The organism is Streptomyces camelliae, assembly GCF_027625935.1.
GTDB classification, from domain to species: Bacteria; Actinomycetota; Actinomycetes; order Streptomycetales; family Streptomycetaceae; genus Streptomyces; species Streptomyces camelliae.
This window is the reverse complement of sequence record NZ_CP115300.1, coordinates 1715437-1772165: the sequence shown is the minus strand read 5'-3', so window position 1 is coordinate 1772165 and position 56729 is coordinate 1715437. Positions and strand designations below refer to the sequence as shown.

Here is a 56729-nt window from a genome sequence, read left to right as displayed (position 1 = left end):
ACGCTCCAGCACCTTCACGACCGAGGCGGCGTCCGCCGCACGGAAGTAATCGGTCAGCACGCCCATCGGCCCCCCAGTCGTCTCGGCCACGCCGGCTCTTCTCCGGCTCCCCGGCCCCGCGGTTGCTCTTCCGCCAGCACACCCGAGTAGAGCAGACACCACTGACAACGCCCGACATCGCCGCCCCGCCCCAGGCTCCCCGTCCCCGCCGTGACACCATCGCCCGAGGTCAGGGCCACAGGCGTACGAGGAGCACGAGGAGCACGAGGAGCACGAGGAGCACGAGGAGCACGAGGAGCACGATGACCCCCGCTCGCACCACCGTCCCGGTGGTCGGTGAGGCCCTGCCGGAGGACTTCTCGCTGGAGATGACCGGCAAGGACGTGCACCGGCTCCAGGAGGCGTGCGACAGCATCCCGCGGGGCACCCGGATCAACATCACCTTCCTCGCCGGGGAGGACCTCGGCATGCGGCTGGCGGCCGCCCGCGCGGTCAAGCGGCTCGGCTTCGTCCCCGTGCCGCACATCTCCGCCCGCCGCCTGCCCTCCCGCGCCGCCCTGGAGGAGTTCCTGTCCGCCCTGGCCGCGGACGGCACGGCGGAGAACGTCTTCGTCGTCGGCGGCGGCCCCGCCCGCCCCGAGGGCCCCTACGACGACGCCCTCGCCGTCCTGCGCACCGCACCGTGCCGTGCCGCGCGGGGTCGTAACGCTGGGCTGCGGGCTGCAACAGCCCCGCAGGCCCCCGCACGCTGCTGTCGGATTTCCGCCAGCGCATGCCGGTCGGCCTGGTCGATCCTTGAGGCATGCAGACAGCGACGCACCTCGACCGGGAGCACTGCGTACGTGCCGTGCGGTCCAAGGACGCGCGGTTCGACGGGTGGTTCTTCACGGCTGTCCTGACCACGCGGATCTACTGCCGGCCCAGCTGCCCCGTCGTCCCGCCCAAGCCGGAGAACATGACGTTCTACCCGAGCGCGGCCGCCTGCCAGCAGGCCGGTTTCCGGGCCTGCAAGCGCTGCCGCCCCGACACCAGCCCCGGCTCCCCGGAATGGAACCAGCGCGCCGACCTGGTGGCCCGGGCCATGCGGCTGATCGCCGACGGCGTCGTGGACCGCGAGGGCGTGCCCGGACTCGCCGCCCGGCTCGGTTACAGCACCCGCCAGGTCGAGCGCCAGCTCCTCGCCGAGCTGGGCGCCGGTCCCCTCGCGCTCGCCCGCGCCCAGCGCGCCCAGACCGCGCGGCTGCTGATCGAGACCAGCGCGCTGCCCATGGCGGAGATCGCCTTCGCGGCCGGTTTCTCCTCCATCCGCACGTTCAACGGCACCGTCCGCGAGGTCTTCGCCCTGTCCCCGAGCGAGCTGCGCGCGAGGGCGCCCCGCACCAGCGGCCCGGCGTCCGCCCCCGGCACCCTCTCCCTGCGGCTGCCGTTCCGCGCCCCGCTCAACCCCGACAACCTCTTCGGCCACCTCGCCGCCACCGCCGTACCCGGCGTCGAGGAGTGGCGGGACGGCGCCTACCGGCGCACGCTGAGGCTGCCATACGGCCACGGGATCGTGTCCCTCGCCCCGCGCCCCGACCACATCGCCTGCCGGCTCACCCTGAGCGACCTGCGCGATCTGACCGTGGCGATCAGCCGCTGCCGGCGGCTGCTCGATCTGGACGCCGACCCGGTCGCCGTGGACGACCAGCTGCGCACGGACCCGTTCCTCGCGCCGCTGGTCGACAAGGCGCCGGGCCGCCGGGTGCCGCGTACGGTCGACGAGGCCGAGTTCGCCGTCCGCGCCGTCCTCGGCCAGCAGGTGTCCACGGCCGCCGCCCGCACCCACGCGGCCCGCCTGGTCACCGCGCACGGCAAACCCCTGGACGACCCCGAGGGCGGACTGACCCACCTCTTCCCGTCCGCCGAGGCCCTCGCCGACGTCGACCCCGAGACCCTGGCCATGCCCCGCACCCGGCGCACCACCTTCACCACGCTGGTCCGCCGACTCGCCGACGGAACCCTCCACCTGGGCGTCGAGTCCGACTGGCCCGAGGCCCGCGCCCGCCTCCTCGCCCTGCCCGGCTTCGGGCCCTGGACGGTCGACGTCATCGCGATGCGCGCCCTCGGCGACCCCGACGCCTTCCTCCCCACCGACCTCGGAATCCGGCGCGCCGCAGGGGAGTCGGGCCTGCCCTCGACCCCGGCCGCGCTCACCGCCCGCGCCGAGGCCTGGCGGCCCTGGCGGGCGTACGCGGTGCAGTATCTGTGGGCGACCGACAGCCACCCGATCAACTTCCTTCCCGTGTAAGGACATCCGACCCGCCATGAAACAGCACACGGTCATTGCGAGCCCCTACGGCCCCCTCACCCTCGTCGCCGACGACGGCGTGCTGTGCGGCCTGTACATGGAGGGCCAGCGCCACCGCCCGCCGGAGGAGTCCTTCGGCAGTCCCGGCAGCCCCGCCGACCCGCCCTTCGCCGAGGCCGAGGAGCAGCTCTCGGCCTACTTCGCGGGCGAGTTGACGGACTTCACCCTCGAACTACGCCTGGACGGAACCGCGTTCCAGCGCGACGTATGGCACCAGCTGACCCGCATCCCGTACGGCGAGACCCGCTCCTACGGCGAACTCGCCGATGCCCTGGGCAAGCCCAAGGCCTCCCGCGCGGTCGGCCTCGCCAACGGAAAGAACCCGATCGGCATCATCGTCCCCTGCCACCGTGTCATCGGCGCGGGCGGCGACCTCACCGGCTACGGCGGCGGCCTGGACCGCAAACGCCGGCTCCTGGAGTTCGAGCGGGGCGCGGCCCTGTTCTAGGCCCTGTCGGTGAACTCCCTCCCCCAGCCTTCGGCCGGGAGGTGCCCCCAGCCCCGCGACGCCATGCACGCTCCCCCAAGCTCTTCGAGCAGGGGGACCCCCACTCGCCGCACCGGCACGCACCTACAGCGACATCAGCTGCTCCGCAGCGGCCGCGCGGCCCGCCCTCCGGGCGGACGGCGGGAGTTCGACGACACCCCCTAGCCGCCGGACTCCGCGACGAGGGCACGCAAGCGCGGGGGCAGCGCGGTGCCGATCGGCTCCCGTACGACCTCGTGGGCGAGGTCGTCGTACGGGGTCGGTTCGGCGTTGACGATGATCAGCCGGGCGCCGTGATCGGCGGCGACGCCGACCAGCCCGGCGGCGGGCTGCACCTGCAGGCTGCTGCCGACGGCGACGAAGACGGTGCAGGCCTTGCTGATCGACAGGGCCTGGCCGAGGATCACCGGGTCGAGCCGCTCGCCGAACATCACCGTTGCCGACTTCAGGATGCCCCCGCACGCGAGGCACGGCGGGTCCTCCTCGCCGGCCTCGACACGGGCGAGGGCGTCCTCCATCGGCCCGCGCGCATGGCATGTGGTGCACACGACGCTCCGTGCACTGCCGTGCAGTTCGAGCACCTTGCGGGCGGACAGGCCGGCCAGCTGGTGCAGCCCGTCCACGTTCTGCGTGATCACCCGCACCGGAATCCCGGACTTCTCCAGCTCGGCGACGGCCCGGTGCGCGGCGTTCGGTTCGGCCTTCAGCGCGCGGTTCTCGCGCCGCATCTGCCAGGACCGCCGCCGGATCTCCGGGTCGGCCATGTAGTACTCGTAGGTGACGAGCTTCTCGGCCTCCGGATCCCGCCGCCACAGCCCGTTCGGCCCGCGATAGTCAGGGATCCCGGAATCGGTGGAGATACCTGCGCCACTGAGTATGGCTACGAGAGGCCTGTTCATGGGCCGAGAGTAGGACGCCCGCCCGGACGGAGCGAGCGGATATCGGTCGGCGGCCCCTGGCCTGTTCGCGGCGGTCAGGCCACCCGGTGGCCGTTCTCCAGCTCGGCGGTGCCGGAGCCGTCCGCGAGGACGTCCAGGGCGGCAAGGACACGGCGGCCGAGGGCGCCGGGGAGGTGGGCGGTGATCTCCTCGCGCGGGACCAGGCGCCAGGACAGGAGCTCCTCCTCCTGCAGGCGGATGGCCGTCAGATCGGACTCCGTGAGGACTCCGCCGTCGTACAGGTACGCCACCAGCGGCGGGTGGGCCTCGCCGCGCACCCAGTCCACGGTCAGCAGCCGGCCGAGCGCGCGGTCGAGGCCGATCTCCTCCAGCGTCTCCCGGCGTGCGCCCTCGCGCGGGGTCTCGCCGTCGTCGGACTCGATGGTGCCGCCCGGCAGCGCCCAGCCCTCGCGGTAGTTGGGCTCGACCAGCAGCACCCGCCCCTCGGCGTCCCGGAAGAGCGCGGCGGCGCCGGCGAGGACACGGGGCAGGCTCGCGATGTACGTGGCGAAGTCAGGCGTCTGCGAAGTCGTGGTCATTGAGGAAGGGTAACCAGCCGCCGCACGGCTAGGGCCCGGCCGTCACCAGGCGCAGGGTGCGTTCGGCCAGCGCACTGATCCGTACGCCGTCGAAGCCGGACACCGCGCTGCGGACCGTGTCCTCAAGCGGCTCCGTCCACTGGGCGGGGATCCCGGCCGCGCCGGTGCGGACCCCGGCCACCGAGCCGGCGGCCGCCCCGGTGGAGTCGGTGTCCAGGCCGCCGCGCACGGTCAGGGCGAGGGTCCGGGTGAAGTCGTCGTCGCCGTAGAGCAGCCCGGCGGTCAGGACGGCGGCGTTGGGGACCGTGTGGATCCAGCCCAGCCCGGCGGTCTCCCCGGACATCACGGTCAGGGTCTCCTCCCAGGGCAGCCCCGACTCGTGCAGTGCCGCGACCCGCCGTACGGTCCGGGCGAGCCGGCTGCCCGCCGGGATCACCCCGAGCCCGCTCTCCAGCGCCTCCCGCACCGTCGGCGCGGTGAACGCCGCCGCGATCAGCGCGGCCGCCCACATCGCGCCGTAGACGCCGTTCCCGGTGTGCGACAGCACCGCGTCCCGGCGGGCCAGCCCGGCGGCACGCACCGGGTCGCCGGGGCAGGTCCAGCCGTAGACGTCGGCGCGGATCAGCGCCCCGATCCACTCCTGGTGGGGGTTGTGGTGCGTCGCCGTCAGCGGCGGTCTGAGCCCGCCGACGAGATTGCGGTACGCCGCCCGCTCCGCGGTGAAGGTCTGCAGGTACGGCAGCCGCAGCAGCCACAGGTCGCCGACCTGCTCGGTGCTGAAGCCGAAGCCGTGGGTCTCCAGCAGGTCCAGGCCGAGGATCGCGTAGTCCACGTCGTCGTCCCGGCAGCTGCCGTGGATCCGGCCGCGCACGCACGCCCGCCACTCCGGGCGCAGCACGGCACGGTCGGCCGGGTCGGCGGGCTCGGGCAGATAGCCGGTGAGCGGCAGCGCCCCGGCCCGCTCCAGATAGCGGTCGATGCGGTCGCGGGTCCACACCTCGCCCTGTTCGACCGGCTTGCCGAGCATGTTGCCCGCGATCCGGCCGAGCCAGCCGCCGTGGATGCGGTCGGCGAGGTCGGGCCCGGTGCGCCGGGGGGCCGCGGTGGGCTGGGTGGTCATGGCTGGGGTGTACCCGTTTTCCCCGGAGTGTTCCCAGCCGGTTCCCAGCCTTCGGTCGGGGCATGACGGCGGGGGCCCGCTGAGGTTAAGGTCGCAGCGGCGCGACTGGCCCTGACGTGCGCGGGGCCCGGAGAGCAAGGGGAAAGCAAGGTGGCTCACGCTGCAGCGGACGAGACCCGTCGGGTGCTCATCGCCGCGGACAAGTTCAAGGGCTCGCTGACGGCCGTGCAGGTCGCCGAGCGGGTGACGGCCGGGCTGCGCCGGGTCGTGCCGGACCTTCCGGTCGAGGCGCTGCCGGTGGCCGACGGCGGCGACGGGACGGTGGACGCGGCGGTCGCGGCCGGTTTCGAGCGCCGTGAGGTGCGGGTCGCCGGGCCGCTGGGCCAGGAGGTGACGGCCGCGTTCGCGCTGCGCGGGGACACCGCGGTCGTGGAGATGGCGGAGGCGAGCGGTCTGCAGCGCCTCCCGGCCGGTGTCTTCGCGCCCCTGACCGCCTCGACGTACGGCTCCGGAGAGCTGCTGCGGGCCGCGCTGGACGCGGGCGCGCGGACGATCGTGTTCGGCGTCGGCGGCAGCGCCACGACGGACGGCGGCGCCGGGATGCTGGCGGCGCTGGGCGCCCGGTTCCTGGGCGAGGACGGCGAGCCGGTGGCGCCGGGCGGCGGGGGCCTGGCCGACCTGGCCCGCGCCGACCTGTCCGGTCTGGACCCGCGGCTGTCCTCGGTCGAACTCGTCCTCGCGAGCGACGTCGACAACCCGCTGACCGGCCCGAAGGGCGCGCCTGCCGTCTACGGCCCGCAGAAGGGCGCCTCGCCGGACGATGTGGCGGCCCTGGACGCGGCGCTCGGGCACTTCGCGAAGGTGCTGGAGGCGGCCGTGGGGCCGCGGGCCGCCGAGTACGCGGCGGCGCCGGGCGCGGGCGCCGCGGGCGGCATCGGGTACGGCGCCCTGCTGCTGGGTGCCCGCTTCCGCCCCGGCATCGAGGTCATGCTGGACGTCCTCGGCTTCGCGCCCGCGCTGGCGCGGGCCTCGCTGGTGATCACCGGTGAGGGCTCGCTGGACGAGCAGACGCTGCACGGCAAGGCACCGGCGGGGGTCGCCGCGGCGGCGCGGGCCGCGGGCAAGGAGGTCGTGGCGGTGTGCGGGCGGCTCGCGCTGCCCGAGGAGGCGCTGGAGCGGGCCGGGATCGGGCAGGCGTATCCGCTCACCTCGGTCGAGCCGGACGTGGCGCGGTGCATCGCGGAGGCGGGGCCGATCCTGGCGGACGTGGCGGAGCGGATCGCTGCGGACTGGCTGGTCTGAGCCGGAGCCGGAGCCGGAGCCGGACGGCGGGCGGGCGAGGTGTCCGCCCGGCCGGCGGCTAGTGCACGGGAGTGATCACACCGTTGGCGTCCCGGAGGTAGCTCCCGGTGGTGAGACCCTCCACCTTGCCCTCGTCCAGCCACTGGCGTGACATGTGGTGCAGGAACTTGGCCGGGCGTTCCCAGGCCATCATGTGCCCGGCATCGGCGTAGCGGAACATGAGTTTCTCGCGCCCGGCGATGGCCTGGTAGAGGTCCGGGACCGAGAAGTGCGCGACCGGTGGCAGCGCGGGCGAGTTGTTGGCCTGCGTGTCGTGGGCGCCGTAGAGGATGAGCACGGGCACCCGGCCGCCGAGCACGGGCGTGCCCGAGTCGTCCGTCAGCGGGACCGTCTCGTCGTTCCAGCCCCACCAGTAGCTGTTCCGGAAGCGCAGCACGCCCTCGGGCGGTCCGTGCGGATCCGAGGGGCGGCCCCATTTCAGGCCGACGTCGTCGGTGGCGATCATCGCCTCCCACACCTGGTCGGTCATGCCCGGTTCCCGCTGCTCGGGGACGCCCTGCTCGATGTCCCACGAGGACGCGAAGCCGGACTTGCTGCCGACGTTCAGCGGGAAGCCGAACAGCTTGGGCGGCTGGGACACGGGCATCGTCGGCGCCTCGGGCGGGCGGCCGAAGGGGTCCTCGATATGTGTGGACCAGCGGCCCTGAGGCGGGAAGATCGGGGCCAGGAGGATGAGGTGGGCGACGTCGGCCGGGTGCTGGAGGGTATAGGGCCCCAGCACGAACGCGGCCGCGGACCAGCCGATGCACTCGATCGGCTTGTCCCGGTCCGCGGACAGCCCCCTGATCAACCGGACCACGGCGGTCAGCTCCGCCCACTCGCTCTCGGAGTTGCCCAGCTGGCGGTCGTAGCGAGGGGTGCACGGCTGCGGGAGCGGGTTGGGAACCAGGACCGGCAGCTGCTGGGCGGGATTGGCGTTGCACGGTACGTCCATCACCGCCGGGCGGGTGGACTGTCCGTTGCCCTGGATGTCCATGATGAACACGTCGTAGCCCGCGCCGGCCAGGTACCGCGCCCAGCTGTAGCGGTCCTCGGGGCCGCCGTCGCCGAAATCGCGGGGCAGCACGAGGTCGAACGACGCGGCCGCCGGCGCGCTTCTGCCGTGGAGCATCAGCACCGGCCTGCGCTCCTGGCCGGGCCGGGTGCCGTCGTACTCCCGCACGAACAGGCGCACCTGCTGGGTGGCGTTGGCCGGGATGGTCGAGGTGAACGGGATACTGCGGTCCGTGATGGTGATGGCGGACATGAGCGTCCTCCCATCGGGTTGCGTGAGAGAAACCCCCAGAGTGGGGCATATGCCCCTGACAACCCCCTTGAGTCCACCGTGCTCCCCCGGCCAGACCGCCGCAACTCGGCGGAGAACAGCCGTAGTTGACTACTCAACGGGCAATCGGGGGCAGCTCTTGAACGCGAAACGGGTGTGGCCCGAGCCGCAAGGGCTCGGGCCACACCCGTCAGTGCTGAGACGAGGGTCAGGGCAGCTGGGCCGCCCGTGCCTCGCGTCGGTTGTCGCGGAAGTTGTTCACCCGGCGGGCCGTGGCGAACAGCGGGATCACCGCGCCCATGACCAGCTGCAGCGCGCAGCCCGTCTGGAGCAGCAGCTGACCGCTCGGGGCGTCGAAGGCCCAGGCGGCCAGGAGGCCCATCGACAGGACGATCCAGGACAGCATGGCCCCGGCGAGGCGGCCCCTCGGCTTCGGGTACTCCACGCGGCTCACCATCAGCCACGCGGTGCCCAGGATCGCCAGCAGGGTCGCCACGAAGGGCAGCTCCAGCAGCACGATCGAGACGACCGTCAGCGCGCCGAACGGTGACGGCATGCCCTGGAACATGCCGTCCTTCATCGTCACGCAGGAGAAGCGGGCCAGCCGCAGGACGACCGCCAGGAGCACCACGATCGCCCCCAGCGCCGCCATCCTCTGGTGCGCGTCGTCGGCGACCATGCCGTAGACGAGGACGAAGTACGCGGGCGCGAGCCCGAAGCTGATCAGGTCGGACAGGTTGTCCAGCTCCGCGCCCATGGGGGACGAGCGCAGCTTGCGGGCCACCAGTCCGTCGAACAGGTCGAAGACGGCCGCGCAGAGCATCAGGATGACCGCCGTGGCCGCGCTGTGGCGGGCCATGCCGGACTCCTGGCTGCCCGTGAGGTGCGGGATCAGAATGCCGGTGGTGGTGAAGTACACCGCCATGAAGCCGCACGTGGCGTTGCCGAGCGTGAGGGTGTCCGCTATCGACAGACGCAGAGAGAGGGGCATCTCCTCCTCTTCGTCCACTTCGTCGGCCTCGGGCACCCAGCCCGCCTGGGTCTCCGGATCAATCACGGTCAATGCGAGTCACCCCAGCCACGGTCTTCTGTCCGACCTCGACCGCGACCTCCACACCCTCGGGCAGGTAGAGGTCGACACGCGAGCCGAAGCGGATCAGACCGATTCGGTCGCCCTGCTCGACCTTCGTGCCCTCGGGGATGTAGGGCACGATGCGGCGGGCCACCGCGCCGGCGATCTGGATCATCTCGATGTCGCCGAGTTCGGTGTCGAAATGCCAGACTACGCGCTCGTTGTTCTCGCTCTCCTTGTTGAAGGCCGGAACGAAGCCTCCGGGGATGTGCTCGACCGATGTCACCGTGCCCGACAGGGGCGCGCGGTTGACGTGGACGTTGAGCGGGCTCATGAAGATCGCGACGCGGGTACGCCCGTCCTTCCACGGCATGATGCTCTGGACCACACCGTCGGCGGGCGAGATGACCCGGCCCGTGGCGATCTCGCGCTCGGGGTCGCGGAAGAACCACAGCATGCCCGCCGCCAGCGCGGTGGCGGGTACGGCGACGGCCTTGGCGGCGCCCGAGCGGCGGGCACGGGCCAGGCTGAGGGCTGCGGTGGCGACGGTCGGGAGGAGCCACGGCGATGCTCCGCGCGCGAGGCGTACGCCGGCCAGGCTGTCTCGATGTGCAGAGGTTTGGCTGTGGGGCATGGATGACCTTCGTAGCGGATGATGCCGCGCTGTAACGGGGGACGGCGGCTTTCCCGGGATCGTACCGGTCGCGGGCCGTAACTGGGCAAGCCAGGAAGCCGAGTCGGCGGCCGAAGACCGGTTGAACAATGTCTACGGGGTGTGATCTTCTTCTCGAAGAAAACACCCCGTACCCGGACAATCAGCCCTGGAATCGATACTCTTCGAGCAGTCTGCGGCCGATGATCATTTTCTGGATCTCGGCGGTACCTTCACCGATGAGCAGCATCGGTGCCTCGCGGTACAGGCGCTCGATCTCGTACTCCTTGGAGAAGCCGTAGCCGCCGTGGATCCGGAAGGCGTCCTCCACGACCTCCTTGCAGTACTCGGAGGCGAGGTACTTCGCCATCCCGGCCTCCAGGTCGTTTCGCTCCCCGGAGTCCTTCTTGCGCGCGGCGTTGACCATCATCGCATGGGCGGCCTCGACCTTGGTTGCCATCTCCGCCAGCTTGAACTGGATGGCCTGGTGCTGGGCGATCGGCTTGCCGAAGGTGTGCCGCTGCTGGGCGTAGCTCACGCCGAGCTCGAAGGCACGCTGGGCGACGCCACAGCCACGCGCCGCCACGTTCACCCGGCCGACCTCGACGCCGTCCATCATCTGGTAAAAACCGCGGCCGGTGACCCCGCCGAGCACCCGGTCGGCCGGCAGCCGCAGGCCGTCCATGATCAGCTCGGTGGTGTCGACGCCCTTGTAGCCCATCTTCTCGATCTTGCCGGGGATGGTGAGGCCCGGGCGGACCTCGCCGAAGCCCGGCTCCTTCTCGATCAGGAAGGTCGTCATCGACTTGTGCGGCGCCGTGCCCTCGGGGTGGCCCTCGTCGCTGCGGACGAGCACGGCCACCAGGGACGACGTGCCGCCGTTCGTCAGCCACATCTTCTGGCCGTTCAGGACGTACTCGTCGCCGTCCCTGACCGCCTTCGACGTGATCGCCGACACATCGGAGCCCAGGCCCGGCTCCGACATCGAGAAGGCGCCGCGGATGTCGCCGGCGGCCATGCGGGGCAGGAAGTGGTCCTTCTGCTCCTGGGTGCCGTGCTGCTTGAGCATGTACGCGACGATGAAGTGGGTGTTGATGATGCCGGACACCGACATCCAGCCGCGGGCGATCTCCTCCACGCACAGCGCGTAGGTGAGCAGCGACTCGCCCAGGCCGCCGTACTCCTCGGGGATCATCAGACCGAACAGGCCGAGTTCCTTCAGGCCGTCGACAATCTGCTGCGGGTACTCGTCGCGGTGCTCCAGCTCGGTCGCGACAGGAATGATCTCCTTGTCGACAAAGTCCCGGACGGTGGAGAGGATCTCCTGCTGGACGTCGGTCAGACCGGCGGTCTGGGCGAGACGGGCCATGGCCTACTTCTCCTGCTGCTTCAGTTCCGGGCGGCCCGGCTGCTCGCCGCCGCGCTCCTTGATGTACGTCTCGGTCGGCACCATGACCTTGCGGCGGAAGACGCACACCAGGGTGCCGTCCTGCTTGTAGCCCTTGGTCTCGACGTGCACGATGCCGCGGTCGTTCTTCGACTTCGACGGCCACTTGTCCAGCACGGTCGTCTCGCCGTAGATGGTGTCGCCGTGGAACGTGGGCGCCACGTGCCGGAGCGACTCGATCTCCAGGTTGGCGATCGCCTTGCCGGAGACGTCCGGCACGGACATGCCGAGCAGCAGCGAGTAGATGTAGTTCCCGACCACCACGTTCTTGCCGAAGTCCGTCGTCTTCTCGGCGTAGTTGGTGTCCATGTGGAGCGGGTGGTGGTTCATCGTGAGGAGACAGAACAGGTGGTCGTCGTACTCCGTGACCGTCTTGCCCGGCCAGTGCTTGTACGTCGCCCCGACCTCGAACTCCTCGTAGGTGCGTCCGAACTGCATCGCGCTCAGGCCTCCGGGATCTCGAACTTGCTGGTGCGCTGCATGCCGGCGGCACGCCCCTTGCCGGAGATGACCAGGGCCATCTTGCGGCTGGCCTCGTCGATCATCTCGTCGCCGAGCATCGCGGAGCCCTTCTTGCCGCCCGCCTCGGACGTGTAGTAGTCGTACGCGTCCAGGATCAGCTCGGCGTGGTCGTAGTCCTCCTGCGAGGGCGAGAAGATCTCGTTGGACGCCTCGACCTGGCCCGGGTGCAGCACCCACTTGCCGTCGAAGCCGAGGGCGGCGGCGCGCTGGGCGACCTCGCGGTAGCCGTCGATGTTGCGGATCTGCAGGTAGGGGCCGTCGATCGCCTGGAGGTTGTTGGCGCGGGCGGCCATCAGGATCTTCATCAGGATGTAGTGGTAGGCGTCCGCCGGGTAACCGGGCGGCTGCTCGCCCACGACGAGGGACTTCATGTTGATGGAGGCCATGAAGTCGGCCGGGCCGAAGATGATGGTCTCGACGCGCGGGGAGGCCTGCGCGATCGCGTTGACGTTGTTCAGGCCCTGCGCGTTCTCGATCTGTGCCTCGATGCCGATCTTGCCGACCTCGAAGCCCATGGTCTTCTCGATCTGGGTGAGCAGCAGGTCCAGCGCGACGATCTGCTCGGCCGTCTGCACCTTCGGCAGCATGATGCAGTCGAGGTTCTGGCCGGCGCCCTCGACGACGGTCACGACGTCCCGGTACGTCCACTCGGTCGTCCAGTCGTTGACGCGCACGACCCGCGTCTTGCCCGTCCAGTCGCCCTCGTTGAGGAACTTGACGATGGTGTGCCGCGCCTCGGGCTTGGCGAGCGGCGCGCACGCGTCCTCCAGGTCCAGGAAGACCTGGTCGGCGGGGAGGCCCTGTGCCTTCTCCAGGAAGCGGGGGTTGCTTCCCGGGACCGCCAGGCAGGAGCGGCGCGGGCGAAGGCGATTGACAGGGGTGGTCATGCGGGGACCTCCAGAGGGTCGAGCTTGTTCGCTTTCCGGATCTCGTCGACGATGCGGCCGATGATCCCGGTGATGTCGAAGTCCTTCGGGGTGAAGACGGCGGCCACTCCGGCTTCCTTCAGCTGCTCGGCGTCACCATTCGGGATGATGCCACCGGCGATCACCGGTATATCTGTGGCACCGGCCACACGCAGCCGTTGGAGCACGTCCGGCACCAGCTGGGCGTGCGAGCCGGACAGGATCGACAGGCCCACGGCGTGGACGTCCTCGGCCAGGGCCGCTTCCACGATCTCCTCGGGCGTCAGCCGGATGCCCTGGTAGACCACCTCGAAGCCCGCGTCACGGGCCCGTACGGCGATCTGCTCGGCGCCGTTGGAGTGCCCGTCCAGGCCCGGCTTGCCGACCAGGAAGCGCAGTTTGCCGACGCCGAGGTCGCGGGCGGTGGCCGCCACCCGGGCGCGCACGTCGGCGAGCGCCGAGCCGGCCTCGGCGGGGACGGCGACGGGCGCCGAGGAGACCCCGGTGGGCGCCCGGTACTCGCCGAACACCTCGCGCAGGGCCCCCGCCCACTCGCCGGTGGTGACCCCGGCGCGGGCGCACTCCAGGGTGGCCTCCATGAGGTTGTCCGTGCCCTTGGCGGCCTCCTTCAGGCGCTCCAGCGCCTTGCAGGGGCGCGGGTGGTTGAAGGGCGGCTGGTAGCGCGTGTCGCGCCAGTGCTGGAGCGAGGCGATGACGCGGGCCTCGACCGCCGGGTCGACCGTCTGGATCGCGGTGTCCAGATCGGCGGTCAGCGGGTTCGGCTCGGTGCCCTCGAAGGCGTTGACGCCGACGATCTTCTCCTCGCCGGACTCGATCCGCGCCCGCCGCTCGGCGTGCGAGGCGACCAGCTGCGACTTCAGATAGCCGGACTCCACGGCGGCCATCGCGCCGCCCATCTCCTGGATCCGGTCGATCTCCGCGAGGGAGTCGGCGACCAGCTGGTCCACCTTCGCCTCGATCACCTTCGAGCCCTCGAAGATGTCCTCGTACTCCAGCAGGTCGCTCTCGTAGGCGAGCACCTGCTGGATGCGCAGGCTCCACTGCTGGTCCCAGGGCCGGGGCAGCCCGAGGGCCTCGTTCCAGGCCGGGAGCTGTACGGCACGCGCGCGTGCGTCCTTCGACAGCGTCACGGCGAGCATCTCCAGCACGATCCGCTGGACGTTGTTCTCCGGCTGCGCCTCGGTCAGGCCGAGCGAGTTGACCTGGACGCCGTAGCGGAAGCGGCGCTGCTTGGGGTCCTCGATGCCGTAGCGCTCGCGGGTGACCTGGTCCCAGATGCGGCCGAAGGCCCGCATCTTGCACATCTCCTCGACGAAGCGGACGCCCGCGTTGACGAAGAAGGAGATCCGGGCGACGACATCGCCCATGCGCTCCTGCGGCACCTGGCCGGAGTCCCGGACGGCGTCCAGGACCGCGATCGCCGTGGACATCGCGTACGCGATCTCCTGCACCGGCGTGGCCCCGGCCTCCTGCAGGTGGTAGCTGCAGATGTTGATCGGGTTCCACTTCGGCAGATGGGAGACGGTGTACGCGATCATGTCCGTCGTCAGCCGGAGTGAGGGCCCTGGCGGGAACACATGGGTGCCCCGGGACAGGTACTCCTTGACGATGTCGTTCTGGGTCGTGCCCTGGAGCCTGGTGACGTCCGCGCCCTGCTCCTCGGCGACGACCTGGTAGAGCGCCAGCAGCCACATGGCGGTCGCGTTGATCGTCATCGAGGTGTTCATCTGCTCCAGGGGGATGTCCTGGAACAGCCTGCGCATGTCACCGAGGTGCGAGACGGGGACACCGACCCGGCCGACCTCGCCGCGGGCGAGGATGTGGTCGGGGTCGTAGCCGGTCTGCGTCGGCAGGTCGAACGCCACCGACAGACCGGTCTGCCCCTTGGCGAGGTTACGCCGGTACAGCTCGTTGGACGCCTCGGCCGTCGAGTGGCCCGCGTACGTCCGCATGAGCCACGGACGGTCCTTTTCCCTCCGGGTGTCCGAAGGCTGACGCTCTGTCATCTATGACCCTCAGACGTTCCGGAAGCGGTTGATGGCGTCGATGTGCTGGGCCCGCATCTCCTCGTCGCGCACGCCGAGGCCTTCCTCGGGCGCGAGGCAGAGCACGCCGACCTTGCCCTGGTGCAGGTTGCGGTGGACGTCGTACGCCGCCTGGCCGGTCTCCTCAAGGGAGTACACCTTCGACAGGGTCGGGTGGATCTTGCCCTTGGCGATGAGGCGGTTGGCCTCCCAGGCCTCGCGGTAGTTGGCGAAGTGGGAGCCGATGATCCGCTTCAGGGACATCCACAGGTAGCGGTTGTCGTACTCGTGGTTGTACCCGGAGGTCGAGGCGCAGGTGACGATGGTGCCGCCCTTGCGGGTGACGTAGACCGAGGCGCCGAAGGTCTCGCGGCCGGGGTGCTCGAAGACGATGTCGACGTCCTCGCCGCCGGTCAGCTCACGGATGCGCTTGCCGAAGCGCTTCCACTCCTTCGGGTCCTGGGTGTGCTCGTCCTTCCAGAACTTGTAGTCCTCGGCGCTGCGGTCGATGATCAGCTCGGCGCCCATCTTCCGGCAGATCTCGGCCTTCTGCTCGCTGGAGACCACACAGATCGGGGTGGCTCCGCCGGCGAGCGCGAACTGGGTGGCGTAACTGCCGAGGCCGCCGCTCGCGCCCCAGATCAGCACGTTGTCGCCCTGCTTCATCTGGGCGCCGTTGCGGGAGACCAGCTGGCGGTAGGCGGTGGAGTTGACCAGGCCGGGGGCCGCGGCCTCCTCCCAGCTCAGGTGGGCCGGCTTCGGCATCAGCTGGTTGGACTTCACGAGCGCGATCTCGGCGAGGCCGCCGAAGTTGGTCTCGAAGCCCCAGATGCGCTGCTCGGGGTCGAGCATCGTGTCGTTGTGGCCGTCGGAGGACTCCAGCTCGACGGACAGACAGTGGGCGACGACCTCGTCACCGGGCTTCCAGGCGTTGACGCCCGGCCCGGTGCGCAGGACGACGCCGGCGAGGTCGGAGCCGATGATGTGGTACGGCAGGTCGTGCCGGCGGGTCAGCTCGCTGAGCTTGCCGTAGCGCTCCAGGAAGCCGAACGTCGGCAGCGGCTCGAAGATCGAGGTCCACACCGAGTTGTAGTTGACCGAGGAGGCCATGACGGCCACCAGGGCCTCGCCCGGGCCCAGCTCGGGCACGGGAACGTCGTCCAGGTGGATCGACTTGCGGGGGTCCTTGTCGCGGGTCGCGAGGCCCGCGAACATCTCCGTCTCGTCCTTGTGCACGGTGATCGCGCGGTACGACTCGGGGAGCGGCAGGGCGGCGAGGTCGGCGGACGTGGCGTCCTTCGACTGGATCGCGTCCAGGATGTCCTTCACGGTCACGGTGTTGCCTCCGGCGGTGTGCGCCCCCTTGAGGGGAGGGGGCGCTGAGGGTTCGTCGGTGCTGCTGGGAGTGCTGCTGAGGGTTTGGGGATGGGCCGTCGGTTCGGCTCGGTGGTGCTTCGGCAGCGCTTTGTGGCGCGGGAGGGTGCCTGTGACGCAGGCGTTCGGGCGCGCAGGCGGTGGGCCTGCCGGGACAGCCCGGACACCTTCAACGTATGACACCGCGTGTCAGGCCGCAAGGCACTCAGTGCCAGAACGCGGTCTCAGGTGAAATCTTTACGTAACAAATGAGCGATGATCGATCGAACGGCGCTGGAATTCCCCTCGAAAACAGCGCCTGATATGGCAAAACGGCCACCCCGAAGGGTGGCCGTCATCACAGCGGGGGAGCGGGGTCAGTGCTCCTTCAGAGCCTGTTCGATGGTCCGCATGACCTCGTCCAGCGGGGCGTCGGTACGGGCGACGGTCACCAGGACCTCGCCCTGGTAGGAGGTCGATGCCACGGCGGGCCTGGCCGGCGCGGTGCGGCCCGCCCCGATCCCCGTGCCGAACGTCTTGCGCACGATCGCGAAGGCGTGGTCGAGCTGTGCCTCGACGTCGCCCTGGCCGCCCGCCCGCAGCCAGCGCCGCAGCACGTGGTTGTGGGCGGTGACGACGGCGGAGGCGGCCACCTCGGCCAGCAGCGGGTCGTCGTTGGCGTCGTCGGCGTGCGCGTGCTCGTCGAAGTGGCCGAGGAGGTAGCGGGTGAACAGGCGCTCGTAGCGGGCGACCGAGGCGATCTCGGCCTCGCGCAGGGTGGGCACCTCGCGGGTGAGCTTGTAGCGGGCGACCGAGATCTCGGGCCGTGCCGCGTACATCCTCATGACTTCCTTGATGCCGCGGCACACGGTGTCGAGCGGGTGCTCGTGCGCGGGGGCGGCGTTCAGGACGGCCTCGGCGCGGATCAGCGTGTCGTCGTGGTCCGGGAAGATCGCCTCTTCCTTGGAGCGGAAGTGGCGGAAGAAGGTGCGGCGGGCGACCCCGGCGGCGGCCGCGATCTCGTCGACGGTGGTCGCCTCGTACCCCTTGGTCGCGAACAGCTCCATGGCTGCGGCCGCCAGTTCTCGGCGCATCTTGAGCCGCTGGGCGGCGGCGCGGCTGCCTGCGGCACTTTCCGGCGCGTCGGGCGTAGCTGGTGTACGTGAGGACTTGGCGGGCTGGGACATGACCCGAACGTACTGCATGTGCGCAGCTCTTTGCGCAGGTGTGGGGGTTTCCCCGCCCGGGACGGGCGGGGGACCGCCTGCCCGGGTGGGGAGGGGATGCGCGGCGGGATCGAGCAGTCCGCCCCAGTCCGTCTCCGCGTGGGACCAGTCGCCGACGCCGTCAGCGGCGGGCATACTCGCGGAAGCCGCGGCCGGTCTTGCGGCCGAGGCAGCCCGCCGCCACCAGGTGCTCCAGCAGCGGGGACGGGGCGAGGCCCGGGTCGCGGAACTCGCGGTGCAGCACCTTCTCGATGGCCAGCGAGACATCCAGGCCGACCACGTCCAGCAGCTCGAAGGGGCCCATCGGGTAGCCGCCGCCGAGCTTCATCGCCGCGTCGATGTCGTCCAGGGACGCGTAGTGCTCCTCGACCATCTTGATGGCGTTGTTCAGGTACGGGAACAGCAGCGCGTTCACGATGAAGCCGGCCCGGTCGCCGCAGTCCACCGCGTGCTTCTTGATCTTCGCGCAGACCTCGCGGACGGTCGCGTGGACGTCGTCGGCGGTCAGCACGGTCCGCACGACCTCGACCAGCTTCATCGCCGGCGCCGGGTTGAAGAAGTGCATGCCGATGACGTCCTGCGGGCGCGAGGTGGCGCGGGCGCAGGCGACGACGGGCAGCGAGGAGGTGGTGGTGGCGAGGACCGCGCCGGGCTTGCAGACCTTGTCCAGCGCGGCGAACAGCTGCTGCTTGACCGCCAGGTCCTCGGCGATCGCCTCGACGGCCAGGTCGACGTCGGCGAACGCGTCGTAGGACCCCGCCGGGGCGATCCGGTCCAGCACCTCGGCGGCGGCCTCGGCGGTCAGCCGGCCCTTGTCGACCGAGCGCGCCAGGGACTTGCCGATGCGGGCCTTGGCCGCCTGCGCCTTCTCCTCGCTGCGGGCGGCCAGGACGACGTCGTAGCCCGCCTTGGCGAACACCTCGGCGATGCCCGAGGCCATGGTGCCGGAGCCGGCGACGCCGACGGAGCGGACCTCGCGGCCGGGAGCGTGGGTGCCGCCGGCGTCGGGGGTCAGGGCGTCCGGAACGACCGTGGCGCTGCCCGGCGCCTCGTAGCTGTAGAAGCCGCGCCCGGACTTGCGGCCGGTCAGGCCCGCCTCGCTGAGCTGCTTCAGGATCGGGGCGGGGGCGTGCAGCCGGTCGCGGGAGGCGGCGTACATGGCCTCCAGGACCGTCCGTGCGGTGTCGATGCCGATCAGGTCCAGCAGCGCGAGCGGGCCCATCGGCAGGCCGCAGCCGAGCCGCATCGCCGCGTCGATGTCCTCGCGGGAGGCGTAGCGGGCCTCGTACATCGCGGCGGCCTGGTTGAGGTAGCCGAACAGCAGGCCGTCGGCCACGAAACCGGGACGGTCGCCGACCGCGACCGGCTCCTTGCCCAGCTCGATCGCGAGGTCGGTGACCGCGGCGACGGCGGCCGGCGCCGTCAGCACCGAGGAGACCACCTCGACCAGCTTCATCGCGGGCGCCGGGTTGAAGAAGTGCAGGCCCAGCACCCGCTCGGGGTGCGCCGAGTCGGCGGCGAGCCGGGTCACGGACAGGGCGTTGGTGCCGGTGGCGAGGACCGTCTCCGGGCGGACGATGCCGTCCAGCTCACGGAAGATCGCGTGCTTGACCTCGTACGACTCCGGAGCCACCTCGATGACGAGGTCGGCGTCGGCCGCCGCCGCGAGATCGGTGCCGGTGCGCACCCGGGCGAGGGCGTCGGCGCGCTCGGACCCGGTGAGCCGGCCGCGCTCCACGGCGCGGGCGGTGGAGGCCTCCAGGGCGGCGACGCACCGCGCGGCCTGGGCCTCGCTGACGTCGATGCCGATCACCTCGCGGCCGGCCTTCACGAGGACCTCGGTGATGCCGGTGCCCATCGTGCCGAGGCCGACGACGGCGATCGTCTTGAGGGCGGGCAGCGGGGTGCCGGACTGGGGGGACAGGGGAGTGGCCATCGCGGGACTCCAGGAATGAGGGTGACGACGAGGAACGCGCCGGGTGCGCCGGAAGACGCACCGCGGAGCGGAAAGGAGTGCGGGTGTTGCCGGGCTGCGAGCGCACACGCCCGGTGCCGCCGATGCCGAGGGCGCGCACACGCCCGTGGAGAACGGCGGGGATTCCGACCGGCCCTGTCCCGGAGCCGGGTCGTACAGCGGTACGAGCCGTACCGAACTGCCTGCTGCTCGCGACGGCCGCGTCACCAAACCGTCGCCAGCGAGAACGCGAGTGGGTAACTCGCTCGTCTGAGCTTAACCCGCGGGTAACGAGCGCGCCAGAGGGGCGCCCGAATCCGACTTTGTGATGTAGCTCCCCCCGGCCTCGCCACCCGCCTACGCTGGACTTCGTGGACGAAGAGTTGCGATCGCTCACGGAGCGCTTACGGCAGGAGTCGCACGGCACGGCGGCCTTCGACCGGCTGCTGGCGACCGAGGACCACGACGAACTCGCGGAGGTGCTCAGCGCGTCCGGACAGCCGCTGTGGGCCAGGGAACTGGCCGCGTTCCGCCTCGGACGCGCGGGCGACCGGCGCGCCTTCGAGTCCCTGGTGCTGCTCCTGAACCACCGCGACCCCCCGCGCTGCGCCTCCGCCGCGCACGCCCTGGCCCGCCTCGGCGATCCGCGCACGGCCCGCGCGGCCGCCGCCCTCGCCACGAACGAACTGCGCGTCGCCTACGCCCTGCACCCGGTGCGGCTGCTGACCTCCCTGCGCGCCCCCGAGTCCGTGCCCGCGCTGATCACCACCCTGGAACGCCGGCTGCGCCCCCACGACCCCTACCGCAGGGTCGCCCTCGCCTGCGTGGAGGGCCTCGGCGCTCTGGGCGACCCCCGCGCCCGCCGCGTCCTGAGCGAGGCCCTGGCTCACCCGGCCCTCGCGGAGGCGGCCGTGCACGCCCTGGCCCGCATCCCCCAGCAGAAGGAGGCGTGAGGCGCGTCTACCGGCGGAAGCCCAGCAACCCGTGCAGCGCGGACCCCCGCGCAGACATGGCCGCGGCCTTCGCCACCAACGGCTTGGGATCGGCCGACTTCGCGCACACCGCGTCGGCCACGCCGGCGAGGCTGCGCGGCACGCGCCCGTCCGTCAGATAGTCACTCAGATACCGGTCCAGACAGGCGTTCCCGCTCAGCGTGATCCCATGGTTGCCGCCGCCCTCCTCGACCACGAGGCTGGACCGGGCGAGCAGCCGGTGCACGGTGACCCCACCCGGGTAGGGCGTCGCCGCGTCGTCGGTCGCCTGGAAGAGCAGCACCGGCGGCAGCTTGCCGTTGGCGATGTTCACCGGCTCGCGCCGCGCACCCGGCCAGAAGACGCACGGCGCGTTGTACCAGGCGTTGTTCCAGGCGAAGAACGGCGCCTTGCGGTACACCTCCCAGGTCTGCGCGCGCCACCGGTTCCAGGATTCGGGCCAGGCCGTGTCCCGGCACTGCACCGCCGAGTAGACGCTGTAGCCGTTGTCGCCCGTGTGGTTCACGGCGCCGAAGCTCTTGTACGCCGCCACCAGCGGCTCGGCGTTCCCGTCGCGGACGTACGCCGCGAACGCCCCGGCGAGGTAGGGCCAGTAGCCGTTGTAGTAGCCGCCGGGGACGAAGGTGTCCTCCAGTTCGGCGGCGCCCACCGTGCCGCCGGCCGGCTTCTTCGCCAGCGCCGCCCGCATCGCGTACCACATCGCCTCGATCTTCTGAGGGTCCTTGCCGAGGTGGTACGTCGAGTCGTACCGGGCGATCCAGGCCATCAGGGCGCGGTGGCGGTCGTCGAAGGCGTAGTCCTGGCCGATGTTGTCCGCGTACCAGACCCCGGCCGGGTCGACGACGGAGTCCAGCACCAGACGGCGGACCCGCTCGGGGAACAGCTTGGCGTAGACCGCGCCGAGGTACGTGCCGTAGGAGTAGCCGAAGTAGCTGATCTGCGGGGTGCCGAGCGCCGCGCGGATGGCGTCCATGTCGCGTACGGCGCTGACGGTGTCGATGTACGGCAGCACATCGGCGTGCTTGCGGCTGCAGGCGGTGGCGAAGGACTTCGCGCGCGCGAGGTTCGCCTGCTCCAGGGCCGCCGTCGTGGGCACGGTGTCCGGGCGCACCGCCTTGAAGTGGCCCGGCGCGCAGTCCAGGGCCGGGGCCGACCTGCCGACCCCGCGCGGGTCGAAGCCGATGACGTCGTACCGGGCGGCGACGCTCTTCGGCAGTGCGGAGGCGACGAACCCGGCGAGGGTGAGGCCGCTGCCGCCGGGACCGCCGGGGTTGACCAGCAGCGGGCCCTGGAAGGCCGGCGAGGTGTGCGGGACACGGGACAGGGCGAGCGTGATCTGCCGGCCCGCCGGGTTCGCGTGGTCCAGCGGCACCGTCAGGGACGCGCACTGCAGCGTCGGGTAGTCGCCGGTGCCGCACTTCTGCCAGGCGAGGTGCGCGGCGGGGGCGGCCGCGGCCCCCCGCGCGGGCAGGGCGGTCACCGCCCCCGCCAGCACGGCGGCGGCAGCGCACAGCACCACTGCGCGAGTTCTCATGGGTCCTCCCGGGACGGACGCGGAGGGATCGGCGGACCGCGAGCATCATGGCCCTCGCCGCATCGTCCCGGGACCGGGGCCCTGGAGAACGTGTTGCGCCCGGAGTTGACCCGATTGGGCCGCGCGAAGCCCCCGAACGTCCTCACCCGGACGCGGTCACATGAGGGTGAGCTGGGTCGGCTCGGCCGCCGGCTCGGCGTCCGGCCCGTCCGGGGCCGCGGACGTCGGGCGGATGCGGCGGGCCGCGCCCGCGCGCGTGGGCCCGATGCCGTACTCCCGTGCCAGCTCGTGCACCTGACGGGTGATCCGGCGCTGATACCAGGTGGGCGCGTAGGCGCCTGCCGCGTACAGCCGCTCGTAGCGCCGCACCAGGTGCGGATGGTGCCGGGCGAGCCACGCCATGAACCACTCCCGGGCGCCCGGCCGCAGATGCAGCGTCAGCGGGGTCACCGAGGTCGCCCCGGCCGCCGCGATCGCCCGTACCGTGGCGCGCAGCTGGTCCGGATGGTCGCTCAGGAACGGGATGACCGGTGCCATCAGCACCCCGCAGCCGATGCCGTGCTCGCCGAGGGCGCGTACGACGTCCAGCCGGCGCTCGGGCGCGGGCGTGCCCGGCTCCACCGTGCGCCACAGCTCGGTGTCGAGGAAGCCGGCCGAGACCGAGATGCCGACGTCCGTCACCTCGGCCGCCCGCACCAGCAGGTCCAGATCGCGCAGGATCAGCGTGCCCTTGGTGAGGATCGAGAACGGGTTCGCGCGCTCGGTGAGGGCGGAGATGATGCCCGGCATCAGCCGGTAGCGGCCCTCGGCCCGCTGGTAGCAGTCGACGTTGGTGCCCATCGCGACGTGCTCGCCCTGCCAGCGGGGGGAGGCGAGCTGGCGGCGCAGCACCTCGGGCGCGTTCACCTTGACCACGATCTGGGTGTCGAAGCCGATGCCGGTGTCGAGGTCCAGATAGCCGTGGGTCTTCCTGGCGAAGCAGTACACGCACGCGTGCGTGCAGCCGCGATACGGATTGACGGTCCACTCGAACGGCATGCGCGAGGCGCCCGGCACCCGGTTCAGCACCGAGCGCGCCCGGACCTCGTGGAAGGTGATCCCCCGGAACTCGGGCATGTCGAAGGTGCGGGTCGTCACCGCGTCCGCGCCGAACAGGGCGGCCTCGGCCCGGCCGTGTTCGCTCTCCTCCGTGAGGTTGTCCCAGCGCATGACGCCTCCTCGGTAGCACTGCCGCACACAATAGAACATGTGTTCCCGTGATCGTGCGCCCCGTGTTGACGGCCCCCGATTTGGGGCGCCGGGCACCGGGGTGGTTGGCTTGCTCCCATCCCGAGAAACCAGGTCCTGGAGGAACGCAATGGCGCAGGTCGAGGCCACTACGGAGCGGGTCGTCGCGGCGGACGCGGAGAAGGTGTTCGACGCCCTCGCCGACTACCGCGGCACGCGGCAGAAGCTGCTGCCCGAGCACTTCAGCGAGTACGAGGTCCGCGAGGGCGGCGACGGCGAGGGCACCCTCGTCCACTGGAAGCTCCAGGCCACCAGCAAGCGGGTCCGTGACTGCCTGCTGGAGGTCAGCGAGCCCACCGACGGGCAGCTCGTCGAGAAGGACCGCAACTCCTCCATGGTCACCGTCTGGACGGTCACCCCGGCGGGCGAGGGCAGCTCCCGGGTCGTCGTCACCACCACCTGGAACGGCGCCGGCGGCATCGGCGGCTTCTTCGAGAAGACCTTCGCGCCCAAGGGCCTCGGCCGGATCTACGACGCGGTGCTGGCCAACCTCGCCGCCGAGGTCGAGAAGTAGCCCAAGCCCCCTGCGGTGAAGGGGCGTTGTGCCCCTTCACCGGTTCGAGTGGATCTCCCTTCCGTCCGGAACCAGGCCGTAACCCGCCGCAGTTGTTCCCCGTTGCCGCCGTACGCGGGACATGTGACAGATGTGACGAGGGGAGCGGTACGTGGGCGGGACGACTCTGGTGACACACGAGCCGGTCGCGGCGCCGGCGGCGGGGGAGAACACACCCCGCGACGCGCCGACCGCACCGGCGACCGCAGAGGCAGTCCCTCGACTCGGCGCACGCCGCGTGCGGTTGGTCTTCCTCGGGCTGATGCTCGCCCTGCTCCTCGCGGCGCTCGACCAGATGATCGTCGCCACCGCGCTGCCGAAGATCGTCGGTGAACTGCACGGCCTGAACCGGATGAGCTGGGCGATCACCGCCTATCTGCTCACCTCCACCATCGGCCTGCCGCTGTACGGCAAGCTCGGCGACCTCGTCGGCCGCAAGGGCGTCTTCCAGTTCGCCATCGCCGTCTTCGTCGTCGGCTCCGCGCTCGCCGGCCGGGCCCAGTCCATGGACCAGCTCATCGCCTTCCGTGCGGTCCAGGGCGTCGGCGCCGGCGGTCTCATGATCGGCGTACAGGCGATCATCGCCGACATCGTCCCGCCCCGCGAACGGGGCCGCTACATGGGCCTGATCGGCGCCGCCTTCGGCCTCGCCTCCGTCGCGGGCCCGCTGCTGGGCGGCTACTTCACCGACCACCTCTCCTGGCGCTGGTGCTTCTACGTCAACGTCCCCTTCGGCCTGATCACCCTCGCCGTGGTCACCGCCGTCCTGAAACTGCCCAGGCCCGCCACCCGCGGCCGCCTCGACGTCCTCGGCGCCCTGCTCCTCGCCGCCGCCTCCACCTGCCTGGTGCTGCTCACCAGCTGGGGCGGCACCGAGTACGCGTGGGGCTCGCGGCAGATCATCGGCCTCGGCGCCGGCGCCCTCGCCGCCACGGTCCTCTTCCTCGTCGCCGAGCGCTTCGCCGCCGAACCCCTCATCCCGCTGCGGCTGTTCCGCGACTCCGTCTTCAACGTCAGCGGCCTGGTGGGCCTGGTGATCGGTGTCGCCCTGTTCGGCGCCGCCAGCTATCTGCCGACCTTCCTGCAGATGGTCGACGGCGCCAGCGCCACCGAGTCCGGGCTGCTGATGCTGCCCATGATGGCCGGGATCGTCGGCGCCTCGGTCATCGGCGGCCAGCTCATCAGCCGCACCGGCCGCTACAAGGTCTTCCCCGTGCTCGGCGGCGCCGTCTCCGCCGTCGGCATGTGGCTGCTGTCCCGCCTCGAAACCGACACGCCCCGGCTGCACTACAGCATCTGGATGGCCGTCCTCGGCGCCGGCATCGGCCTCGTGATGCCCGTCCTCGTCCTCGCCGTGCAGAACTCCGTACGGCCCTCCGACCTCGGCACCGCCACCAGCGCCAACAACTACTTCCGCCAGATCGGCGGCAGCGTCGGCGCCGCGGTCTTCGGCACCCTCTTCGCCGACCGGCTCACCGCCGCGCTCCGCCGGGAACTGCCCCCGCGCACGGGCGCCCGACTGCCCGACGCCGACTCCATCACCCCTCAGCTCGTGCACGCGCTGCCCCCGGCGCTGCGCGACGCCTACATCCGCGCCTACGCCGACGCGATGCCCCGGATCTTCCTCTACCTCGTCCCGGTGCTCCTCGCCGGCCTGCTCCTCGCCTTCTTCCTCAAGGAGAAACCCCTGGTGTCCCACCCCACCGCCGAGACCGGGCCCGAGACCGTGAACCCCCCGATCCCACAGGCCCGCCCCCAGCCTTCGGCCGGGGGGACCCCCATCTCGCTTCGCTCGCCGTACGCCGCCGGAATCCCGGTCTGCGGCACCGTGCAGCACCCCGACGGCACCGTGGTGCCCCGCGCCGCCCTCACCCTCATCGACGTCGCCGGACAGCAGATCGGCCGGGGCGCGAGCGGCGAGGACGGGCGGTACGCGCTCAGCACCCCCGGCTCCGGTTCGTACGTGCTCATCGCCGCCGCCGGCGGCCACCAGCCGCAGGCCGTCTCCGTCACCGTCGGCGAACGGCCCGTCGAACTCGACGTCGTCCTCGGCGGCGCCGGACGCCTCGCGGGCAGCGTCCGCACCGCCGACGGCAGCCCCGTACGGGACGCCACCGTCACCCTCACCAACGTGCACGGCGAGGTCGTCGCCGCCGCCCGCAGCGGCCGCGAGGGCGGTTACGTCATCACCGAACTCGTCGCCGGCGAGTACACCCTGGCCGCCAGCGCCCCCGCCTTCCGGCCGGCCGCCCTCCCCGTCACCGTGCAGGCCTCCCGGGAGACCCGGCAGGACGTCGAACTCGCGGGCGGCGCCATGCTCAGGGGCACCGTCCGGGCGAGCGGCGGCCGGCCCGTCGAGGACGCGCGCGTCACCCTCCTCGACGCCGCCGGCAACGTCGTCGACACCCTCACCACCGGATCGGACGGGACGTTCCGGTTCGTCGACCTGTCCTCCGGCGAGTACACCGTCATCGCCGCGGGCTACCCGCCGGTCGCCACCGTGCTCCAGGTCGCGGGCGGCGGCCGCACCGAACGCGACCTGCAGCTGGGGCACGAGGACTGACCGGGCGGGGGCAGGGGGCGTCCGCGGGGCGCTGAGCTGCGCGCCGGTGCGATTCGGTGAAACCAATTCCAGGATTGGCACACATCGCGACCGGCCGCCGCCGTACGGTAGTGGCAGGCTTCACAGATCGTTTGCGAACAGCCGCGGGGAGAAAGGGCCTGGGCCATGGATTTCGGCGACGACCGTGGCAGCACGCGGGACACGCCTCCCGGCCGCGGCGCGGATGACGCCGCCGCGGGCCGCATTCCGCTGGCCGTGGTCGTCGTCGACCGCGCCGGCCTCGTGTCCCACTGGAGCAGCGGAGCCCGGCGGCTGTTCGGCGCCGGACGCGAGGACGCCGTAGGACGGCCCGCGGCCGATCTGCTGCCGGTCTCCGGAGTCCTCCCCGACGACGCGCACGGCGACATGCACGACGACGCGATGTCCGGCGCGTACCCGCGTCACGACGGGCCCGGCCCCGATCTGGAGGCCTCGCTCGACGGGCACACCGGCTACGCCACGGCGGGCCGTGCCCGCATCGCCGCACCCGGTGTTCCCGCCGGCGAGCGGCTCGACGTGCTGTGGTGGGCCTACCCGCTGGTCGGCCCCGGCCCCTCCCGCCTGCTCGTGCTCGCCGCCGACGCCGGCCGGCTGCGCGAGGAACGCGGCTACGACGACGAGACCGCCGAGCGCATCTCACCCGGCTTCGCCCGCCACACCGAGCTGCCCGCCTCCGACGAGCTGGAGCGGCGGCTGCCCGAGATCCTGCCCAACATGGGCCCGGGACTCAGCTCCCGCATCGTCGCCCAGGTCCTCGAACTGGGCTATCCGGTCCTGGAGTTCAGCCAGTTCGACCGGGTGCCCGTCACCCCGTACTGGGGCGTGCCCCGCCGCCCGGGCCGCCGCCGCGCCGAACCCGTCGTACCGCAGCAGCGCACCGGCGCACCCGTCCTGGTCCCGGCCGGCGCCGAGGAGGACCTGGAGTACGCGGCGGTGCGCGAGCGGCTGGAGTTCCTCAACGAGGTCAGCTCCCGCATCGGTTCCTCGCTCGACCTCGGCGAGACCATCCGCGAGGTCACCAGCGCCGCCGTACCCCGGTTCGCCGACTTCGCCGGCACCCATCTACGCGCCGCCGTCCTCGCCGGCGAGGGCTTCCCGGACGGCCCGCCGGACGCGCAGACCGTGATGTTCCGCGTCTGGGTCGAGCACAACGACGAACCGGGCCGCTGGGACGACACCGTGCCCGTCGGCGAGGCGTTCGCCTTCCCCGAGCACACCCCGTTCTACAAGTGCATGGTCACCGGTGAGCCGGTGCTGATCCCGCGGGTCACCGAGGAGCTGTCCGAGCGGATCTCCGGCGAGTTCGAGAAGCGCGACCTCAGGCCCCTCATCGGCGGCCGTTCGCTGCTGATCGTGCCGCTCAAGGCCCGCAACGTCGTCCTCGGCTTCATGGTGCTGATGCGCCGCCCCGACCGGGTGGCGTTCGACGACATGGACCGCACCACCGGCGCCGAACTCGCCGCCCGCGCAGGCCTCGTGCTCGACAACGCCCGCATGTACACCTACCAGGAGAACGTCGCCGACACCCTCCAGGACAGCATGCTGCCGCAGGTGAACCCGCGGATGGCGGGGTGCGACGTCGCCACCCGCTATCTGCCCGGCACCCGGCTGGGCCGGATCGGCGGCGACTGGTTCGACACCATCAAACTGCCCGGCTCGCGCACCGCCCTCGTCGTCGGCGACGTCATGGGCCACGGCCTCAACTCGGCCGCGATGATGGGCCAGTTGCGCACCGCCGTACAGACCATGGCCGCGATGGAGACCCCGCCCGCCCAGCTTCTGCGCAACCTCGACGACCTGGCCCGCCGGCTCGGCGACACCTACCTCGCCACCTGCCTCTACGCCGTCTACGACCCGATCCGCGGCGAGCTGCACCTCGCCAACGCCGGCCACATCCCGCCCGTCCTGGTGCGCGCCGAGGACGGCAGCAGCGAACTCCTCGACCTGCCGACCGGCGCCCCCATAGGCGTCGGCGGTGTCGCGTTCGAGTCCGTGCGGGTCAAGGTCGCGCCCGGTGACCGGCTGGTGCTGTGCACCGACGGCCTGGTCGAGGTGCGCGGCTCCGACATCGGCGAGGGCCTCGCCGCGCTGTGCGAGTCCGCCGCGCACCCCGCCGCCTCCATGGACGACGCCTGCGACACCATCATCCGAGCCCTCAACACCCGCGGCGGCCGCAAGGACGACGTCGCCCTGCTCATGGCCCGCCTCAACGGCATCCCCGGCGACCACGTCGCCGAATGGCGCTTCGACCCCGACCCGCGCGAGGTCGGCCGGGCCCGCCGTCTGGTCCGCGCCCAGCTCCTCGCCTGGGGCTTGCCGCAGGCGGTGGAGACCGCCGAGCTGCTGGTCAGCGAGGTCGTCACCAACGCCGTCCGGCACGCCGGGAGCCGGCCGGTCGACCTGCGCGTGGTCCGCGCCGACGCCCTGCTCTTCGAGGTCACCGACGACGAACCCGCCCTGCCCACCATGCTCGGCCCCGGCCCGTACGACGAGTCGGGCCGGGGCCTGCGCGTGGTCAGCCGGCTGGCCCGGGAGTGGGGCGCCACCGCGAGCGGCCACCGCAAGACGGTCTGGTTCGAACAGGCGGTCACCGGACGGAGGTGAGCGGGCGTCACGCACGGGGTTACGTGGGGCGCGCGCCCTGTCTGCGCGCACGCCCCCCGGCCTCTCCAGCGCCCGTACATCTCGTGAAGGTGGGCGTCCGCATCTTGCCCTGGCCTGGGCCTCCGCGATATCCCGATCACGGAACCGAACCGTGGGGAGAGCGCATGAACGTCTCGGACAACTACCGCAACGCCTGGGAACGTTACTGGAGCGAGACCTCGGACGAGGCGGGCGAAGCGATCTGGGACTGCGATCCCGCCCTCTCCGCCGAGCCGCACAGCGCCCTGCTGCTGCCTCACGCCGATGCGGAGCGCACCATCGTCGACCTCGGCTGCGGCAACGGCACCACGACCCGCTATCTCGCCACCCGGTTCGCCCGCGCCGTCGGCGTCGACCTCTCGCACGCCGCCGTCGAGCACGCGCGCCGCGCCACGCCCGACGACACCGCGGAGTTCCAGCAGCTCGACCTCACCGACACGGGCGCCGTCCGTGCCCTGCACGAGCAGCTCGGCGACGCCCACGTCTATATGCGGGCCGTCATCCATCAGAGTGAACCGGAGGCGCGGCCCGCGGTCGCCGCCGCCGTCGCCGAGATCATCGGCGGCGCGGGACGCGCGTTCGTCGTCGAACTCACCTCCGGCTCCCGGGACGTGCTGAGGCGTGCCGCGTCCCAGCCGGGCGGGCCGGGGCCCAAGCTCCAGCGCGTCTTCCAGCACGGGCTCAAGCCCGCCGACGCCGACGACGAGGAGATCCCGAAGCTGCTCGCCGCGGCCGGCCTGAGGGTCCTCGCCGAGGGCGAGACGACCCTGCCGCAGACCGAACACCTCGCGGACGGCACCCGCATCGACCTGCCGGCCCGCTGGTTCGTCCTCGCCGGGAAGTAGCCGGACGGAAAGACCCGGCACGCGCGCGGGCCCCGCACCGTCTCAGCCGAGGGTGCGGAGGGGGCCCGAGCCTCCCGGCCGTGCGCCCGGCTCGCGGTCGTGCCTCCGCCCACGTGAGCCGGGCGGTCCCAAGGTTCTCGGTCCATGGAGAACGGGGACGAGATCGTCACCGACCGCCGTCCGAGCCTCGACCTGGCGGAGCGGCACCTGCAGCAGGTGGCCGAGCAGAGGCCGGCGCTGCTGCACGGCCGCCGGAACCTCGCCGGCAGCGGCTCGGCCGGAAGCAGGACCGCGATGTGCTGGGACCTCCCGGGCTGACGGCCATCGACCGCACGGCGGTGGCGGACCACGAGACGCGGCTGACGGCCTACGCGCGGGAGGCCCTGGCCCAGGTCCCGGGTCGCCGGCGGCTGGGCCCGGCGGCCGAGCGGACCGGCGTACCGGCCTTCACCCTGCCCGGCCACACCCCGGCCCGAGATCGCCGACCGGCTGGACGGCGACGGCCTCGCTGCTGGAGCTGCAGGCCGCCCGAGCCGGCCCGCCCGGTGGCACCGCCTCGTAGGAGTCAGCCGGTCTCTGTGGTGTGGGCGTTCCAGCGCTCCTCGACCTTGGCCAGGCGCCAGTAGGCGATGGCCATGACCCAGACGACGACGAACAGGCCGACGATGACGTAGCCGACGTTGTCCAGGTTCAGGCCCGCGATCCAGCCGGTGACGCCATCGCTCAGGCCGAGCTTGTCATGCAGGACGCCGACCAGCTCGATCGTCCCGACGAAGAAGGCGACGGCGATGGACAGACCGGTGATGGTGAGGTTGTAGAACACCTTGCGGACCGGGTTCGAGAAGGCCCACTGGTAGGCGAAGTTCATGAAGGTGCCGTCGAGGGTGTCGAACAGGCTCATGCCGGCGGCGAAGAGCAGGGGCAGGCACAGGACCGCGTACCAGGGCAGACCGGCGGCCGCGCCGTTGCCGGCCAGGGCGAGAAGCAGCACCTCGGTCGAGGTGTCGAAGCCGATCCCGAAGAGGAAGCCGAGCGGGAACATCTGGCCGGGGCGGCGGACGGACTTGGTGAGCCGGCCCAGGATGCGGTTCATGAAGCCGCGCGAGTCCAGGTGCGCCTCCAGCTCGGCCTCGTCGTACTGCCCGGCGCGCATGGCCTTGAAGACGCGGGCGATGCCGAACAGCGCCACGAGGTTGAGGGCGGCGATGAGGTAGAGGAAACCGCCGGAGACCGTGGTGCCGACGGTGCCGAGGACCTGGTGGGTCCGGGAACCGTCGTTCATCAGGGCGCCGGCGAGCTTCGCGCCTCCCGCGACCAGCGCGGCCATGACGACCACCACGCTGGAGTGCCCGAGCGCGAACCAGAAGCCCACCGACACCGGCCGTTTGCCGTCGGCCATCAGCTTGCGGGTGGTGTTGTCGATCGCGGCGATGTGGTCGGCGTCGAAGGCGTGCCGCATGCCGAGGGTGTAGGCGGTGATGCCGAGGCCGACCCCGAACGCCTTGGTGCCGACCTCATAGTGATGCGGGATCACCAGAACGAAGAGGATCCCGAAGGCCACCACATGCAGGGCGACGATCACGGCCAGCAGGCCCGCGGTTCGGACGGTGTCCTCGCGCCGCCAGCGGAAGGACGTGGTGGCGGCGGTTTCGGGCACGCCTGAGGACACGGTCATTCGGTCACGCTCCAGCACCTCGTGGATCAGCTTCGTGATGCCGTGGCCGGTCTCCTGGCTGACGGGTCGACGCGCCCGCCCCTGCCTTCCCGGCCGCGAGGCCAGTGGCAATGCGTGGGGCGGAAACTTCCCGATCACAGTGGCGAGGGCCGCTCCGGACTGAGCCCCCTGAGGGGCCGTCACCGGTCTTCCCGAACACCACGGCCCACCCACCCTAGAGTGCCGCGGTCAAGGGCTGCAAGACTGCACAACTATGCAGGTGTGATGACCGGAACGGTGCGGCTGCGATGATGAGGCCATGCATCTCGTCCCCGCGGAACGTGCCGGGCAGCGCACCATCGACGGCCACCGGGTCTGCGATGCGATCGCCGCCGTCGGCGAGCCCGAGCGCGTACGTGCCTGGGCCGATCGCTTCTCCCTGCTCTCCGACCCCGGACGCCTCTCCCTGCTGCTCGCCCTCCACGAGGCCGGCCCCATCGCCGTCTCGGACCTCGCCGTCGCCACCGGAATGCGGGACACCGCCGTCTCCCAGGCGCTCCGCCTCCTGCGCGCCGCGGGCGTCGTCGAGGGCGACAAGGAGGGCAGGATCGTGCGCTACCGGCTCGTCGACGGCCCGGTTTCCGCGCTGCTGGAACACTGCGCGTCCTCCCACGACACGGGCGCCGAGGGCTTGCCGCCCCACTAGACGCTCATGGGTCCGGGTTCGACCCGGATGCCGCATGTGGCGTGCGCCGCCTTCCCGATCCGGAACTCGGCCGGCCGGAGTCTTCGTACCCGTCGTACGGGCGCCGGCCGTGACGACACTCGGCTTGCGGCTCGGTGCCGGGGCGGATCCGCAGGCCGCTGTCACCGCGTGCGTGGCCGTGCCGGTCGTGGCGTGCCCCTGTGCGCTGGGGGTTGGCGACGCCGACCGCGTTGATGGCCGCGGCCGGACGGGGCGCGCAACTGGGCGTGCTGGTCAGCGGGCCGCAGGCGTGGGAACGGCTTCAGCACATCGACGTGGTGGTACTGGACGTGACCGGCACGCTCACCTCCGGCGACATGACCGGCGCCCGGGTCACGGCCGCGCCGGGCGGGCCGGGTGAGGAGACGGTGCTGCGGCCGGCCGGTGCGGTCTCCTGAGTTGGGATCGACGCCTCGTAGGAAGTTCCCCCGTCGGCGCGTAACGTGACGCAACATGAAGATCCTCATCAGTGCCGACATGGAGGGTGCCACCGGGGTCACGTGGCCGGCCGATGTGCTGCCGGGGACGCCGCAGTGGGAGCGGTGCCGGGCGATGTTCACCTCGGACGTGAACGCCGCCGCGGGGGGCTTCTTCGACGGCGGCGCCGATCAGGTGCTCGTCAACGAGGCCCACTGGAGCATGCGGAATCTGCTGCTGGAGCGGCTCGACGAGCGGGTCGAGATGCTCACCGGCCGGCACAAGGCGCTGTCCATGGTGGAGGGCGTGCAGTACGGGGACGTCGACGGCATCGCCTTCGTCGGCTACCACGCCGGCGCCGGCATGGAGGGCGTCCTCGCCCACACCTACCTCGCCAACCAGATCACCGGCGTGTGGCTGAACGACGCCCGCGCCAGCGAGGGTCTGCTCAACGCGCACGTCGTCGCCGAGTACGGCGTCCCCGTCGTCCTCGTCACCGGCGACGACGTGGCCTGCGAGGACGCGCTCGGGTACGCCCCCGAGGCACTGAAGGTCGCCGTCAAGGACCATGTGTCGCGGTACGCGGCGGTGTGCCGGACCCCGGCCCGCACCGCCGCCGACATCCGCGCCGCCGCGAAGGAGGCCGCCCGGCTCGCGGTGCGCCACGCACCCGTCGAGGCCGGGCCGTTCACCGTCGCCGTCGAGTTCGACGCCGAGCATCTGGCGATGGCCGCCACCGTCGTCCCCGGGGTCGCCCGCATCGGGGAGCGGAAGGTGGCGTACACCAGCGCCACCATGTACGAGGGGATCAGGACGTTCAAGGCGGTCACCACGATCGTCTCCGCCGCCGTGGAGGAGCAGTATGGCTGACCAGCACACCGACCGGCAGACCGACCTTCAGGCGCTGGACGAGGTCGTGGAGTTCACCTCCGGTCTGATCCGCATCGACACCACCAACCGGGGCGGCGGGGACTGCCGGGAGCGGCCCGCCGCCGAGTACGCCGCCGAACGGCTGGCCGGCGCGGGCCTGGAGCCGCTGCTGCTGGAGCGCACACCGGGCCGCACCAACGTCGTCGCCCGGATCGAGGGCACCGACCCCGCCGCCGACGCGCTGCTGGTCCACGGCCATCTCGACGTGGTGCCGGCCGAGGCCGCCGACTGGAGCGTGCACCCGTTCTCCGGGGAGATCCGCGACGGGGTGGTGTGGGGCCGCGGCGCCGTCGACATGAAGAACATGGACGCGATGATCCTCGCCGTCGTGCGTGCCTGGGCCCGGCTGGGCGTACGGCCCCGCCGGGACATCGTCATCGCCTTCACCGCCGACGAGGAGGCCAGCGCCGAGGACGGCTCCGGGTTCCTCGCCGACCACCACCCCGAGCTGTTCGAGGGCTGCACCGAGGGCATCAGCGAGTCCGGCGCCTTCACCTTCCACGACGGCGCCGGCCGGCAGCTCTACCCGATCGGCGCCGGGGAGCGGGGCACCGGCTGGGTGAAACTCACCGCGCGCGGCCGGGCCGGGCACGGCTCCAAGGTGCACAAGGACAACGCGGTCACCCGGCTCGCCGCCGCCGTCGCGCGCATCGGCGAGCACGAATGGCGGATCCGGCTCACCCCGACGGTGCGGGCCGCACTCACCGAACTCGCCACCCTGTACGGCATCGAGCCCGACTTCCGGGACGTGGACCGGCTGCTGGAGAAGCTCGGCCCGGCGGCCGCGCTGGTCGAGGCAACCCTGCGCAACAGCGCCAACCCGACCATGCTGGAAGCCGGTTACAAGATCAACGTCGTCCCCGGCGAAGCGGTCGCCTACGTCGACGGGCGCTATCTGCCGGGCGGCGAGGAAGAGTTCACCACCACCCTCGATCAGCTCACCGGCCCGGACGTGAGCTGGGAGTTCGCGCACCGCGAGGTGGCCCTGCAGGCGCCGGTGGAATCCCCCACCTTCGCCCGGATGCGAGCCGCCGTCGAGGAGTTCGCACCGGACGGGCATGTGGTGCCGTACTGCATGTCGGGCGGCACGGACGCCAAGCAGTTCTCCCGGCTCGGCATCACCGGTTACGGCTTCGCCCCGCTGAAGCTGCCCGAGGATCTCGACTACCAGGCGCTGTTCCACGGCGTGGACGAGCGGGTGCCCGTCGAGGCGCTGCACTTCGGCGTCCGCGTCCTCGACCGCTTCCTGCGCACGGCCTAGGGGAGCCTTTCGAGCCGCTCAAGAAGCCGAGAAGGAGGGCACACACGCGTGCTGACGTCGCCGTACGGAACGTGGCCGTCGCCCGTCGACGCGGCGCTGGCCGCCGCGCACGACGGACAGCCGGACTGGGTGGGCTTCGTCGGGGACGAGGTGTGGTGGACCGAACCCCGGCCCGCCGAGGGCGGCCGCCGGGCACTGGTGCGGCGTACGGCCGAGGGCACGGAGGAGACGGTGCTGTCCGCGCCGTGGAACGTGGCCAACCGGGTCGTCGAGTACGGCGGCCGCCCCTGGACCGGGGCGGTGCCGGACGGCCGGCCGCTGATCGTCTTCACACACTTCGCCGACCAGCGGCTGTACCGGTACGAACCCGGCGGCGAGCCGCGCCCGCTGACCCCGCTGTCCGCGGTCGGCGCGGGACCGCGTTGGGCCGACCCGCACCTGGACCTCGCCCGCGGTGAAGTGTGGTGCGTGCTGGAGGAGTTCACCGGGGACGGCCCCGGCGACGTCCGGCGCGTCCTGGCCGCCGTACCGCTGGACGGCTCCGCCGCCGAAGACCGCTCCGCGGTGCGCGAACTCACCGACGGCCGCCACCGGTTCGTCACCGGCCCCCGCCTCTCACCCGACGGCCGCCGGGCCGCCTGGCTCGCCTGGGACCATCCGCGGATGCCGTGGGAGGGGACGGAACTGCTCGTCGGCGAGATCGGTGTCGACGGCATACTGCATACCGTCCACACGGTCGCCGGCGGGCCGCACGAGGCGATCGCGCAGACCGAATGGTCTGCAGAAGGCAGTCTTCTGTACACCAGCGACCGCAGCGGCTGGTGGAACCTCTACCGGGACGACGGCACCCCGCTCTGCCCGCGCGAGGAGGAGTTCGCCGGGCCGCTGTGGCGGCCCGGACTGCGCTGGTTCGCACCGCTGGACAGCGGGCTGATCGCGGTCGTACACGGCAGGGGGTCGACCGTACTCGGGATACTGGATCCCGTATCCGGTGAGATCGTCGACGTCGCCGGACCGTGGACCGAGTTCGCCGGCACGCTCGCCGCTCGCGGCAGCCGGGTCTTCGCGGTCGGCGCCGGCCCGCGCACCGCCCACGAGGTGGTCGAGCTGGACACCGGCACCGGCCGGGCCCGCGCCGTCGGCGCCCGGCACCGGGACGCCGTCGACCCCGCCTACTACCCGCAGCCCAGCACCCGCACCTTCACCGGCCCCGGCGGCCGAGAGGTGCACGCCCACGTCCACCCGCCGCACCACCCCGCCCGCACCGCACCCGACGGCGAGGCGCCGCCGTACGTCATCTGGGCGCACGGCGGGCCCACCAGCCGGGTGCCGCTCGTCCTCGACCTGACCATCGCCTACTTCACCTCGCGGGGCATCGGGATCGCCGAGGTGAACTACGGCGGCTCCACCGGATACGGACGCGCCTACCGGGAGCGGCTGCGCGGGCAGTGGGGTGTGGTCGACGTCGAGGACTGCGCGGCCGTCGCCCGCGCCCTCGCCGAGGAGGGCACTGCCGACCCCGCCCGGCTCGCCATCCGCGGCGGCAGCGCCGGCGGCTGGACCGCCGCAGCCTCCCTGACCACCACCGACGTCTACGCCTGCGGGACCATCGTCTACCCCGTCCTCGACCTCGCCACCTGGGGACCGGGGGAGACCCACGACTTCGAGTCCCGCTACCTGGAGTCGCTCATCGGGCCCCTCGCCGAGGTGCCGGCCCGGTACACAGAGCGCTCGCCGACCACCCACGCCGACCGGCTCACCGTGCCGTTCCTGCTGCTCCAGGGCCTGGACGACGTGATCTGCCCGCCGGCCCAGTGCGAACGCTTCCTCGCCCGGATCCAGGGCCGGGGCGTGCCGCACGCCTACCTGACCTTCCCCGGCGAGGGCCACGGGTTCCGGCGGGCCGAGACGATGGTGCGCGCGCTGGAGGCGGAACTGTCCTTGTACGCTCAGGTGTTCGGACTGGACGTGCCCGACGTCCCGAGACTGGAGCTGCACCCGTGAAGGACGTGAAGGACGCGAAGGACGCGAAGGCACTGACCCGGCCGAAGCGGCTGGCCCCCGGCGCCCGCGTCGCCGTCGTCGCCACCAGCGGGCCGGTGCCCGAGGAGCGGCTCCAGGCCGGGCTCGACGTGCTGCGCGGCTGGGACCTCGACCCGGTCGTCGCCCCCCATGTCCTCGACCGGCACGGCGAGTTCGGCTACCTCGCCGGCGCCGACGCCGACCGCGCGGCCGACCTCCAGAACGCCTGGTGCGACCCCACCGTGGACGCCGTCCTGTGCGCCCGCGGCGGATACGGCGTACAGCGGATGGTCGACCTGCTCGACTGGGAGGCGATGCGGGCGGCCGGGCCCAAGGTCCTCGTCGGCTTCAGCGACATCACCGTCCTGCACGAGGCCTTCGCCGCCCGCCTCGGCCTCGCCACCCTGTACGGGCCGGTGGCGGCCGGCGTCGACTTCATCAAGAACGCCCGCGCACAGGACCATCTGCGGGCCACCCTCTTCGCCCCGGAGACCGTCTGCACCATCGCCTCCGGCGGCACGGCCCTCGTGCCCGGCCGCGCCCGTGGCATCACTCTCGGCGGCTGTCTGGCCCTGCTCGCCACCGAACGCGGCACCCCGCACGCCCGCCCCTCGGCGGCCGGTGGGCTGCTCTGCCTGGAGGACGTCGGCGAGACGACGTACCAGCTGGACCGCTACCTCACCCAGCTCCTGCGCTCCGGCTGGCTGGAGGGCGTGCGCGGGATCCTGCTCGGCTCCTGGGAGCGCTGTGGCGACTACGCCGCGATACGGCCGATGTTCGCCGACCGGCTCGGCGGGCTCGGCGTGCCGGTGGTGGAGGAGTTCGGTTTCGGCCACTGTGCCGGCGCCCTGACCATTCCTTTCGGCGTCCCCGCGGAACTCGACGCGGATTCCGGCACGTTGACCCTGGACGAGCCCGCCCTGCGCTGACCCGCCCCGGCGTCCCGGACCGGGGTGGGTGCCGGCCGTGCACCCCCGCCGTCCGGGCGGAATCCCGCGGACGGCGCGGGCGGTGACGTCGTACGCTGGCCGGATGCCGCACACCGCACCCCACTGGCTCGCCGAGGGCCCCCGCGTGGCCATCCGCCACTTCACCCCCGAGGACGGTCCCGAGTTCACGGCCCGTGCCCGCGAGAGCAAGGACCTGCACCGGCCGTGGCTGTTCCCGCCGGACACCGACGAGGCCTACGCCGCCTACGCCGGCCGGCTGATCGAGGACCCCACCAAGGCCGGCTTCCTGGTGTGCGAGAAGGACAGCGGGGCCATCGCCGGATTCATCAACATCAACAACATCGTCCGGGGCGGCTTCCAGTGCGGCGCCCTCGGCTACGGCGCCTTCGCGCACGCCGCCGGCCGCGGCCTGATGCGCGAGGGCCTCGACCTGGTCGTCGGGTACGCCTTCGGACCGCTGGGCCTGCACCGGCTGGAGATCAACGTCCAGCCCGAGAACGCCGCCTCCGTCGCGCTGGCCCGGGGCGGCGGCTTCCGCCTGGAGGGCTTCTCGCCCGCCATGATCTACATCGACGGCGCCTGGCGCGACCACGAGCGCTGGGCACTGACCGCGGAGATGCGTAACCCCGGCTGACCGGTCCCTGCTCGCGGACGCGGGCGTGGAGGCTTTTGCGCAATCCTGACCCGTACCTCCCCTGGCCGACTCACCGCACGCCGGGTTCCATGGGGACTCGTGACGAGGATCCGACGTGAGGTACTGACCCTGCCCGCCGCGCAGCTGGGCCCGGACAACCCGCTGCCCCCGCTGCACCCCCTCGACGACCGCGACCTTCCCCAAGCTCTCAACTCCGTTCGAGCAGGGGAGACGCCGATCGGCATGCCCCGGGACATGGCCCGCCAGGTCGGTCACGAGCGCCTGCACAGCCTGCTCCCGGTCCGGGTCCGCGACGGCTACGGCAGAACCCGTGAACCCCGCGCCCTCGACGCCCTGGTGATCGAGAACGACCGGCTGCGCGCCACCGTCCTGCCCGGCCTCGGCGGCCGGATCGTCTCCCTGCTCCACCTGCCCACCGGACGCGAACTCCTGTACCGCAACCCGGTGTTCCAGCCCGCCGGCTTCGCCCTCAACGGCGCCTGGTACTCCGGCGGCATCGAGTGGAACATCGGCGCCACCGGCCACACCATCCTGTCCTGCGCCCCCCTGCACGCGGCCCGCGTCCCGGCTCCCGACGGCGGTCAGATGCTGCGCCTGTGGGAGTGGGAGCGGCTGCGTGACCTGCCCTTCCAGGTCGACCTGTGGCTGCCCGACGGCTCCGACTTCCTCTACGCCGGTGTCCGCGTCCGCAACCCGCACGAACGGCCCGTGCCCACCTACTGGTGGTCCAACATCGCCGTACCCGAGGAGCGCCGGATCCTCGCCCCGGCCGAGCAGGCCTGGCATTTCGGCTACGAGCGCCGACTGCGCCGGGTGCCCGTCCCGTCGTACGACGGCGTCGACCGCAGCCACCCCCTCAACAGCCCTTACGCCGCCGACTACTTCTACGACGTCCCCGACGGCCGGCGCCGCTGGATCGCCGCTGTCGACGCCGACGGCCACGGGCTGGCGCAGACCTCCACCGACACCCTGCGCGGCCGCAAGCTCTTCGTGTGGGGCCATCTGCCCGGCGGCCGGCGCTGGCAGGAGTGGCTGACCGAGCCCGGCACCGGCGGCTACTGCGAGATCCAGGCCGGCCTCGCCCGCACCCAGCTCGAACACGTCCGGCTGGACGCGGAGAGCGAGGTGTCCTGGCTGGAGGCGTACGGTCCCCTCGACGCGCCGGGTGCGCCGGGCGCGGGGGAGTGGGCCCAGGTGGTCCAGGACGCCGAGGACCGGCTGGAGGCGGCCCTGCCCCGCGCCCGGGTCGAGCAGGCCTACGCCGCCTGGCTGCCGTGCGCCGACACCGAACCCGGCGAAACCCTGGCCACCGGATCCGGCTGGGGTGCCCTGGAGGTGCTGCGCGCCGACTGGAAACTGCCCGGCACCCCGTTCCCCGAGTCCACCCTCGGCGCGGCCCAGGCACCCTGGCGGGAGCTGCTGCGCACCGGCTCGCTGCCCGAGCCGCGCCGGGTACGGCCGCCCGGCGAGACCCTCGTCGCGCCGCACTGGCGGGACATGCTGGAGACCGCGCCCGCCACCCCGCACACCGAGTACCACCTCGGCATCGCCCAGTGGCACGCCGGCGACCGCGCCCAGGCCGTCCGCAGCTGGGAACGCGGCCTCCAACTGGCGCCCTCCCGCTGGCCGTTGATGCGCTGCCTGGCCGTCGCCGACCAGACCTCAGGCCACCACGAACGGGCCGCCGAACGCTACGCCGACGCCTTCGACGACCTGTGCCGGGAGCGGCGCGACGACGGCGCCGACTGGACCGCCGCCCAGGCCGCGCTCGGCCGCGAGACCCTTCAGGCCCTGCTGCGGGTACGGCGCACGGCGGACGCCCGCGCCGTATGGGACCGTCTGCTGCCCGCCGTGCGCGAGCGCGGCCGCTTCCGGCTCCTCGACGCCGAGCTGCTGCTCGCCGAGGGCCGGCCCGACGCGGCGCGGGCCGTCCTCGACGCGGGTTTCGAGGTCGCCGACCTGCGGGAGGGTGAGGAGGTGATCGGCCGGCTGTGGGCCCGGCTCACCGACGAGCCGCTGCCCGCCCGCCACGACTTCCGGATGCGGCCGGAGCAGCCCTGAGCGGGGGCGGCTCAGGACCGCTGCTGGTCCACGTACTCGAAGACGGCGCCGTCCGGATGCATCGCCAGCAGATTGCGGCCGGCCGGCGTCGGCACCGGCCCGGCGAGGATCCGGGCGCCGAGGCCGGTCAGCACCTGGTGCGCCTCCTCGACGTCCTGCACGGCGATCGTCGCCGTCACCTTCCGCAGGATCTCCAGCTCCGCCTCCGGGCCGCTCATCAGCAGAAACGAGCCGATCGCGGCGACCTGCACCCCACCTCGCTCGAACCGTAGGGCTCTGCCGCCCGCCAGCCGCTCGTAGAACGGGACCGCGGCTTCGAGGTCGTCGACGCAGATGCGCAGGGAGGCGCCCAGAAACTCCATGGCCTTGAGCCTAGTTGGGGCGTCCCGGGTGGCACGAGGCCGCCCGCGTGACATGCCGTTCGGGTGACCCGCCGGAGGTTTACGTGCTCCGGCGCCGGTTACACGGAAAGCCTCCCGTGAGCCGACCCGCACCGACAGCCGTGGAGAAACATGAACACCGCCGAACTCACCGAACTGGGCCAGCAGTTGAGGGTGGACAGCGTGCGCGCCTCCGCCGCCGCGGGCTCCGGGCACCCCACCTCCTCGATGTCCGCGGCCGACCTGATGGCCGTCCTGCTGGCGCATCACCTGCGCTACGACTTCGAACGCCCCGAGCACCCCGCCAACGACCGATTCGTGCTGTCCAAGGGCCACGCCTCGCCCCTGCTGTACGCCGCGTACAAGGCGGCCGGCGCGATCGAGGACGGCGAACTGCTCACCTTCCGGGGGCTCGGCAGCCGGCTGGAGGGGCACCCCACGCCCCGGCGGCTGCCCTGGGTGGAGACGGCCACCGGATCCCTCGGTCAGGGCCTGCCCGTAGGGGTCGGCATCGCCCTGTCGGGCAAGCGGCTGGAGCGGACCGGCTACCGGGTGTGGGTGCTGTGCGGCGACAGCGAGCTGGCCGAGGGCTCGGTGTGGGAGGCCGCCGAGCACGCCGGGTACGAGCGGCTGGACAACCTGATCACGATCGTGGACGTCAACCGGCTCGGCCAGCGCGGCCCCACCCGGCACGGCCACGACCTGGACGCCTACGCCCGCCGCTTCCAGGCCTTCGGCTGGCACACCGTCGAGACCGACGGCCACGACGTCGACGCGATCGACCGGGCCTACGGGGAGGCCCTGTCCACCACCGGGCAGCCTGTGGTGATCCTCGCCCGCACCCTCAAGGGCAAGGGCGTGGCCGCCGTGGAGGACCGTGAGGGGCTCCACGGCAAACCGCTGCCGGACGCCGACCAGGCCGTCGCCGAACTCGGCGGCCCGCGTGACCTGCGCGTCCGGGTCGGCGAGCCGCAGGCCGCCGCCGCGCTGCGCGACCTGACCACCGAGGTGCTCCAGCTTCCGCGCTACGACGAGGGCGACAAGGTCGCGACGCGGGACGCCTTCGGCGCGGCCCTCGCCGCGCTCGGCACCGCCCGCGGCGATGTCGTCGCCCTCGACGGCGAGGTCGGCGACTCCACCCGCACCGAGGAGTTCGCCAAGGCCCACCCCGAGCGGTTCTTCGAGTGCTACATCGCCGAGCAGCAGCTCGTCGCCGCCTGCGTCGGCCTGGCCACGCGCGGCTGGCTGCCGTACGCCTCGACGTTCGCCGCGTTCTTCACCCGCGCCCACGACTTCGTGCGCATGGCGTCCGTCAGCGGCTCCGGGATCAATCTGGTCGGCTCGCACGCCGGTGTCGCGATCGGGCAGGACGGGCCCTCCCAGATGGGCCTGGAGGACCTGGCGATGTTCCGCGCCGTGCACGGTTCGACCGTGCTGTACCCGTGCGACGCCAACCAGACCGCCCACCTGGTCGCGGCCATGGCCGGCCTCGACGGCATCCGCTATCTGCGCACCTCGCGCGGCGCGACCCCGGTGCTCTACGGCCCCGGCGAGGAGTTCCCGGTCGGCGGCAGCAGGACACTGCGGTCCGGTGAGGAGGACCGGCTGACGATCGTCGCGGCCGGGGTGACCGTGCCGGAGGCGCTGGCGGCGGCCGACCGGCTCGCCGAGGACGGCATCCGGGTGCGCGTGATCGACCTGTACTCGGTCAAGCCGGTGGACGCCGGGACCCTGCGCCGGGCCGCCGAGGAGACCGGCTGCCTGATCACCGTCGAGGACCACCATCCCGAGGGCGGCCTCGGCGACGCCGTCGCGGAGGTCTTCGCCGACGGCCGCCCGGTGCCCCGGCTGGTCCGGCTCGCGGTCCGCACCATGCCGGGCTCGGCCGCCCCCGACCAGCAACTGCACGCGGCCGGCATCGACGCCGTGGGCATCGTCCAGGCCGCCAGACTGCTGGTGGAGGAGACGACGGGCGCACGCTGAGCGGCGATCTGTGGCGCGGACGCGGCCGCCGGGTCAGGCTGGTGCTGGACAGTTCCGCCGTACGACGGCGGAGCTGGACAATTCCGTCGTACGACGGCGGAGCCGGACAGTTCCGCCGTACGACGGCGGCGAGGAACACTGTACGGAGCGAGGAGAACGGCAGGGGGCGGGTACGAGGTCGCGGCGGAAGGAGGCGCCATGTCCGGGCTGCGCTACGTCTACGCGGTCTGCCGCCCCTTCGGCACGCCCCTGCAGGCCCAGCTGACGGGCGTCGCGGGCGTGCCGCCGGGCCTGCTGCGCCACCGCGATCTGGTCGCGGTCGTCAGTACGGTCCCGGCGGCCGACTTCGGCGAGGAGGCACTGCAGGCGCACCTCCAGGATCCGGTGTGGTTCGCCGCCACGGCCCGTGCGCACCAGGGTGTGATCGCCGCGCTGACCACGGTCACCACGCCGCTGCCGCTGCGGCTCGCGACCGTCTGCGAGGACGACAGCATGGTGCGCACGATGCTGGAGATGCACGGGGACGCCTTCCGGCGCGTCCTGGACCGGCTGGAGGGCCGGGTGGAGTGGGGCGTGAAGGTGTACACGGAGCCCGCGCCCGCCGCCGCACCCGGAGCCGTCGCCACACCCGGCGAGGCGTTCGCCCGCTCCCTGCACGAGCGCCTGGCCGGACGGGCGGAGGACTGCCGCATCCATGCCCCGCAGACCTGCCCGGTGTCCGGCCCGGCGGTCCGGAACGTGCTCGACGCCGCCTACCTGGTGCCCCGAGCCGCCTGCGAGGAGTTCGTGGAACTGATCGACCGCACACCCGAGGAGCCGGGAGTCCGGGTGGAGCTCACCGGCCCCTGGGCCGCGTACTCCTTCACGGGCGAGGAACCCCGCTGACGCAGGCCTGCCGGCTCCTGTCAGTCACGCTCCTTGCGGCACAGGATCTCCCCGTGCAGCACGGCGAACCAGCCGTCCTCCCGCCGGCCCCACTCCCGCCACGCCTCGGACACCGCCCGCAGCTGCTCCTCGGTCGCGTGCCCGCCCTGCGTGGCCCGGTCGGCGTAGGCCGAGGCCAGGGTGCGGTCCGCCCACAGGCCGCTCCACCAGGCCCGCTCCTCGGCCGTGGCGAACGTCCAGGTGCCGGTGGTGGCGGTGATGTCGGTCAGCCCGGCGGCCAGCGCCCAGGCCTTCAGCCGGCGCCCGGCGTCCGGCTCGCCGCCGTTGGCGCGGGCCACCCGCTCGTACAGGTCCAGCCAGTCGTCCAGGCCGGGCACCACCGGGTACCAGGTCATCGCCGCGTAGTCCGCGTCGCGTACGGCGATGTACCCGCCCGGCTTCGTCACGCGCCGCATCTCGCGCAGCGCCTGCACCGGGTCGCCGACGTGCTGGAGCACCTGGTGGGCGTGGACCACGCAGAAGGTGTCGTCCGGATAGTCCAGGGCGTGGACGTCGGCGACCGCGAAGTCCACGTTGGCCAGTCCGCGCCCGGCGGCGGTGGCCCGGGCCTGCTCCAGGATGCCGGGCGCCGCGTCTACGCCGGTGACATGGCCGTCGGGGACCAGTTCCGCGAGGTCGGCGGTGATGGTGCCGGGGCCGCAGCCGATGTCCAGGATCTTCATGTGCGGCTTCAGCGAACCGAGCAGATAGGCCGCGGAGTTGGCGGCGGTCCGCCAGGTGTGCGAACGCAGCACCGACTCGTGGTGCCCGTGCGTGTAGACGGCGGTCTCCTGCGCTTTCGGCATGGTGTTCCCCTTCACCTCTGGTTCCGGCGGTGTACGCATCACCGTACGCGCGCTTGCCGAATGTTGAGACCGTCGTTTTGCATAATGGACTGACGCCACGTCAGAAACCTTTGCCGGCCGGGCATGCCGACAGGTGTGGTTACCCTGCAAGGGCCCGCTTTCCGGTGGGTGCGCGCGCCGGGCGCCCGACCGGCGTGAAGGGAGAACCCCGCATGCGTCTGCTCCTCGTCCGCCACGGTGAGACCCCGTCGAACGTGGACCACCTGCTGGACACCGCCGTGCCCGGACCGGGGCTGACCCCGCTCGGCGAGGTACAGGCCGCCGCACTGCCCGCGGCGCTCGCCGACGAGGCCATCGAGGCCCTCTACGTCTCCACACTGCTGCGCACCCAGCTGACGGCCGCCCCGCTGGCCGCCGCCCGGGGCCTTGAGCCGATCGTCCGCGCCGGCATCCGCGAGCTGTCCGCCGGCGACCTGGAGATGCTGCCCGGGGACTCGCCGGGCGGCGTGCAGTACCTGCGCACGGTGTTCGCGTGGGCGGCCGGGGACACCACGCTGCGCGTGCCCGGCGGCGAGAGCGGCGACGAGGCCCTCGCCCGCTACGACGCCGTGATCGCCGAGGCCGCGGCCAGCGGCGCCGGCACCGTCGCCATGGTCAGCCACGGCGCCGCGATCCGCGTGTGGACCGCCGCCCGTGCCGCCAACGTCGACGCCGCCTTCGTCGCCGCCCGCCTCCTGGACAACACCGGCGTCGTCATCCTGGAGGGCTCCCCGGCCGACGGCTGGAAAGTCCTGTCCTGGCAGGGCGCCGCGGTGGAACCGGCCGGAGAGCCCGGCCCGACGGGGGAAGCGCTCGACTCGGCGGGGTTCGACGCGGCGGGGCTCGACACGGCGGGATAGCGGGAGGGCGGGGGACCGGCCCGGGGCGCAGGCCCGTGCCGTGCGCCGGGTGCGAGCGTGTACCCGGCGCGGCTGTGTGCCCGAGGGGCAAGCGTGCCCGGCGACGAGCGTGTGCCGGGGATAAGCGTTTGCCCCGGGCCGAGGCCGCCCCGCAGAATGCCTGCCCATGGGACATCTGGAAGCCGCGCACCTTGAGTACCACCTCCCCGACGGGAGGACCCTGCTCGGGGACGTGTCCTTCCGGGTCGGCGAAGGCTCCGCCGTCGCCCTGGTCGGCCCGAACGGCGCCGGCAAGACCACTCTGCTCCGGCTGATCTCCGGCGAGCTGAAGCCGCACGGCGGCACCGTCACCGTCAGTGGCGGCCTCGGCGTGATGCGCCAGTTCGTGGGCTCCGTACGCGACGACACGACCGTACGCGACCTGCTCGTGTGCGTCGCCCCGCCCCGCATCCGCGAGGCGGCGAGGGCGGTGGACGAGGCCGAGCACGCCGTCATGACCGTCGACGACGAGGCCGCCCAGATGCGGTACGCCCAGGCCCTCGCCGACTGGGCCGAGGCCCGCGGCTACGAGGCCGAGACCCTGTGGGACGTGTGCACCACCGCCGCCCTCGGCATGCCCTACGAACGCGCCCAGTGGCGCCAGGTGCGCACCCTCTCCGGCGGCGAGCAGAAACGCCTCGTGCTGGAGGCGCTGCTGCGCGGCACCGACGAAGTGCTCCTGCTCGACGAGCCGGACAACTACCTCGACGTGCCCGGCAAGCGCTGGCTGGAGGAGCAGCTGCGGCAGACCCGCAAGACGGTCCTGTTCGTCTCCCACGACCGGGAACTCCTCGCCCGCGCCGCCGAGAAGATCGTCTCCGTCGAGCCCGGTCCGGCCGGCGCCGATGCCTGGGTGCACGGCGGCGGCTTCGCCACCTACCACGAGGCCCGCCGTGAACGTTTCGCCCGCTTCGAAGAGCTGCGCCGCCGCTGGGACGAGAAGCACGCCCAGCTGAAGAAGCTCGTCCTGAACCTCCGCCAGGCCGCCGCCGTCAGCCACGAGATGGCCTCCCGCTACGCCGCCGCACAGACCCGCTTGCGCAAGTTCGAGGAGGCCGGACCGCCGCCGGAGCCGCCCCGCGAGCAGGACATCACCATGCGTCTGAAGGGTGGCCGCACCGGCATCCGGGCCGTCACCTGCGAGGGACTCGAACTGACCGGCCTGATGCACCCCTTCGACCTGGAGGTCTTCTACGGCGAACGGGTCGCCGTCCTCGGCTCCAACGGCTCCGGCAAGTCGCACTTCCTCCGCCTCCTCGCCGGCGAGGACGTCGCGCACACCGGGACGTGGAAGCTCGGCGCACGGGTCGTACCCGGCCACTTCGCGCAGACCCACGCGCACCCCGAACTCCACGGCCGCACCCTCCTCGACATCCTGTGGAAGGAGCACGCCCAGGACCGCGGGGCGGCCATGTCCAGGCTGCGCCGCTACGAACTGACCCAGCAGGCCGAGCAGTCCTTCGACCGGCTCTCCGGCGGCCAGCAGGCCCGCTTCCAGATCCTGCTGCTGGAGCTCGCCGGCGCCACCGCGCTGCTGCTGGACGAGCCCACCGACAACCTCGACCTGGAGTCGGCCGAGGCCCTCCAGGAGGGCATGGAGGCCTTCGACGGCACGGTCCTCGCCGTCACCCACGACCGCTGGTTCGCCCGCTCCTTCGACCGCTACCTGGTCTTCGGCACCGACGGCCGCGTCCGCGAGACCCCGGAACCGGTCTGGGACGAACGCCGGGTGGAACGGGCCCGCTGAGCGCCCCGGAAGCCATCCGTCCGGGGCCGCCGGGCTCTCGCAAGGCCCCGGGCCGTGGATCTTCGTATGGTGGATGCAGGAATGCCGGCTCCATGGTTCCGCCCCGGACACACTCGGGGCCGGGACCACGGACAGGACGAGCGGGGCACCACCATGACCGGAGTCGACCCCAGCCGACTGGACGACCAGCAGCTGATGAAAGAGCTGGAGACGATCCACCGCACGCGCCACGACACCCTCCTGTACGGCTCGAACGACGCGCTGCGGGCCCACAACGAGCGCATGGCGCAGCTGGAGGGCGAGTATCTGCGCCGCAACCCGCGCCGCCTGGTCAGCTCGGGCCGCACCCGCGAGGGCGCCCGCGAACGCGGCTGCGGCGAGGCAGCGACCCCCCGCGCATCCAGCACCTGACCGGCGCCCGCTTCCCAGTCCCGACCGGGGCTCGCTGCGCGGCTCTTCAGCGGCGTCCGCTTCCCGGTCCCGACCGGGATCCGGGCCCGGCGACCTGACCGGCGTACATGCCCCGCCCCGGCCGTCACCTCGGGTACGCACACGCGTGGGCCGGCATTCCCTGACGCTCCCCGGCACCGGCACCGGCACCGGCACCGGCACCGGCACCGGCACCGGCACCGGGACCGGGACCGGCACCGGGACCGGGACCGGCACCAGCGCCTGAGCCCGTCGTACCGCCTCCGTATGCCACGTCACCCGACCGGCCGTGCATGTCCCGCGAATGGGGTCCGGCCGCGCGCGGTACGGCCTCGTACGGGCTGAGATGGCTGCGAGGGCACACCCTGTGCCCCGGCCCCGTGCCCGGTACCCGTGGCGCCGTCCGGCAGTGCCGTCGTAGCGCGGCCCGGCCGAACCGCCGCCGCCCGTCGAGGAGCCCGCCCCATGCGCCGCACCGCCCGTGCCCTGTCCGCCGCCCTCGCCGCCGGTGCCGCGCTGCTGCTGGCCGGCCCCGCCGCCTCCGCGGCCCCTGCCGCCCGCGCCCTCCCCATGAGCTGCGACGCCGTCGGCGGAGCCGTACCCGGAGCGGCCCAGGCCCCGCTGCCCCAGCTCTTCCCGGACGGCAAACCCTGCGGAGACAGCGACGCCGGTCGGTGCCGGCCGGGGGAGCAGTCCTGTCGGGACACCCCGGGCTGCCGGGCCGGCGAGGCCTGCCCCGACGGTTCCTCGTGCCGCGAGCCCGGACGGTGCCAGGGAGACGGACGAGAGTGCGCCGGAGCCGGAGCCGGGGTTGGGGGCGGACCGGGAGCCGGAGGCGCGGGCGGACCGGGAGCCGGGGTCGGGGTCGGACCGGGAGCCGGAGGCGCGGGCGGACCGGGAGCCGGGGTCGGGGTCGGACCGGGACCCGGAGGCGCGGGCGGACCGGGAGCCGGGGTCGGGGTCGGACCGGGACCCGGAGGCGCGGGCGGACCGGGAGCCGGGGTCGGGGGCGGTCCGGGAGCCGAACCAGGGGTCGGGGGCGGTCCGGGAGCCGGACCAGGGGCCGGGGGCGGTCCGGGAGCCGAACCAGGGGTCGGGGGCGGTCCGGGAGCCGGACCAGGAGCTGGGGGCGGTCCGGGAGCCGGACCAGGAGCCGGACCAGGGGCCGGGGGCGGACCGGGAGCCGGTGGGGGAGCCTGTCCCGGTGGCCGGGGTTGTGCCGAACCCCGCGAACCGCAGCCCGGCGGCCGGCCCCACGACGGTGCCGACTGCGCCCCGGCCGGCGTCCAGCACGGCGTCGAGGCCGGACAGGGCGGCAGCTTCACCGACTCCGTGCCCGCCCTCGCCGCCGGTGGCATTCTCATCGCCACCGCCTGCGCCGGAGCCGGCTACCGCCTCCTCGGCCACCGCCGCACCACGGCGGACCGCCCCACCGGCGTGTGACCGGGACAACGCCCGGCGCCCCCCATGGACGGCCGCCCCACGGGTACACCAACCCGAGGACACCGGCACCCGACCCACGCACACCGGCCGTACCCCGGCGCCGGACGACGGCGCCGGACGGCGGCCCACCCGGCACCACACCACACCACACAGCAGCCCACGACGACCCACCACGGACTGCGCGGAGGCGGACATGCGGCGCACGGACCCCGAGGGCCACGGCCCCGTCCGCTACGGCCCGCCGCTCCCCGGCGACGGCCTGCCCGTCCTCCCCGAACTCACCGCCGTGCTCGCCGCCGCCGCACACCGCACCGACGCCCAGCCCGTCGGCGGCGCCCCCGCCCTGCTGGAAGCGGCCTGCGGCTACTGGACCCGCCGCGGCCTGCCCACCGTCCCCGACCAGGTCGCCGCCGGCCCCGGCGCCCCCGCGCTGCTGCTCGCCGTCACCGCCGCGCTCGCCTCGGACGGCGCCGACGTCCTCGCACCCCGCCCCTGCGCCGCCTGGTGGGCGCCCGACGCCCGCATCCTCGGCCGACCCGTCTTCCACGTGCCCACCCCCGCCGAGAGCGGCGGCGTCCCCGACCCCTACGCCCTGCTGGAGACCGTCCGCCGGGTCCGCGACGAGGGCGGCGACCCACGCCTGCTCGTGCTGTCCGTCGCCGACGACCCCACCGCCACCGTCGCCCCGCCCGAACTGCTCCACGAGACCGTCGAGGCCGCCACCACCGAGGGCCTGCACCTGGTCAGCGACGAGACCTGGCGCGACACCCTCCACCACCCGCACGACACCGTCCTGCTCAGCCCCGCCGAGATGCGACCCGACCGGGTCACCGTCGTCACCGACCTCGCCGGCTCCCTGCTGCCCCCCGGCTGGCCCGCCGCCGTCGCCCGCTTCCCCGCGACCGAACCCGGACTCCGCCTCCACGCACGCGTGCTCGACATCCTCACCGCGCTCGGCGCCCGCATCGCCGCCCCCGTCGCCGCTGCGGCCGGCTACGCCCTCGACGAACCCCGGCCCGTCATCGACCGCCGCGAGACCGCCGTACGGCTGCACGCGCGCGTGGCGGCCGCCGTACACACCGCGCTCGTCACCGCCGGCGCCCTCGCCCGACCCCCGCAGGCCGGCCGCCACCTGTACGCCGACCTCGGCCCGCTGCGCGAACCCCTCGCCGTACAAGGTGTCGGCGACGCACAGGAGTTGGAGGACCTCCTCACCGCCCGCCTCGGCATGCCGGCACCCGGCGGCCACCGCTTCGGCGACGACCTGGCCGCCCTGCGCGTACGCCTCGCCACCGGCCCCCTGCTCGGCGGCACCGACGAGGAACGCGTGGAATCCCTCACGTCACCCGCGCCGTTGGAACTGCCACACGTGCACCGTGCGTTGATCACCTTGACGTCGGTCCTCGACGATCTCCGTGACGAAGCTCAGCGACGGGAGCCTCCTCGATGACGCAGCAGACGCATGAGTCCGGACCGCCCACGACGACCTCGACGACCTCGACGACCTCGACGCCCGCGACGACCACGCCGACTCCCACGTCCGCATCCACCGCATCCACCGCATCCACCGCATCCACCGCATCCACCGCATCCACGACGCCCCTCGCACCGCCCTTCCCCCCGCTCGCCGAACCCCGCCCCCTGGGCGAACACCGGGTGTGGCCACGGACGTTCCACGACCGGCTCACCGCCCCGCTGCCCGGCCTCAAGGCCATGGCACGCTTCGCCCGCGAAGGCGCCGTACGCCCTGGCCGCGAAGGCCTCGCCGACCTCCCCCTGCTCCCCGTCGAACCCGCCCCGCTGCCTCCCGCCGACCCCCGCACCCTCGCCGTCACCTGGGCCGGACACGCCAGCTGGATCGTCCGCATCGGCGGCCTGACCGTCCTCACCGACCCCGTCTGGTCCCGCCGCATCCTCGGCACCCCCGCCCGCATCACCCCCGTCGGCGTCCCCTGGGACAGCCTGCCCTGCGTCGACGCCGTCGTCATCAGCCACAACCACTACGACCACCTCGACGCCCCCACCCTGCGCCGACTCCCGCGCGCCACACCGCTGTTCGTCCCCGCCGGACTCGGCCGCTGGTTCCGGCGCCGGCGCTTCACCTGCGTCACCGAGCTCGACTGGTGGGAAGGCGCCGAACTGGCCGGGGTCCGCTTCGACTTCGTCCCCGCCCACCACTGGTCCAAGCGCACCCTCACCGACACCTGCCACAGCCTCTGGGGCGGCTGGATCCTCACCGACACCGGCGGCCGGCGCCTCTACTTCGCCGGTGACACCGGCTACGGCCACTGGTTCTCCCGCATCGGCCGCCGCTACCCCGGCATCGACCTCGCCCTCATGCCCATCGGCGCCTACGACCCCCGCTGGTGGCTCAGCGACGTCCACTGCGACCCCGAGGAAGCCGTCCGGGCCACCCTCGACCTCGGCGCCCACCGCATGGCCCCCATGCACTGGGGCACCTTCATCCTCTCGGCCGAGCCCGTCCTGGAACCCCTCACGCGCGTGCGTACGGCCTGGCAGAAGGCGGGACGGGACCGGGAGGACCTGTGGGATCTGCCGGTCGGCGGATCAAAGGTGCTGGACGGGAGCGTCCCGTCAGGGGCGCGGGGCTGTGTCCGATATGCGGCTACCGCCGCGCCGGCGCGAGAAACCACAACGGACCGTCACCCCGAAGACGACCTCATCCCCGACGGCGCTACCGAAATCGCCGTACCAGACCCGGCATCACGCTGATCACCACGGTCAGCGCGACCGCCACCACAACCCCCTCCCACGGCTCCCTGAACAACGAACCCCCCAGCACACCGATGACCTGATACGTGGCCGCCCAGGCGAGACACGCCGGCAGATTCCCCCGGGCGAACCGCCTGAGCGGCCAGTCCGCCATCAGACACGCCAGCATCACCGGAACACGACCCGCCGGCACCAGCCGGGACAGCACCAGCACCGCGACCCCGTGCTCGGCGAGCTTCTCCCGCGCCCCCGCGGCCCGTTCCTCCGGCGCCCGCGACCGGATCGCCTCCAGCCACCGCGACCCGCTGCGCGACCGCATCCCGCGCCGCCCCAGCCAGTACAGCGCCCCGTCCCCGGTGAACGCCGCCAGCGACGCCGTCACGAACACCAGCGCCAGCGAGAACGGCGCCGTCTGATGGAACGCCACCACCGCCGCCGAACTCACCAGCGCACCCGTCGGCACCACCGGCACCAGCGCACCGATCAGCACCAGCAGGAACAACGAGGGATAACCGACCGCCTGCTGCGTCGACTCCGGCGGCACCGCCGACGTCGACGCGGCGGCGAGCGCCAGCGCCGAGGCCGGCCGGCTCACCGCGCCACCTCCAGCCGCACACTCTCCCCGTGCCCCAGCTTGCGCACCACCACCTGCGGCGCGACCACAGCCGCCAGCCGCACGAACTCGTCCCCCGGCGCGTGGAACTCGTGCGGCCGCACCGCCTCCATCCCGATGGGCCAGTACGTCCCGTAGTGCACCGGCACCGCCATCCGAGGCGCCAGCCGGGCCAGCGCCCGCGCCGCCCGCCCCGCGTCCAGATGCCCCTCACCCAGGAACGGCCCCCAGCCGCCCACCGGCAGCAACGCCACATCCACCGGACCGACCCGTTCCGCCATCGCGTCGAACAGCCCGGTGTCCCCGGCGAAGTACGTCCGCGCCTCCCCCTCCACCACGTACCCCAGCGCCGGCGACCGGTGCGGCCCCACCGGCAAGCGCCGCCCGTCGTGCAGCGCGGGCACCACCCGGACCAGCACCTCACCGACCCGCACCGCGTCCCCCGGCACCACCTCGGTCACCCGAAGACCCCGCAGCCGGCGCAGCGACGGCACCGCCCGCGGCGCACCCCGGGGCACGAGCAGGCGCGTACCCGGCGCGAGCGCGGCCAGCGAGGGCACATGCAGATGGTCGGCGTGCAGATGGGAGACGAGCGCCACGTCCGCGCGCCGGGCCCGGTCCGGCGGAACCGCACCCCGGCGCCGCCGCAGATGCGCCAGCCGGCGCGCGAACAGAGGATCGGTCAGCACGCGTATGTTCCCGTCCTGGACCGTGCAGGTGGCGTGACCCCACCAGGTGATCTCCACCGGCACCTTCTTCCGCCTCCTTCACGCGACTCCCCGAAGCCTACGGGCAGGAGTAGGGTCGGCCGCGAAACCCGGAGGTGAGGGGGACGCCATGGGACAACCGCAGCCCACCCCCGACACGCCCGCGTCCGTACCCGTACGGGTCACCGCCATCGCCAGCCTGACCCCGCTGGAGGAACTGGAAGCCGACCCCTTCCTCGTCGACTCCCGCAGCCAGCACGCCATGTGCGCCCGCTGGGCCGCCGAGCACGGCTACGTCGTCGCCCGCGAACTCCTCGTCGGCGGACTGCGCTTCGACCACTGCGCCCTGTGGGACGGCGTCCGCCCCGGCGTCGACGTGTTCGTCGCCCCCAGCCTGCGGGTCCTGCGCCGCGCTCTGTCCTCCGTCGAGGCCTTCACCGCCGAATGCGCCCGGCGCGGCGTCCGCGTGGAGACCGTCGGCCGCGCCGAACCGGCCTACGACGCCCAGATGAAGGCCCACGTCCATCGCCGCCTGTCCATGCCGACCGCCGGCTACGACGGCCGCTGAGCCCGCTCGGCCGTCCGCCGTCGCCCCGGCCCGGTATGACAAGGTGGAGCGAGGCCCGGGCGTCGAGCGGGCCGGGACGTGAGGGTTCGAGGCGTGCGAGGGGTACGAGGCGTGCCATGGCGGTGGGTTGTCAGCCAGATCGGACGGAGCGTCACCGTATGGGCGGCCTCCACCGTCACCATGCTGGTCCTCGCCGCCCTTCTGCCCGACTTCCGGCTCCAGTCCGCCGACGGCGACAGCCTCACCCGGATCGCCGTCACCGCCGCCTGCGGCGCCGGCGCCTTCGGCATCCTGTCGGCCGTGGTCTGGCCCCTTCTGGTCCGGCTCCTGCTCCTCGTCCCCGCCCTCTTCCTCGGCCTGCTGGTCTTCGTCCTCAACGGCTCCCTGCTGCTGCTCGCCCTGCGCGTCAACCCCTCCGGCCGGGGCGCCGCCGCCCCGCAGACCGCCGTCATCGTGGCCGCCGTGATGTCCGCGGTCGCCTCGGCCACCGGCGCCGCCCTCGCCGTCCGCGACGACGAGGCCTACCGCCGCCGCCTGCACCGCCTCGCCACCCGCCGCCGCAGATCCGACCCGCCCTGCCCCACCACCCCCGGCCTGGTCTTCGTCCAACTCGACGGTGTCGGCCACGACGTCCTCACGGCGGCGGTCCGCAAGGGGCTGATGCCTACGGTGTCCCGCTGGCTGGCGACGGGCGACGGTCTGCAGAAACCGGCCGACGGCGTACAGGAACCGGCCGACGGTCTGCAGAAGCCGGCCGACGGTCTACAGAATCCGGTCGACGGTCGGCAGTCGACGGAACATCGCATACAGCCGACCCATCGCCTCACCCCCTGGCGCACCGACTGGTCCAGCCAGACCGGCGCCAGCCAGCTCGGCATCCTCCACGGCAGCACCTTCGACGTGCCGGCGTTCCGCTGGTACGAGAAGGACTGCGGAGAGGTGATGGTGTGCAACCGGCCGACGAGCGCCGCCGAACTGCAGCGCCGCGCCATACTGCATACAGGCGACGGCGGACTGCTCACCGTCGACGGCGCCAGCCGCGGCAACCTCTTCAGCGGCGGCGCCGGCGAGCAGGCCCTCGTCCTGTCCATCGCCACCCGCCGCCGAGGACGGGAGAACCGTTCCCGCGCCGGCTACTTCGCCTACTTCTCCGACCCTGCGAGCGCCGTACGCACCGCCCTGTCCTTCGTCGCCGAGGTGGCCCGCGAGGTCGGCCAGTCCACCCGCGCCCGCCTGCGGGGACAACGGCCGCGGGTCGGCCGCGGTGGCCTCTACCCCCTCGTGCGGGCCTTCGCCACCGTCGTGGAACGGGACGTCGTGGTCGCCGCGGTGATGGGCGACATGCTGGCCGGGCGCACCGCCGTCTACGCCGACCTGGTCGCCTACGACGAGGTCGCCCACCACTCCGGCCCGCACAGCCGGGACGCCGAGAAGGTGCTGCAACGCCTCGACCGGGCCCTCGCCCTGCTCCAGCGGGTCGCCGAACACGCCCCCCGCCCCTACCGCATCGTCGTCCTGTCCGACCACGGCCAGAGCCCCGGCGAGACCTTCCACGCCCGCTACGGTCTCACCCTCGGCGACCTCGTCCGGGCCGGCTGCGGGCTGCCCGTCCCACGCCGGGCCGAGGGGACCCGCAGCGGTGCCGAGGCCCGCGCCGCCGTCCGTGCCGCGCTGCGCCGGCCCGTGGAGGAGAAGGGGGAGCGGTACCGGCCGGCGCGGGGTTCCGAGCCGGTCGTGCTGGCGTCCGGCAATCTCGGCCTGGTCTCCTTCCCGGATGTCCGGCACCGCATGACCAAGGAGGAGATCGAGGCCCGTCACCCGGCCCTGCTCACCACCCTCGCGCATCACCCGGGCATCGGCTTCCTGCTGGTGCGCAGCGAGGAGCACGGCGGGGTCGTGCTGGGGGCCCACGGTGCCGAGATCCCGCTGGCCGAGCTCGACGACGTATCCGAGCCGCTGGCGCGGTTCGGTCCCGGTGCCGCCGACGCCGTCCGCCGTACCCACTCCTTCCCGCACACCGCCGACATCATGGTGAACTCGGCGTACGACCCGGCCGACGGCGAGGTTCTCGCCTTCGAGGAGCAGATCGGCTCCCACGGCGGTCTCGGTGGCGCCCAGTCCCGCTCGTTCCTGCTCTCCCCGCTGGATCTGTCCGCACCGGTCGGGGAGGGGGAGGAGGAGCCGGCCGGCGCCGAGCAGGTGCACCGCGTGCTGCGCCGCTGGCTGCGCGAGCTCAACGGCCCCGAGGTCCCGCTCACCGCCGACACCGACACCGATGCCGATGCCGAGGAGGAGCGGGTGGCCTGAACGCCGTGGGCGGCCCGGCGGAACGCGACGTCATCGTCCGTTCACCGCGCGTGGGCCGGTCTTCGGCGTACGACGGGCCCGGATGTGATCGGATAGGGACACGGAAACCCGGCAACGGAACATCCGGCAACGGAACATCCGGCAACGGGACCGACCACCCGCGAGACCACCCGCGAAAGGAACCACCGTGGCCACCACGCGCACCGCGCACACCGTCTGGGAAGGCAACCTGCTCCAGGGCAGCGGCGTCGTCACCTTCGACTCCTCCGGCATCGGCCAGCAGCCGGTGTCGTGGCCCTCGCGCGCGGAGCAGGCGAACGGCAAGACCAGCCCCGAGGAGCTGATCGCCGCCGCCCACTCCAGCTGCTTCTCCATGGCCCTCTCGCACGGACTGGCCGGCGCCGGCACCCCGCCCACCCGGCTGGAGACCAAGGCCGACGTGACCTTCCAGCCGGGCGAGGGCATCACCGGCATCCACCTCACCGTGCGCGGCGAGGTGCCGGGTCTGGACGCGGAGGGCTTCGCCTCGGCCGCCGAGGACGCCAAGAAGAACTGCCCGGTCAGCCAGGCCCTGGCCGGTACGACCATCACGCTGACGGCCGAGCTGGCCTGACGCCCGTACGACCGCCGATGCCGCGTCCCGCCCAGGGGCGCGGCACCGCCGTTCCCGGGTACTCGCGCAGTAGGCATCCCGGGATCTCGGGATCTCGGCTTCTCGGGATCTCGGGATTGACAGCGTCGTACGCGCGTTTTCTGCTGATAGTGCC

General features: G+C 72.8%; 48 protein-coding genes, 1 pseudogene and 1 riboswitch (1 of these 50 running past the window's edge). Of the genes and pseudogenes, 28 read left to right on the top strand and 21 right to left on the bottom strand.

Annotated elements, in window-relative coordinates; all coding sequences use genetic code 11:
• Positions 1 to 90: the beginning of a hypothetical protein gene (locus O1G22_RS08230; protein ID WP_270080714.1), read on the bottom strand. 429 nt of this gene lie to the left of the window's left edge; only the first 90 of its 519 coding nucleotides appear in the window; it begins with the start codon at positions 88 to 90; its stop codon lies off the left edge, out of view.
• 212 nt (positions 91 to 302) lie between these two features.
• On the opposite strand from O1G22_RS08230, the gene O1G22_RS44520 reads away from it, so the two are divergent.
• Genes O1G22_RS44520 through O1G22_RS08215 form a run of 3 tightly spaced genes read left to right on the top strand, consistent with a single transcriptional unit; the run spans position 303 to position 2795 of the window.
• Positions 303 to 899 carry a hypothetical protein gene (locus tag O1G22_RS44520; protein ID WP_333492222.1) on the top strand — a complete coding sequence of 199 codons (597 nt, stop codon included), beginning with the start codon at positions 303 to 305 and terminating at the stop codon, positions 897 to 899.
• Positions 803 to 2287 carry an AlkA N-terminal domain-containing protein gene (locus O1G22_RS08220; RefSeq protein ID WP_270080713.1) on the top strand — a complete coding sequence of 495 codons (1485 nt, stop codon included), beginning with the start codon at positions 803 to 805 and terminating at the stop codon, positions 2285 to 2287. Before O1G22_RS44520 ends, O1G22_RS08220 begins: the two co-directional genes overlap by 97 nt.
• A 16-nt stretch (positions 2288 to 2303) precedes the next feature.
• Positions 2304 to 2795, top strand: a complete 492-nt coding sequence (locus O1G22_RS08215) for a methylated-DNA--[protein]-cysteine S-methyltransferase (RefSeq protein WP_270080712.1) — start codon at positions 2304 to 2306, stop codon at positions 2793 to 2795.
• A 200-nt stretch (positions 2796 to 2995) separates the two neighbouring features.
• Here O1G22_RS08215 and O1G22_RS08210 read toward each other — a convergent pair whose 3' ends face one another.
• The 3 genes from O1G22_RS08210 to O1G22_RS08200 form a co-directional block, all read right to left on the bottom strand.
• Positions 2996 to 3733: an SIR2 family NAD-dependent protein deacylase gene (locus O1G22_RS08210; protein ID WP_270080711.1), complete on the bottom strand. Its 738-nt coding sequence runs from the start codon at positions 3731 to 3733 to the stop codon at positions 2996 to 2998.
• 74 nt (positions 3734 to 3807) lie between these two features.
• Positions 3808 to 4311 (bottom strand): NUDIX domain-containing protein, encoded by a 504-nt coding sequence (locus O1G22_RS08205; RefSeq protein WP_270080710.1) that lies wholly within the window; start codon positions 4309 to 4311, stop codon positions 3808 to 3810.
• Positions 4312 to 4339: 28 nt separating this feature from the next.
• Positions 4340 to 5431 (bottom strand): ADP-ribosylglycohydrolase family protein, encoded by a 1092-nt coding sequence (locus tag O1G22_RS08200; protein ID WP_270080709.1) that lies wholly within the window; start codon positions 5429 to 5431, stop codon positions 4340 to 4342.
• Positions 5432 to 5614: 183 nt separating this feature from the next.
• Here O1G22_RS08200 and O1G22_RS08195 point away from each other — a divergent pair, with 183 nt between their 5' ends.
• Positions 5615 to 6733, top strand: a complete 1119-nt coding sequence (locus O1G22_RS08195; protein WP_270086367.1) for a glycerate kinase — start codon at positions 5615 to 5617, stop codon at positions 6731 to 6733.
• Between the two features lie 58 nt (positions 6734 to 6791).
• On the opposite strand, the gene O1G22_RS08190 is transcribed toward O1G22_RS08195, so the two are convergent.
• The 10 genes from O1G22_RS08190 to O1G22_RS08145 form a co-directional block, all read right to left on the bottom strand.
• Complete coding sequence (locus O1G22_RS08190) at positions 6792 to 8039, bottom strand: alpha/beta fold hydrolase (RefSeq protein WP_270080708.1); 1248 nt, start codon at positions 8037 to 8039, stop codon at positions 6792 to 6794.
• A gap of 226 nt (positions 8040 to 8265) precedes the next feature.
• Positions 8266 to 9084: a CDP-diacylglycerol--serine O-phosphatidyltransferase gene (gene pssA / locus O1G22_RS08185; RefSeq protein ID WP_270086366.1), complete on the bottom strand. Its 819-nt coding sequence runs from the start codon at positions 9082 to 9084 to the stop codon at positions 8266 to 8268.
• 22 nt (positions 9085 to 9106) lie between these two features.
• Positions 9107 to 9763 (bottom strand): phosphatidylserine decarboxylase, encoded by a 657-nt coding sequence (locus tag O1G22_RS08180; protein WP_225095444.1) that lies wholly within the window; start codon positions 9761 to 9763, stop codon positions 9107 to 9109.
• 181 nt (positions 9764 to 9944) lie between these two features.
• A complete protein-coding gene (locus O1G22_RS08175) occupies positions 9945 to 11150 on the bottom strand; it encodes an acyl-CoA dehydrogenase family protein (protein WP_225095412.1) in 1206 nt (401 codons plus the stop codon).
• A gap of 3 nt (positions 11151 to 11153) precedes the next feature.
• Positions 11154 to 11666 (bottom strand): MaoC family dehydratase, encoded by a 513-nt coding sequence (locus O1G22_RS08170; protein ID WP_270080707.1) that lies wholly within the window; start codon positions 11664 to 11666, stop codon positions 11154 to 11156.
• A gap of 5 nt (positions 11667 to 11671) precedes the next feature.
• Positions 11672 to 12637, bottom strand: a complete 966-nt coding sequence (locus tag O1G22_RS08165; RefSeq protein ID WP_270080706.1) for an HpcH/HpaI aldolase/citrate lyase family protein — start codon at positions 12635 to 12637, stop codon at positions 11672 to 11674.
• Entirely contained in the window at positions 12634 to 14682 is a 2049-nt protein-coding gene (locus O1G22_RS08160; protein WP_270080705.1) for a protein meaA, read from the bottom strand. Before O1G22_RS08160 ends, O1G22_RS08165 begins: the two co-directional genes overlap by 4 nt.
• Positions 14683 to 14691: 9 nt before the next feature.
• A complete protein-coding gene (gene ccrA / locus O1G22_RS08155; protein WP_270086365.1) occupies positions 14692 to 16029 on the bottom strand; it encodes a crotonyl-CoA carboxylase/reductase in 1338 nt (445 codons plus the stop codon).
• 401 nt (positions 16030 to 16430) lie between these two features.
• Positions 16431 to 17240 carry a TetR family transcriptional regulator gene (locus tag O1G22_RS08150; RefSeq protein WP_270080704.1) on the bottom strand — a complete coding sequence of 270 codons (810 nt, stop codon included), beginning with the start codon at positions 17238 to 17240 and terminating at the stop codon, positions 16431 to 16433.
• Between the two features lie 160 nt (positions 17241 to 17400).
• A complete protein-coding gene (locus O1G22_RS08145) occupies positions 17401 to 19215 on the bottom strand; it encodes a 3-hydroxyacyl-CoA dehydrogenase family protein (protein WP_270080703.1) in 1815 nt (604 codons plus the stop codon).
• Positions 19216 to 19604: 389 nt separating this feature from the next.
• Here O1G22_RS08145 and O1G22_RS08140 point away from each other — a divergent pair, with 389 nt between their 5' ends.
• The gene (locus tag O1G22_RS08140) at positions 19605 to 20186 is read left to right on the top strand and encodes an adenylosuccinate lyase (protein ID WP_270080702.1); all 582 of its coding nucleotides are present in this window, start codon (positions 19605 to 19607) and stop codon (positions 20184 to 20186) included.
• A 7-nt stretch (positions 20187 to 20193) separates the two neighbouring features.
• Here the strand turns inward: O1G22_RS08140 and O1G22_RS08135 are convergent, their stop codons facing one another.
• Together O1G22_RS08135 and O1G22_RS08130 are read right to left on the bottom strand one after the other, a co-directional pair.
• Positions 20194 to 21759: an alpha/beta hydrolase gene (locus O1G22_RS08135; RefSeq protein ID WP_270080701.1), complete on the bottom strand. Its 1566-nt coding sequence runs from the start codon at positions 21757 to 21759 to the stop codon at positions 20194 to 20196.
• 156 nt (positions 21760 to 21915) lie between these two features.
• Entirely contained in the window at positions 21916 to 22968 is a 1053-nt protein-coding gene (locus O1G22_RS08130) for an Rv2578c family radical SAM protein (RefSeq protein ID WP_270080700.1), read from the bottom strand.
• A gap of 148 nt (positions 22969 to 23116) precedes the next feature.
• Between O1G22_RS08130 and O1G22_RS08125 the strand changes: the two genes are divergently transcribed.
• The 5 genes from O1G22_RS08125 (at position 23117) to O1G22_RS08105 (ending at position 30007) form a co-directional block, all read left to right on the top strand.
• Entirely contained in the window at positions 23117 to 23560 is a 444-nt protein-coding gene (locus O1G22_RS08125) for an SRPBCC family protein (RefSeq protein ID WP_270080699.1), read from the top strand.
• Positions 23561 to 23711: 151 nt separating this feature from the next.
• On the top strand, positions 23712 to 26162 hold the full coding sequence (locus tag O1G22_RS08120) for an MFS transporter (protein WP_270080698.1): 2451 nt from the start codon (positions 23712 to 23714) through the stop codon (positions 26160 to 26162).
• 165 nt (positions 26163 to 26327) lie between these two features.
• A complete protein-coding gene (locus O1G22_RS08115) occupies positions 26328 to 28805 on the top strand; it encodes an ATP-binding SpoIIE family protein phosphatase (RefSeq protein ID WP_270080697.1) in 2478 nt (825 codons plus the stop codon).
• Between the two features lie 164 nt (positions 28806 to 28969).
• Positions 28970 to 29689 carry a class I SAM-dependent methyltransferase gene (locus tag O1G22_RS08110; RefSeq protein ID WP_270080696.1) on the top strand — a complete coding sequence of 240 codons (720 nt, stop codon included), beginning with the start codon at positions 28970 to 28972 and terminating at the stop codon, positions 29687 to 29689.
• 144 nt (positions 29690 to 29833) lie between these two features.
• Positions 29834 to 30007, top strand: a complete 174-nt coding sequence (locus tag O1G22_RS08105; protein WP_270080695.1) for a hypothetical protein — start codon at positions 29834 to 29836, stop codon at positions 30005 to 30007.
• Positions 30008 to 30254: 247 nt separating this feature from the next.
• On the opposite strand, the gene nicT is transcribed toward O1G22_RS08105, so the two are convergent.
• Positions 30255 to 31364: a Nickel transporter NicT gene (gene nicT / locus O1G22_RS08100; protein WP_270080694.1), complete on the bottom strand. Its 1110-nt coding sequence runs from the start codon at positions 31362 to 31364 to the stop codon at positions 30255 to 30257.
• A gap of 27 nt (positions 31365 to 31391) precedes the next feature.
• Positions 31392 to 31582: riboswitch (cobalamin riboswitch) on the bottom strand.
• Positions 31583 to 31662: 80 nt separating this feature from the next.
• Between nicT and O1G22_RS08095 the strand changes: the two genes are divergently transcribed.
• From O1G22_RS08095 to O1G22_RS08060, 8 genes and pseudogenes are all read left to right on the top strand, one after another.
• A complete protein-coding gene (locus tag O1G22_RS08095; protein WP_270080693.1) occupies positions 31663 to 32049 on the top strand; it encodes an ArsR/SmtB family transcription factor in 387 nt (128 codons plus the stop codon).
• Between the two features lie 70 nt (positions 32050 to 32119).
• Positions 32120 to 32480, top strand: a pseudogene (locus O1G22_RS08090) (heavy metal translocating P-type ATPase); the annotation flags it as partial.
• A gap of 61 nt (positions 32481 to 32541) precedes the next feature.
• Positions 32542 to 33375, top strand: a complete 834-nt coding sequence (locus O1G22_RS08085) for a M55 family metallopeptidase (protein ID WP_270080692.1) — start codon at positions 32542 to 32544, stop codon at positions 33373 to 33375.
• On the top strand, positions 33368 to 34696 hold the full coding sequence (locus O1G22_RS08080) for a M20/M25/M40 family metallo-hydrolase (protein WP_270080691.1): 1329 nt from the start codon (positions 33368 to 33370) through the stop codon (positions 34694 to 34696). The genes O1G22_RS08085 and O1G22_RS08080 overlap by 8 nt, the downstream gene beginning before the upstream one ends.
• 48 nt (positions 34697 to 34744) lie before the next feature.
• On the top strand, positions 34745 to 36700 hold the full coding sequence (locus O1G22_RS08075) for a dipeptidyl-peptidase 5 (protein ID WP_270080690.1): 1956 nt from the start codon (positions 34745 to 34747) through the stop codon (positions 36698 to 36700).
• Complete coding sequence (locus O1G22_RS08070; protein ID WP_270080689.1) at positions 36697 to 37647, top strand: S66 peptidase family protein; 951 nt, start codon at positions 36697 to 36699, stop codon at positions 37645 to 37647. Before O1G22_RS08075 ends, O1G22_RS08070 begins: the two co-directional genes overlap by 4 nt.
• 103 nt (positions 37648 to 37750) lie before the next feature.
• Complete coding sequence (locus O1G22_RS08065) at positions 37751 to 38302, top strand: GNAT family N-acetyltransferase (protein WP_270080688.1); 552 nt, start codon at positions 37751 to 37753, stop codon at positions 38300 to 38302.
• A gap of 99 nt (positions 38303 to 38401) precedes the next feature.
• On the top strand, positions 38402 to 40384 hold the full coding sequence (locus O1G22_RS08060) for a DUF5107 domain-containing protein (protein ID WP_270080687.1): 1983 nt from the start codon (positions 38402 to 38404) through the stop codon (positions 40382 to 40384).
• Between the two features lie 11 nt (positions 40385 to 40395).
• On the opposite strand, the gene O1G22_RS08055 is transcribed toward O1G22_RS08060, so the two are convergent.
• Positions 40396 to 40746: a VOC family protein gene (locus O1G22_RS08055; RefSeq protein WP_270080686.1), complete on the bottom strand. Its 351-nt coding sequence runs from the start codon at positions 40744 to 40746 to the stop codon at positions 40396 to 40398.
• Between the two features lie 150 nt (positions 40747 to 40896).
• On the opposite strand from O1G22_RS08055, the gene O1G22_RS08050 reads away from it, so the two are divergent.
• The gene (locus O1G22_RS08050) at positions 40897 to 42747 is read left to right on the top strand and encodes a transketolase (RefSeq protein ID WP_270080685.1); all 1851 of its coding nucleotides are present in this window, start codon (positions 40897 to 40899) and stop codon (positions 42745 to 42747) included.
• Positions 42748 to 42945: 198 nt separating this feature from the next.
• Positions 42946 to 43632 (top strand): GvpL/GvpF family gas vesicle protein, encoded by a 687-nt coding sequence (locus tag O1G22_RS08045; protein WP_225095390.1) that lies wholly within the window; start codon positions 42946 to 42948, stop codon positions 43630 to 43632.
• Between the two features lie 20 nt (positions 43633 to 43652).
• Here O1G22_RS08045 and O1G22_RS08040 read toward each other — a convergent pair whose 3' ends face one another.
• A complete protein-coding gene (locus O1G22_RS08040) occupies positions 43653 to 44477 on the bottom strand; it encodes a class I SAM-dependent methyltransferase (RefSeq protein WP_225095389.1) in 825 nt (274 codons plus the stop codon).
• A gap of 212 nt (positions 44478 to 44689) precedes the next feature.
• Here O1G22_RS08040 and O1G22_RS08035 point away from each other — a divergent pair, with 212 nt between their 5' ends.
• The 5 genes from O1G22_RS08035 to O1G22_RS08015 all read left to right on the top strand — a co-directional run bounded on the left by O1G22_RS08035 (position 44690) and on the right by O1G22_RS08015 (position 51767).
• A complete protein-coding gene (locus O1G22_RS08035; RefSeq protein WP_270080684.1) occupies positions 44690 to 45376 on the top strand; it encodes a histidine phosphatase family protein in 687 nt (228 codons plus the stop codon).
• A 166-nt stretch (positions 45377 to 45542) separates the two neighbouring features.
• Positions 45543 to 47162 carry an ABC-F family ATP-binding cassette domain-containing protein gene (locus O1G22_RS08030; RefSeq protein WP_270080683.1) on the top strand — a complete coding sequence of 540 codons (1620 nt, stop codon included), beginning with the start codon at positions 45543 to 45545 and terminating at the stop codon, positions 47160 to 47162.
• Between the two features lie 81 nt (positions 47163 to 47243).
• Entirely contained in the window at positions 47244 to 47573 is a 330-nt protein-coding gene (locus tag O1G22_RS08025) for a DUF6158 family protein (RefSeq protein WP_374116020.1), read from the top strand.
• 1654 nt (positions 47574 to 49227) lie between these two features.
• Positions 49228 to 50484, top strand: a complete 1257-nt coding sequence (locus O1G22_RS08020; RefSeq protein WP_270080682.1) for an aminotransferase class I/II-fold pyridoxal phosphate-dependent enzyme — start codon at positions 49228 to 49230, stop codon at positions 50482 to 50484.
• Positions 50481 to 51767: an MBL fold metallo-hydrolase gene (locus tag O1G22_RS08015; protein WP_270080681.1), complete on the top strand. Its 1287-nt coding sequence runs from the start codon at positions 50481 to 50483 to the stop codon at positions 51765 to 51767. Before O1G22_RS08020 ends, O1G22_RS08015 begins: the two co-directional genes overlap by 4 nt.
• On the opposite strand, the gene O1G22_RS08010 is transcribed toward O1G22_RS08015, so the two are convergent.
• A complete protein-coding gene (locus tag O1G22_RS08010; RefSeq protein WP_270080680.1) occupies positions 51730 to 52362 on the bottom strand; it encodes a DedA family protein in 633 nt (210 codons plus the stop codon). The genes O1G22_RS08015 and O1G22_RS08010 overlap by 38 nt on opposite strands.
• Complete coding sequence (locus O1G22_RS08005; protein ID WP_270080679.1) at positions 52359 to 53132, bottom strand: MBL fold metallo-hydrolase; 774 nt, start codon at positions 53130 to 53132, stop codon at positions 52359 to 52361. The genes O1G22_RS08010 and O1G22_RS08005 overlap by 4 nt, the downstream gene beginning before the upstream one ends.
• Positions 53133 to 53217: 85 nt before the next feature.
• Between O1G22_RS08005 and O1G22_RS08000 the strand changes: the two genes are divergently transcribed.
• The 3 genes from O1G22_RS08000 to O1G22_RS07990 all read left to right on the top strand — a co-directional run bounded on the left by O1G22_RS08000 (position 53218) and on the right by O1G22_RS07990 (position 56575).
• Positions 53218 to 53655: a hypothetical protein gene (locus O1G22_RS08000; protein WP_270080678.1), complete on the top strand. Its 438-nt coding sequence runs from the start codon at positions 53218 to 53220 to the stop codon at positions 53653 to 53655.
• Positions 53656 to 53748: 93 nt separating this feature from the next.
• The gene (locus O1G22_RS07995; protein WP_428986333.1) at positions 53749 to 55962 is read left to right on the top strand and encodes a phage holin family protein; all 2214 of its coding nucleotides are present in this window, start codon (positions 53749 to 53751) and stop codon (positions 55960 to 55962) included.
• A 187-nt stretch (positions 55963 to 56149) separates the two neighbouring features.
• The gene (locus tag O1G22_RS07990; RefSeq protein WP_270080676.1) at positions 56150 to 56575 is read left to right on the top strand and encodes an OsmC family protein; all 426 of its coding nucleotides are present in this window, start codon (positions 56150 to 56152) and stop codon (positions 56573 to 56575) included.
• Positions 56576 to 56729 lie beyond the last annotated feature (154 nt).

What these genes read in the sequence shown, in the direction of transcription:
- O1G22_RS44520 (WP_333492222.1), top strand. Translation starts at nt 303, where the DNA reads ATGACCCCCGCTCGCACCACCGTCCCGGTGGTCGGTGAGGCCCTGCCG.
- O1G22_RS08220 (WP_270080713.1), top strand. Translation starts at nt 803, where the DNA reads ATGCAGACAGCGACGCACCTCGACCGGGAGCACTGCGTACGTGCCGTG.
- O1G22_RS08215 (WP_270080712.1), top strand. Translation starts at nt 2,304, where the DNA reads ATGAAACAGCACACGGTCATTGCGAGCCCCTACGGCCCCCTCACCCTC.
- O1G22_RS08210 (WP_270080711.1), bottom strand. Translation starts at nt 3,733, where the DNA reads ATGAACAGGCCTCTCGTAGCCATACTCAGTGGCGCAGGTATCTCCACC.
- O1G22_RS08205 (WP_270080710.1), bottom strand. Translation starts at nt 4,311, where the DNA reads ATGACCACGACTTCGCAGACGCCTGACTTCGCCACGTACATCGCGAGC.
- O1G22_RS08200 (WP_270080709.1), bottom strand. Translation starts at nt 5,431, where the DNA reads ATGACCACCCAGCCCACCGCGGCCCCCCGGCGCACCGGGCCCGACCTC.
- O1G22_RS08190 (WP_270080708.1), bottom strand. Translation starts at nt 8,039, where the DNA reads ATGTCCGCCATCACCATCACGGACCGCAGTATCCCGTTCACCTCGACC.
- O1G22_RS08180 (WP_225095444.1), bottom strand. Translation starts at nt 9,763, where the DNA reads ATGCCCCACAGCCAAACCTCTGCACATCGAGACAGCCTGGCCGGCGTA.
- O1G22_RS08175 (WP_225095412.1), bottom strand. Translation starts at nt 11,150, where the DNA reads ATGGCCCGTCTCGCCCAGACCGCCGGTCTGACCGACGTCCAGCAGGAG.
- O1G22_RS08170 (WP_270080707.1), bottom strand. Translation starts at nt 11,666, where the DNA reads ATGCAGTTCGGACGCACCTACGAGGAGTTCGAGGTCGGGGCGACGTAC.
- O1G22_RS08165 (WP_270080706.1), bottom strand. Translation starts at nt 12,637, where the DNA reads ATGACCACCCCTGTCAATCGCCTTCGCCCGCGCCGCTCCTGCCTGGCG.
- O1G22_RS08160 (WP_270080705.1), bottom strand. Translation starts at nt 14,682, where the DNA reads ATGACAGAGCGTCAGCCTTCGGACACCCGGAGGGAAAAGGACCGTCCG.
- O1G22_RS08150 (WP_270080704.1), bottom strand. Translation starts at nt 17,240, where the DNA reads ATGTCCCAGCCCGCCAAGTCCTCACGTACACCAGCTACGCCCGACGCG.
- O1G22_RS08145 (WP_270080703.1), bottom strand. Translation starts at nt 19,215, where the DNA reads ATGGCCACTCCCCTGTCCCCCCAGTCCGGCACCCCGCTGCCCGCCCTC.
- O1G22_RS08135 (WP_270080701.1), bottom strand. Translation starts at nt 21,759, where the DNA reads ATGAGAACTCGCGCAGTGGTGCTGTGCGCTGCCGCCGCCGTGCTGGCG.
- O1G22_RS08130 (WP_270080700.1), bottom strand. Translation starts at nt 22,968, where the DNA reads ATGCGCTGGGACAACCTCACGGAGGAGAGCGAACACGGCCGGGCCGAG.
- O1G22_RS08125 (WP_270080699.1), top strand. Translation starts at nt 23,117, where the DNA reads ATGGCGCAGGTCGAGGCCACTACGGAGCGGGTCGTCGCGGCGGACGCG.
- O1G22_RS08115 (WP_270080697.1), top strand. Translation starts at nt 26,328, where the DNA reads ATGGATTTCGGCGACGACCGTGGCAGCACGCGGGACACGCCTCCCGGC.
- O1G22_RS08110 (WP_270080696.1), top strand. Translation starts at nt 28,970, where the DNA reads ATGAACGTCTCGGACAACTACCGCAACGCCTGGGAACGTTACTGGAGC.
- O1G22_RS08105 (WP_270080695.1), top strand. Translation starts at nt 29,834, where the DNA reads ATGGAGAACGGGGACGAGATCGTCACCGACCGCCGTCCGAGCCTCGAC.
- nicT (WP_270080694.1), bottom strand. Translation starts at nt 31,364, where the DNA reads ATGACCGTGTCCTCAGGCGTGCCCGAAACCGCCGCCACCACGTCCTTC.
- O1G22_RS08095 (WP_270080693.1), top strand. Translation starts at nt 31,663, where the DNA reads ATGCATCTCGTCCCCGCGGAACGTGCCGGGCAGCGCACCATCGACGGC.
- O1G22_RS08085 (WP_270080692.1), top strand. Translation starts at nt 32,542, where the DNA reads ATGAAGATCCTCATCAGTGCCGACATGGAGGGTGCCACCGGGGTCACG.
- O1G22_RS08080 (WP_270080691.1), top strand. Translation starts at nt 33,368, where the DNA reads ATGGCTGACCAGCACACCGACCGGCAGACCGACCTTCAGGCGCTGGAC.
- O1G22_RS08065 (WP_270080688.1), top strand. Translation starts at nt 37,751, where the DNA reads ATGCCGCACACCGCACCCCACTGGCTCGCCGAGGGCCCCCGCGTGGCC.
- O1G22_RS08055 (WP_270080686.1), bottom strand. Translation starts at nt 40,746, where the DNA reads ATGGAGTTTCTGGGCGCCTCCCTGCGCATCTGCGTCGACGACCTCGAA.
- O1G22_RS08050 (WP_270080685.1), top strand. Translation starts at nt 40,897, where the DNA reads ATGAACACCGCCGAACTCACCGAACTGGGCCAGCAGTTGAGGGTGGAC.
- O1G22_RS08045 (WP_225095390.1), top strand. Translation starts at nt 42,946, where the DNA reads ATGTCCGGGCTGCGCTACGTCTACGCGGTCTGCCGCCCCTTCGGCACG.
- O1G22_RS08040 (WP_225095389.1), bottom strand. Translation starts at nt 44,477, where the DNA reads ATGCCGAAAGCGCAGGAGACCGCCGTCTACACGCACGGGCACCACGAG.
- O1G22_RS08035 (WP_270080684.1), top strand. Translation starts at nt 44,690, where the DNA reads ATGCGTCTGCTCCTCGTCCGCCACGGTGAGACCCCGTCGAACGTGGAC.
- O1G22_RS08030 (WP_270080683.1), top strand. Translation starts at nt 45,543, where the DNA reads ATGGGACATCTGGAAGCCGCGCACCTTGAGTACCACCTCCCCGACGGG.
- O1G22_RS08025 (WP_374116020.1), top strand. Translation starts at nt 47,244, where the DNA reads ATGCCGGCTCCATGGTTCCGCCCCGGACACACTCGGGGCCGGGACCAC.
- O1G22_RS08020 (WP_270080682.1), top strand. Translation starts at nt 49,228, where the DNA reads ATGCGGCGCACGGACCCCGAGGGCCACGGCCCCGTCCGCTACGGCCCG.
- O1G22_RS08015 (WP_270080681.1), top strand. Translation starts at nt 50,481, where the DNA reads ATGACGCAGCAGACGCATGAGTCCGGACCGCCCACGACGACCTCGACG.
- O1G22_RS08000 (WP_270080678.1), top strand. Translation starts at nt 53,218, where the DNA reads ATGGGACAACCGCAGCCCACCCCCGACACGCCCGCGTCCGTACCCGTA.